53 protein-coding genes and 2 pseudogenes (2 of these 55 cut by a window edge) are annotated in these 56,047 nt (G+C 69.1%); 24 read left to right on the top strand and 31 right to left on the bottom strand.

The window, feature by feature from the left end; genetic code table 11:
* Both pspAA and ACFSDF_RS12630 read right to left on the bottom strand, forming a co-directional pair.
* Window positions 1-69, bottom strand: the 5' portion of a protein-coding gene (gene pspAA / locus ACFSDF_RS12635; protein WP_139088294.1) for a PspA-associated protein PspAA. The gene continues 210 nt to the left of window position 1, outside the view; 69 of the gene's 279 nt are visible here — the first part of the coding sequence; its start codon is at window positions 67-69; its stop codon lies off the left edge, out of view.
* Window positions 66-830 (bottom strand): PspA/IM30 family protein, encoded by a 765-nt coding sequence (locus ACFSDF_RS12630; RefSeq protein ID WP_208322510.1) that lies wholly within the window; start codon window positions 828-830, stop codon window positions 66-68. Before ACFSDF_RS12630 ends, pspAA begins: the two co-directional genes overlap by 4 nt.
* 163 nt (window positions 831-993) lie before the next feature.
* On the opposite strand from ACFSDF_RS12630, the gene ACFSDF_RS12625 reads away from it, so the two are divergent.
* Window positions 994-1,569: a DUF3043 domain-containing protein gene (locus ACFSDF_RS12625; protein ID WP_167008224.1), complete on the top strand. Its 576-nt coding sequence runs from the start codon at window positions 994-996 to the stop codon at window positions 1,567-1,569.
* A gap of 8 nt (window positions 1,570-1,577) precedes the next feature.
* Here ACFSDF_RS12625 and ACFSDF_RS12620 read toward each other — a convergent pair whose 3' ends face one another.
* Window positions 1,578-1,778: a hypothetical protein gene (locus ACFSDF_RS12620; protein ID WP_167008222.1), complete on the bottom strand. Its 201-nt coding sequence runs from the start codon at window positions 1,776-1,778 to the stop codon at window positions 1,578-1,580.
* Window positions 1,779-1,834: 56 nt separating this feature from the next.
* A complete protein-coding gene (gcvT, locus tag ACFSDF_RS12615; RefSeq protein ID WP_167008220.1) occupies window positions 1,835-2,926 on the bottom strand; it encodes a glycine cleavage system aminomethyltransferase GcvT in 1,092 nt (363 codons plus the stop codon).
* A 38-nt stretch (window positions 2,927-2,964) separates the two neighbouring features.
* Between gcvT and ACFSDF_RS12610 the strand changes: the two genes are divergently transcribed.
* Window positions 2,965-4,479, top strand: coding sequence for a leucyl aminopeptidase (locus ACFSDF_RS12610; protein WP_167008217.1), 1,515 nt, complete (start codon window positions 2,965-2,967; stop codon window positions 4,477-4,479).
* Window positions 4,480-4,494: 15 nt separating this feature from the next.
* Here ACFSDF_RS12610 and ACFSDF_RS12605 read toward each other — a convergent pair whose 3' ends face one another.
* Complete coding sequence (locus ACFSDF_RS12605; RefSeq protein WP_167008215.1) at window positions 4,495-4,857, bottom strand: hypothetical protein; 363 nt, start codon at window positions 4,855-4,857, stop codon at window positions 4,495-4,497.
* A 170-nt stretch (window positions 4,858-5,027) separates the two neighbouring features.
* On the opposite strand from ACFSDF_RS12605, the gene lpdA reads away from it, so the two are divergent.
* The 3 genes from lpdA to ACFSDF_RS12590 are packed head-to-tail and all read left to right on the top strand — an operon-like array spanning window position 5,028 to window position 9,261.
* Complete coding sequence (lpdA, locus tag ACFSDF_RS12600) at window positions 5,028-6,413, top strand: dihydrolipoyl dehydrogenase (protein WP_377157731.1); 1,386 nt, start codon at window positions 5,028-5,030, stop codon at window positions 6,411-6,413.
* A gap of 20 nt (window positions 6,414-6,433) precedes the next feature.
* Window positions 6,434-8,293, top strand: coding sequence for a 2-oxoglutarate dehydrogenase, E2 component, dihydrolipoamide succinyltransferase (gene sucB, locus ACFSDF_RS12595; RefSeq protein ID WP_377157729.1), 1,860 nt, complete (start codon window positions 6,434-6,436; stop codon window positions 8,291-8,293).
* 56 nt (window positions 8,294-8,349) lie between these two features.
* On the top strand, window positions 8,350-9,261 hold the full coding sequence (locus ACFSDF_RS12590) for a TIGR01777 family oxidoreductase (protein WP_377157727.1): 912 nt from the start codon (window positions 8,350-8,352) through the stop codon (window positions 9,259-9,261).
* 12 nt (window positions 9,262-9,273) lie between these two features.
* On the opposite strand, the gene ACFSDF_RS12585 is transcribed toward ACFSDF_RS12590, so the two are convergent.
* From ACFSDF_RS12585 to ACFSDF_RS12575, 3 genes are all read right to left on the bottom strand, one after another.
* On the bottom strand, window positions 9,274-10,209 hold the full coding sequence (locus ACFSDF_RS12585; RefSeq protein WP_167251914.1) for a hypothetical protein: 936 nt from the start codon (window positions 10,207-10,209) through the stop codon (window positions 9,274-9,276).
* Window positions 10,203-10,751 carry a hypothetical protein gene (locus ACFSDF_RS12580; protein WP_167251765.1) on the bottom strand — a complete coding sequence of 183 codons (549 nt, stop codon included), beginning with the start codon at window positions 10,749-10,751 and terminating at the stop codon, window positions 10,203-10,205. Before ACFSDF_RS12580 ends, ACFSDF_RS12585 begins: the two co-directional genes overlap by 7 nt.
* Before the next feature lie 105 nt (window positions 10,752-10,856).
* Window positions 10,857-11,297: a hypothetical protein gene (locus tag ACFSDF_RS12575; RefSeq protein WP_167008200.1), complete on the bottom strand. Its 441-nt coding sequence runs from the start codon at window positions 11,295-11,297 to the stop codon at window positions 10,857-10,859.
* A gap of 84 nt (window positions 11,298-11,381) precedes the next feature.
* Here ACFSDF_RS12575 and lipB point away from each other — a divergent pair, with 84 nt between their 5' ends.
* From lipB to ACFSDF_RS12560, 3 genes are read left to right on the top strand one after another with little or no spacing between them, the layout of a single operon-like run.
* Window positions 11,382-12,104 carry a lipoyl(octanoyl) transferase LipB gene (lipB, locus tag ACFSDF_RS12570; protein WP_167251915.1) on the top strand — a complete coding sequence of 241 codons (723 nt, stop codon included), beginning with the start codon at window positions 11,382-11,384 and terminating at the stop codon, window positions 12,102-12,104.
* Window positions 12,105-12,146: 42 nt separating this feature from the next.
* Window positions 12,147-13,082 (top strand): lipoyl synthase, encoded by a 936-nt coding sequence (gene lipA / locus ACFSDF_RS12565; protein ID WP_167008194.1) that lies wholly within the window; start codon window positions 12,147-12,149, stop codon window positions 13,080-13,082.
* A gap of 23 nt (window positions 13,083-13,105) precedes the next feature.
* On the top strand, window positions 13,106-13,822 hold the full coding sequence (locus tag ACFSDF_RS12560) for a DUF4191 domain-containing protein (protein ID WP_167008191.1): 717 nt from the start codon (window positions 13,106-13,108) through the stop codon (window positions 13,820-13,822).
* A gap of 34 nt (window positions 13,823-13,856) precedes the next feature.
* Here the strand turns inward: ACFSDF_RS12560 and ACFSDF_RS12555 are convergent, their stop codons facing one another.
* A complete protein-coding gene (locus ACFSDF_RS12555) occupies window positions 13,857-14,270 on the bottom strand; it encodes an RDD family protein (protein WP_167008188.1) in 414 nt (137 codons plus the stop codon).
* 193 nt (window positions 14,271-14,463) lie between these two features.
* On the opposite strand from ACFSDF_RS12555, the gene glnA reads away from it, so the two are divergent.
* On the top strand, window positions 14,464-15,882 hold the full coding sequence (gene glnA, locus ACFSDF_RS12550; protein ID WP_167008186.1) for a type I glutamate--ammonia ligase: 1,419 nt from the start codon (window positions 14,464-14,466) through the stop codon (window positions 15,880-15,882).
* Window positions 15,883-16,320: 438 nt separating this feature from the next.
* Here glnA and ACFSDF_RS12545 read toward each other — a convergent pair whose 3' ends face one another.
* The 5 genes from ACFSDF_RS12545 to ACFSDF_RS12525 all read right to left on the bottom strand — a co-directional run bounded on the left by ACFSDF_RS12545 (window position 16,321) and on the right by ACFSDF_RS12525 (window position 20,881).
* The gene (locus tag ACFSDF_RS12545) at window positions 16,321-16,479 is read right to left on the bottom strand and encodes a hypothetical protein (protein WP_377157723.1); all 159 of its coding nucleotides are present in this window, start codon (window positions 16,477-16,479) and stop codon (window positions 16,321-16,323) included.
* A gap of 129 nt (window positions 16,480-16,608) precedes the next feature.
* Window positions 16,609-17,775, bottom strand: coding sequence for a mandelate racemase/muconate lactonizing enzyme family protein (locus ACFSDF_RS12540; protein WP_377157721.1), 1,167 nt, complete (start codon window positions 17,773-17,775; stop codon window positions 16,609-16,611).
* A gap of 91 nt (window positions 17,776-17,866) precedes the next feature.
* Entirely contained in the window at window positions 17,867-19,366 is a 1,500-nt protein-coding gene (locus tag ACFSDF_RS12535) for a tripartite tricarboxylate transporter permease (RefSeq protein ID WP_377157720.1), read from the bottom strand.
* A 1-nt stretch (window position 19,367) separates the two neighbouring features.
* Entirely contained in the window at window positions 19,368-19,892 is a 525-nt protein-coding gene (locus tag ACFSDF_RS12530; RefSeq protein WP_377157718.1) for a tripartite tricarboxylate transporter TctB family protein, read from the bottom strand.
* The gene (locus tag ACFSDF_RS12525; protein WP_377157716.1) at window positions 19,889-20,881 is read right to left on the bottom strand and encodes a tripartite tricarboxylate transporter substrate-binding protein; all 993 of its coding nucleotides are present in this window, start codon (window positions 20,879-20,881) and stop codon (window positions 19,889-19,891) included. Before ACFSDF_RS12525 ends, ACFSDF_RS12530 begins: the two co-directional genes overlap by 4 nt.
* 41 nt (window positions 20,882-20,922) lie before the next feature.
* Here ACFSDF_RS12525 and ACFSDF_RS12520 point away from each other — a divergent pair, with 41 nt between their 5' ends.
* Window positions 20,923-21,684 (top strand): GntR family transcriptional regulator, encoded by a 762-nt coding sequence (locus ACFSDF_RS12520; RefSeq protein ID WP_377157714.1) that lies wholly within the window; start codon window positions 20,923-20,925, stop codon window positions 21,682-21,684.
* Between the two features lie 429 nt (window positions 21,685-22,113).
* Here the strand turns inward: ACFSDF_RS12520 and ACFSDF_RS12515 are convergent, their stop codons facing one another.
* The 9 genes and pseudogenes from ACFSDF_RS12515 to ACFSDF_RS12475 all read right to left on the bottom strand — a co-directional run.
* Window positions 22,114-23,175: a cytochrome P450 gene (locus ACFSDF_RS12515; RefSeq protein ID WP_243843108.1), complete on the bottom strand. Its 1,062-nt coding sequence runs from the start codon at window positions 23,173-23,175 to the stop codon at window positions 22,114-22,116.
* Window positions 23,176-23,279: 104 nt separating this feature from the next.
* The gene (locus ACFSDF_RS12510) at window positions 23,280-24,020 is read right to left on the bottom strand and encodes a CBS domain-containing protein (protein ID WP_243843107.1); all 741 of its coding nucleotides are present in this window, start codon (window positions 24,018-24,020) and stop codon (window positions 23,280-23,282) included.
* Window positions 24,021-24,112: 92 nt separating this feature from the next.
* Window positions 24,113-24,844 (bottom strand): respiratory nitrate reductase subunit gamma, encoded by a 732-nt coding sequence (gene narI, locus ACFSDF_RS12505; protein WP_167008180.1) that lies wholly within the window; start codon window positions 24,842-24,844, stop codon window positions 24,113-24,115.
* Window positions 24,844-25,557, bottom strand: coding sequence for a nitrate reductase molybdenum cofactor assembly chaperone (gene narJ / locus ACFSDF_RS12500; RefSeq protein ID WP_167008177.1), 714 nt, complete (start codon window positions 25,555-25,557; stop codon window positions 24,844-24,846). The genes narI and narJ overlap by 1 nt, the downstream gene beginning before the upstream one ends.
* Window positions 25,554-27,299: a nitrate reductase subunit beta gene (gene narH / locus ACFSDF_RS12495; RefSeq protein WP_377157710.1), complete on the bottom strand. Its 1,746-nt coding sequence runs from the start codon at window positions 27,297-27,299 to the stop codon at window positions 25,554-25,556. The genes narJ and narH overlap by 4 nt, the downstream gene beginning before the upstream one ends.
* Window positions 27,299-30,976 (bottom strand): nitrate reductase subunit alpha, encoded by a 3,678-nt coding sequence (locus ACFSDF_RS12490; protein WP_167252076.1) that lies wholly within the window; start codon window positions 30,974-30,976, stop codon window positions 27,299-27,301. Before ACFSDF_RS12490 ends, narH begins: the two co-directional genes overlap by 1 nt.
* A gap of 99 nt (window positions 30,977-31,075) precedes the next feature.
* Window positions 31,076-32,341: an MFS transporter gene (locus ACFSDF_RS12485; RefSeq protein ID WP_208322509.1), complete on the bottom strand. Its 1,266-nt coding sequence runs from the start codon at window positions 32,339-32,341 to the stop codon at window positions 31,076-31,078.
* Between the two features lie 73 nt (window positions 32,342-32,414).
* A pseudogene (locus tag ACFSDF_RS12480) lies at window positions 32,415-32,678 on the bottom strand (DUF2249 domain-containing protein); the annotation flags it as partial.
* A gap of 132 nt (window positions 32,679-32,810) precedes the next feature.
* A pseudogene (locus tag ACFSDF_RS12475) lies at window positions 32,811-33,218 on the bottom strand (hemerythrin domain-containing protein); the annotation flags it as partial.
* A 168-nt stretch (window positions 33,219-33,386) separates the two neighbouring features.
* Between ACFSDF_RS12475 and ACFSDF_RS12470 the strand changes: the two are divergent.
* The 8 genes from ACFSDF_RS12470 (at window position 33,387) to ACFSDF_RS12435 (ending at window position 43,145) form a co-directional block, all read left to right on the top strand.
* Complete coding sequence (locus ACFSDF_RS12470) at window positions 33,387-33,995, top strand: helix-turn-helix transcriptional regulator (RefSeq protein WP_243843106.1); 609 nt, start codon at window positions 33,387-33,389, stop codon at window positions 33,993-33,995.
* An 86-nt stretch (window positions 33,996-34,081) separates the two neighbouring features.
* Complete coding sequence (locus tag ACFSDF_RS12465; protein WP_208322508.1) at window positions 34,082-35,173, top strand: hypothetical protein; 1,092 nt, start codon at window positions 34,082-34,084, stop codon at window positions 35,171-35,173.
* Window positions 35,170-37,842 (top strand): multicopper oxidase domain-containing protein, encoded by a 2,673-nt coding sequence (locus ACFSDF_RS12460; RefSeq protein WP_243843105.1) that lies wholly within the window; start codon window positions 35,170-35,172, stop codon window positions 37,840-37,842. Before ACFSDF_RS12465 ends, ACFSDF_RS12460 begins: the two co-directional genes overlap by 4 nt.
* Before the next feature lie 119 nt (window positions 37,843-37,961).
* Complete coding sequence (locus ACFSDF_RS12455; protein WP_377157707.1) at window positions 37,962-38,726, top strand: DsbA family protein; 765 nt, start codon at window positions 37,962-37,964, stop codon at window positions 38,724-38,726.
* Window positions 38,726-39,343: a vitamin K epoxide reductase family protein gene (locus tag ACFSDF_RS12450; protein WP_167008160.1), complete on the top strand. Its 618-nt coding sequence runs from the start codon at window positions 38,726-38,728 to the stop codon at window positions 39,341-39,343. The genes ACFSDF_RS12455 and ACFSDF_RS12450 overlap by 1 nt, the downstream gene beginning before the upstream one ends.
* Entirely contained in the window at window positions 39,344-39,610 is a 267-nt protein-coding gene (locus ACFSDF_RS12445; protein ID WP_377157705.1) for a hypothetical protein, read from the top strand.
* Between the two features lie 29 nt (window positions 39,611-39,639).
* Window positions 39,640-41,430 carry a DUF429 domain-containing protein gene (locus ACFSDF_RS12440; protein ID WP_167008157.1) on the top strand — a complete coding sequence of 597 codons (1,791 nt, stop codon included), beginning with the start codon at window positions 39,640-39,642 and terminating at the stop codon, window positions 41,428-41,430.
* A 506-nt stretch (window positions 41,431-41,936) separates the two neighbouring features.
* A complete protein-coding gene (locus ACFSDF_RS12435; protein WP_167008154.1) occupies window positions 41,937-43,145 on the top strand; it encodes an oxygenase MpaB family protein in 1,209 nt (402 codons plus the stop codon).
* Window positions 43,146-43,199: 54 nt separating this feature from the next.
* Here the strand turns inward: ACFSDF_RS12435 and ACFSDF_RS12430 are convergent, their stop codons facing one another.
* Entirely contained in the window at window positions 43,200-44,423 is a 1,224-nt protein-coding gene (locus ACFSDF_RS12430; protein WP_167008151.1) for a TetR/AcrR family transcriptional regulator, read from the bottom strand.
* Between the two features lie 172 nt (window positions 44,424-44,595).
* On the opposite strand from ACFSDF_RS12430, the gene ACFSDF_RS12425 reads away from it, so the two are divergent.
* A complete protein-coding gene (locus tag ACFSDF_RS12425) occupies window positions 44,596-44,739 on the top strand; it encodes a hypothetical protein (RefSeq protein WP_167008149.1) in 144 nt (47 codons plus the stop codon).
* Window positions 44,736-45,005, top strand: a complete 270-nt coding sequence (locus ACFSDF_RS12420) for a hypothetical protein (protein ID WP_167008146.1) — start codon at window positions 44,736-44,738, stop codon at window positions 45,003-45,005. Before ACFSDF_RS12425 ends, ACFSDF_RS12420 begins: the two co-directional genes overlap by 4 nt.
* A 17-nt stretch (window positions 45,006-45,022) precedes the next feature.
* Here ACFSDF_RS12420 and ACFSDF_RS12415 read toward each other — a convergent pair whose 3' ends face one another.
* The 3 genes from ACFSDF_RS12415 to ACFSDF_RS12405 form a co-directional block, all read right to left on the bottom strand.
* Entirely contained in the window at window positions 45,023-45,418 is a 396-nt protein-coding gene (locus ACFSDF_RS12415; protein WP_167008143.1) for a hypothetical protein, read from the bottom strand.
* A gap of 20 nt (window positions 45,419-45,438) precedes the next feature.
* On the bottom strand, window positions 45,439-45,858 hold the full coding sequence (locus tag ACFSDF_RS12410; protein ID WP_167008140.1) for a nuclear transport factor 2 family protein: 420 nt from the start codon (window positions 45,856-45,858) through the stop codon (window positions 45,439-45,441).
* A 202-nt stretch (window positions 45,859-46,060) separates the two neighbouring features.
* The gene (locus ACFSDF_RS12405) at window positions 46,061-46,660 is read right to left on the bottom strand and encodes a TetR/AcrR family transcriptional regulator (protein WP_167008137.1); all 600 of its coding nucleotides are present in this window, start codon (window positions 46,658-46,660) and stop codon (window positions 46,061-46,063) included.
* Window positions 46,661-46,783: 123 nt separating this feature from the next.
* On the opposite strand from ACFSDF_RS12405, the gene ACFSDF_RS12400 reads away from it, so the two are divergent.
* Window positions 46,784-48,994 (top strand): ABC transporter permease, encoded by a 2,211-nt coding sequence (locus tag ACFSDF_RS12400; protein ID WP_377157701.1) that lies wholly within the window; start codon window positions 46,784-46,786, stop codon window positions 48,992-48,994.
* Window positions 48,995-49,093: 99 nt separating this feature from the next.
* Here ACFSDF_RS12400 and ACFSDF_RS12395 read toward each other — a convergent pair whose 3' ends face one another.
* Window positions 49,094-51,631: a hypothetical protein gene (locus tag ACFSDF_RS12395; protein WP_167008131.1), complete on the bottom strand. Its 2,538-nt coding sequence runs from the start codon at window positions 51,629-51,631 to the stop codon at window positions 49,094-49,096.
* A gap of 89 nt (window positions 51,632-51,720) precedes the next feature.
* Here ACFSDF_RS12395 and ligD point away from each other — a divergent pair, with 89 nt between their 5' ends.
* On the top strand, window positions 51,721-52,608 hold the full coding sequence (gene ligD, locus ACFSDF_RS12390) for a non-homologous end-joining DNA ligase (protein ID WP_167008128.1): 888 nt from the start codon (window positions 51,721-51,723) through the stop codon (window positions 52,606-52,608).
* 22 nt (window positions 52,609-52,630) lie between these two features.
* Here the strand turns inward: ligD and ACFSDF_RS12385 are convergent, their stop codons facing one another.
* Window positions 52,631-53,542, bottom strand: coding sequence for an NAD-dependent epimerase/dehydratase family protein (locus ACFSDF_RS12385; protein WP_377157699.1), 912 nt, complete (start codon window positions 53,540-53,542; stop codon window positions 52,631-52,633).
* A gap of 104 nt (window positions 53,543-53,646) precedes the next feature.
* On the opposite strand from ACFSDF_RS12385, the gene ACFSDF_RS12380 reads away from it, so the two are divergent.
* Window positions 53,647-54,354, top strand: coding sequence for a TetR/AcrR family transcriptional regulator (locus ACFSDF_RS12380; RefSeq protein WP_377157697.1), 708 nt, complete (start codon window positions 53,647-53,649; stop codon window positions 54,352-54,354).
* Between the two features lie 12 nt (window positions 54,355-54,366).
* Here ACFSDF_RS12380 and ACFSDF_RS12375 read toward each other — a convergent pair whose 3' ends face one another.
* Window positions 54,367-55,410 (bottom strand): MerR family transcriptional regulator, encoded by a 1,044-nt coding sequence (locus tag ACFSDF_RS12375; protein WP_167251922.1) that lies wholly within the window; start codon window positions 55,408-55,410, stop codon window positions 54,367-54,369.
* A gap of 111 nt (window positions 55,411-55,521) precedes the next feature.
* On the opposite strand from ACFSDF_RS12375, the gene ACFSDF_RS12370 reads away from it, so the two are divergent.
* Window positions 55,522-55,809, top strand: coding sequence for a WhiB family transcriptional regulator (locus tag ACFSDF_RS12370; protein ID WP_167008119.1), 288 nt, complete (start codon window positions 55,522-55,524; stop codon window positions 55,807-55,809).
* A gap of 68 nt (window positions 55,810-55,877) precedes the next feature.
* Here ACFSDF_RS12370 and ACFSDF_RS12365 read toward each other — a convergent pair whose 3' ends face one another.
* Window positions 55,878-56,047 carry the 3' portion of a bifunctional [glutamine synthetase] adenylyltransferase/[glutamine synthetase]-adenylyl-L-tyrosine phosphorylase gene (locus ACFSDF_RS12365; protein WP_377157694.1) on the bottom strand. The gene runs 2,773 nt beyond the window's last position, so only the last 170 of its 2,943 coding nucleotides appear in the window; the start codon falls outside the window, past its right edge; it ends in the stop codon at window positions 55,878-55,880.

Genomic DNA, 56,047 nt, shown 5'->3' with positions numbered 1-56,047 from the left:
TCCGTTGAGGCGGTCGAGCGCGTCGTCAGCGACCTCGAACTGGCCCTCGGACATGATCCGGACGATCACGCCTGGCCCTCCTGCTTCTTCTCGGTGGCCTCGGAGGCGCCGAGTGCGGGCTTCTCAGCGCCGGTGCCGAGCTGGTGCTTCATCGCCTCGAGCTCGGCGTCCACGCTCGACGTCGAGGCGAGCGCGTCCAGCTCGCGGCTGATGTCGTCGTTCGGGCCGGCGGTGACGTCGTCGAGGGCACCGGAGGCGAGCAGCTCGTCGACGGCTCCGGCACGGGCCTGCATCTGCGCCGTCTTGTCCTCGGCACGCTGCACCGCGAGACCGACGTCGCCCATCTCCTCGGAGATGCCGGAGAAGGCCTCGGTGATGCGCGTCTGCGCCTCCGCGGCGGTGTAGGTCGCCTTGATCGTCTCCTTGCGGGTACGGAAGGACTCGACCTTTGCCTGGAGCCTCTTGGACGCGAGGGTGAGCTTCTCCTCCTCCGCCTGCAGCGACGCGTGCTGGGTGTTGAGGTCGGCGATCTGCTGCTCCAGACCCGAGCGGCGGGTCAGCGCCTCCCGTGCGAGATCCTCGCGATTGGCGGCGAGCGCCTTCTTGGCCTGGTCCTGGAGCTTGGTCGACTGCTGCTGCAGCTGGTTGATCTGCAGCTCGACCCGCTTGCGGCTGGTCGCGACGTCGGCCACCCCACGACGGACCTTCTGAAGCAGCTCGAGCTGCTTCTGGTAGCTGTAGTCGAGCGTCTCGCGCGGATCCTCCGCCTTGTCGAGCGCTGCGTTGGCCTTGCTGCGGAAGACCATGCCCATCCGCTTCATGATGCCCATCGTGGAGTCTGTCCCCTTCACAAGATCGCTGTTCCCCCCACCTTACGGGCAGCGGTGACCTTCTGGCACCGGAGGACGACAGGTAGTCTCGGGGCATCCCCCGCTGCCGCGACGGCCTGGCCGTCAGACGTCCGCGGCCCGATCCCGACGACCCGAGGCACCAGTGTTCCGACGCAAGAACGAGTACGACGCCAGCCACGAGCAGCCCGCCCCCGAGCCGAAGCCGGACGGCAAGGGACGCCCGACCCCCACCCGCAAGGAGGCGGAGGCGGCCCGCAAGGCGGCGCTGAAGACGCCCGCGTCACGCAAGGACACCGCTCGCGCCGAGCGGGAGCGCCGTTCCAAGGACCGCGTCAAGATCCGCGAGGCGATGACGACCGGCGACGACCGCTACCTGCCGCCGCGCGACAAGGGGCCGGTCCGCAGGCTCGTCCGCAACGTCGTCGACTCGCGCCGCAACGTCGGTGAGTACCTCATGCCGATCCTCGTCATCATCTTGCTCGTGAGCCTCGTCCGCGCCCCGTGGGCGATCCTCGCGATCTACGTCTTGTGGGTCACGGTCATCCTCGGCACGATCGTCGACTCGTTCCTCCTGGTGCGCCGCGTCAAGCGCGAGGTCGCCGCGAAGTTCCCCGACGCGAGCACGCGCGGGCTCACCACGTACGCGATCATGCGCAGCACCCAGATCCGTCGCCTGCGGCTGCCGAAGCCGCAGGTCTCACACGGCGAGTCGTACTGAGGCTCGCCCTACGGGTGGAGTGACATCGGTCCGAACACCCGGCGGCCGTCCTCGAAGAGCGTGACCTGGTCGATCCCGTGGTCGGCCAGGTCCGCGTAGACCTCACCCACCCACGACTCGGCGTCGCCACGGCTGGCGAACGTGCCGCCGTCGTCCTCCGGGGTCACGGGAGTTCCGTCAGCGGTCTCGAAGCGCCAGGTCCACACCATGCCCGCAGCCTAGGGCGTACGGCGTCCGCGCCGCGGCACGGGCGGTGGTACGTCGCTCAGCGGGTCGAGGACTCCACGAACGGGGGCGCGGTCACGACGAAGGTCTCCGTACGGCCGCGCACGTCGACCGTGACCTCGTCGCCCACCGCGACACGTCGGTCGAGCAGCGCGAGCGCGACACCCTTGCGAAGGGTCGGCGAGAACGTCCCCGAGGTCACGCGGCCGATCTCGGCACCGCCCGCCGCGACGGCCATCCCGGGTCGGGCGATGCCACGCCCGGCGGCGACCAGCCCCCGCAGCAGCGGCACCTCGCCGGCCGCCCGCTGCGCGAGCAGCGCGTCGCGGCCCCAGTACTGCGGCTTGTCCCAGCCCACGGCCCACCCGACTCGGCCCATCACGGGCGAGATGTCGCGCGAGAGGTCCTGCCCGTGCAGCGGATATCCCATCTCCGTACGGAGGGTGTCGCGGGCGCCGAGCCCGCACGCACGGATGTCGTACGCCTCGCCGGCAGCCATGATCGCGTCCCAGGCGGCAAGCGCGGCTGCGGCGGGGACCACGAGCTCGTACCCGCGCTCGCCGGTGTAGCCCGTACGGCAGACCGTGACCGCCTCGCCGCCGAGCTCGGCCTCCGCGTACGACATGTAGTCGTGCGAGACGGGGAGTCCGATCGCGGCCAGCGTCTCGTCGCTGCGCGGTCCCTGGACGGCGAGGACGGCGAAGTCGTGGTGCCGATCGGTGATCGTCAGGCCCTCGGGCGCACCCTCGCGGAGGCGGCGCACGACCTCGGCCGTGTTCGCGGCGTTCGGGATCAGCAGCACGTCGTCGTCTGCGCGCCGGTAGACGATGAGGTCGTCGACGACACCCCCGTCGTCGTCGCAGCACAGCGTGTACTGCGCCTGCCCCGCACCGATCCGCCCTAGCGCGTTCGTGAAGCACCCGTCGAGGTAGTCGACGGCACCGGAACCCTGCACGGTGACCTTGCCGAGGTGGCTGACGTCGAACACGCCCACGGCCTCCCGTACGGCCTTGTGCTCAGCGAGGACTCCCCCGCCCACGTACTCCAGCGGCATCTCCCACCCTCCGAACTCCGCGAGCTTCGCTCCGAGATCGAGGTGGCGGCGGTGCAGGGGCGACTGGGCAAGCGTCATGCCCAGAACCTATCCCGACCCTCGGTAGGGTGGCGGGCATGGCCTCGAAGCATGCAGAGCCCTCGTTCACCCTCAGCTCCGCCTCCCCCGCCTCGACCCGCGCGGACGTGATCGTCATCGGAGTCGGCCCAGACCTCAAGGCGGTCGCACCCGCAGACTCGGTGGGGCTCGCCTTCGGCCGGTCCTTCAAGCCGACGCTGACCGCGCTCGGATTCCGCGGCAAGACCGGCGACCTGGCAGTGATCCCGACCGCCGGCGTGATCAAGGCCGCGACGGTGATCGCCGTCGGGCTCGGGGACGACCCCACATCGACCGTCCTGCGCAAGGCCGCCGCGAAGGCGGTCAAGGCAGTCCACAACGCCTCGACCGTGACCTTCGCGCTGCCGACCGCGGACGCCGATGCCGTACGGGCGATCGCCGAGGGGGCGCTGCTGGGCGGATACCGGTTCGACCGCTACCGGACACGGGACGAAGACCGCGAGGAGGCGGCCGACCGCCCCAACGCGATCGTGATCCTGACCCGCCTGTCACGCGACGCCGACGCGATCGCCGCGCTCGACGCCGGCGTCACCACGGCCGCGTCCGTCAACCTGACGCGCGACTGGGTCAACACCGGGCCGGGCGACCTCACGCCCGCCGCGTTCGCCGACGCGGTCACCGAGGCGGCCAAGGACGTTCCCGGGGTCAAGGTCACCGTCTGGGACGAGGCACGTCTGGCCAAGGAGAGCTGCGGAGGCGTCCTCGGCGTCGGTCAGGGCTCGACCCACCCGCCACGGGTCGTCCAGCTCACGTACAAGCCCAAGAATCCCGCCGCCCACCTGGCGCTGGTCGGCAAGGGCATCACGTTCGACTCCGGCGGCCTCAGCCTCAAGCCCGGCGCGAGCATGATGACGATGAAGTGCGACATGGCCGGAGCCGCTTCGGTGATCGCGGCGACGCTCGCCATCGCCGCGCTCGAGCTGCCGGTCCGTGTCACGTGCGTCGCGCCGATGGCCGAGAACATGCCCAGCGGCTCCGCGCTGCGCCCCGGTGACGTGCTGGAGATCCGAGGCGGGACGACGGTCGAGGTGCACAACACCGACGCCGAGGGCCGGCTCGTCCTCGCCGACGCGCTCGTCCTCGCGAACGAGGCCGAGCCGGACGTCCTCGTCGATGTCGCGACCCTCACCGGGGCGTGCATCGTCGCGCTCGGCGAGCGCACCGCCGGTGTCCTCGGCAACGACGACGCGCTGCGTGGTCAGGTCGTCGAGATCGGCGAGTCGGTCGGCGAGGCCTTCTGGCCGCTCCCGATCACTGACGAGGTGAAGAGCCGCGTCAAGAGCTCCGACATCGCCGACCTCCGCCAGCACAACCCGAAGCCGGCCGGCGGCGCGCTGTTCGCCGCGGCGTTCCTTCAGCAGTTCGTCGGCGAGACAACGTGGGCACACCTCGACATCGCGGGCCCGGCGTTCAACGACGCGGGCGCGTACGACGAGGTGCCGAAGGGCGGCACAGGCGCCAGCGTCCGTACCCTCGTCGGCCTGGCAGAGAGCCTCGCCAAGAAGATCGACTGAGTGCGACCCGCCGGGTCAGCCGTCGGAGGCCTCGCGGTCGCGGCGCTTGCGCTGGGCGGCGACCCGGCGGTTGTACTCACGCATGCGCTGCGGATAGCCGACGACGGCAGCGTCGTACGTCGGCACCTGGTGCTTGTTGCCGAAGTCGTGGGCCCATGCGGCCGAGGGGACGCGACGCCGCGTCCACTCACCGTCCTTGGAGACCAGCAGCAGCGTGACCTGCGAGACCGCGGTCGGCGGCTCGACGAACCCCTCGACTCCCGCCCTTGACGCGATGAACTTCTCGAGGTGCGCGCGATCGGTCGCGTCGGCAGCCCTGTCGGACACCACGGCGCCACCGCCGGTACGGCTCTGCTTCTTGCGGCGGAAGAGGCCCATCGGGTGTGCTCCTGCGGGTCGGGACGGCGCTGCTGCGGCGTGCTCTTACCTCCAGTCTGCCGTACCGGCGGGTAGCGCCCCCACGTGTGCACCCCCTTGTGCGCAGTGACAAGATGAGGGGCGTCAGAAGCGGCGATGACCTCGCCGGCGACACCATCCGGAGGCCTTTCGTGACCCAGCCCGCCCCTCATGAGCACGACGTTGTCGTGCTCGGTGGCGGTAGCGGCGGTTATGCGACGGCGCTCCGTGCCCGCCAGCTCGGGCTGAGCGTCGCACTCGTCGAGCAGGACAAGCTCGGCGGCACGTGCCTCCACCAGGGCTGCATCCCGACCAAGGCGCTGCTGCACGCCGCCGAGGTCGCCGATGCGGCCCGCGACTCGGCCGCCTTCGGTGTCCGGGCCACGTTCGAGGGCGTCGACATGCCCGCAGTCAACGCGTACCGCACCGGTGTGGTCGACCGCCTCTACCGCGGCCTGCAAGGTCTGATCCGTGGTGCCGAGATCGACGTCGTCACGGGCACGGGACGACTGGTCGGCCCGCGATCGGTCGCCTTCGGCGACACCGTCGTGACCGGCAAGAACCTCGTGATCGCCACCGGCTCGTACGCCCGCACACTTCCTGACGTCGAGATCGGCGGCCGTGTCGTCACGTCTGACGGGGCGCTCGCGCTGACCGACGTGCCGCGCAGCGTGGTCGTGGTCGGCGGGAGCGTCATCGGTGTCGAGCTCGCGTCGGTCTGGCGCTCGTTCGGCGCCGACGTCACCATCGTCGAGGCACTCTCCCGGCTCGTGCCGGCGGAGGACGCGACCCTGTCGACGCAGCTCGAGCGCGCGTTCCGCAAGCGCGGCATCGCCTTCCGGACGGGCACGTCGATCACCGGCGTCAAGCAGGACGAGTCCTCCGCGTTCGTGACTCTCGAGGGCGGGGACGTCCTCGAGGCCGACCTCGTCCTGGTCGCCGTCGGCCGCGGTCCCCGTACGGAGGGGCTCGGGCTCGCCGACCACGGCATCACGCTCGAGCGCGGCTTCGTCGTCACCGACGAGCGGCTCCGGACCTCGGTCGAGGGCGTGTACGCCGTCGGCGACGTCGTCCCGGGGCTCCAGCTCGCCCACCGGGGGTTCGCCCACGGCCTCTTCGTCGCCGAGGAGATCGCGGGGCGCGCACCGCGGCCGGTGGTCGACGCGGGCATCCCCCGCGTGACCTACTGCGAGCCTGAGCTGGCCTCGGTCGGACTCACCGAGGAGCAGGCTCGCGCGGCGTACGGTGACGACGCGGTCACCACGTACGAGTACAACCTCGCCGGCAACGGCAAGACGCAGATCCTCCGCTCGGCCGGCCTCGTCAAGGTCGTCCGTGAGGCCGACGGCCCCATCCTCGGGGTCCACATGATCGGGTCCCGGATCGGCGAGCAGGTCGGCGAGGCATCCTTGTGGGTGAACTGGGACGCGTTCCCCGAGGACGTCGCCGCCTACATGCACGCCCACCCCACCCAGAACGAAGCTCTCGGCGAAGCCGCACTGGCGCTCGCCGGGTCACCACTCCACGCACACGCCTGAGATCAAGACAGGGGTCACCCATGGCAACGCCCGTCACGCTTCCAGAGCTCGGAGAGAGCGTCACCGAAGGGACCGTCACGCGCTGGCTGAAGCAGGTCGGCGAGACGGTCGCTGTCGACGAGCCGCTGCTGGAGGTGTCCACTGACAAGGTCGACACCGAGATCCCGTCGCCGGTCGCCGGCGTCCTCCTCGAGATCGCCGCCGCCGAGGACGAGACCGTCGAGGTCGGCGCCGTGCTCGCGACGATCGGTGAGGAGGGCGAGTCCACGGGCGACGCCGCTCCGGCCAGCGAGGCCCCCGCAGAGGAGACGCCCGAGGAGCCTGCCGCGGAAGAGCAGGCCCCCGAGGAGCCCGCCGGCGAGGCCAGCACTCCCCCGCAGACCGAGGCGACCCCCGCGGTGGCCGCTGAGCAGGAGCAGGAGGCGCCCGCCGCCGAGGCCGCGCCGGCCGACTCGGGCGACGCCACGCCGGTCACCCTCCCCGAGCTCGGCGAGAGCGTCACCGAGGGTACGGTCACGCGCTGGCTGAAGCAGGTCGGCGACGAGGTCGCCGTCGACGAGCCGCTGCTCGAGGTCTCTACCGACAAGGTCGACACCGAGATCCCGTCGCCCGTCGCAGGGACGCTCCTGGAGATCTCCGCTGCCGAGGACGAGACCATCGAGGTCGGCGCCCAGCTCGCGCTCATCGGCGCGGCAGGTGCTGCCCCGCAGGCCGCGAGCGCGCCGTCGGCCCCGGCATCGCAGCCCGAGCCCGCCGCTGAGCCCGAGCCCGCCGCTGAGCCCGAGCCCGCCGCTGAGCCCGAGCCCGCCGCTGAGCCCGAGCCCGAGCCCGCGGCCTCCGTACAGGCTCAGCCCGCCGCTCCGGCCGCTCCGGCACAGTCCGAGCCCGCCGCACCGACGAGCGCACCGAGCGCCGTCAAGCCTGACGGCCGTCAGTACGTGACGCCGATCGTCCGCAAGCTCGCTGAGCGCGAAGGTGTCGCACTCGACGACGTCGAGGGCACCGGCGTCGGCGGTCGTATCCGCAAGCAGGACGTGCTCGACGCCTCGGCCAAGGCCAAGGAGGCTGCCGCCGCTGCCGCGAAGGCCAAGGAGGAGGAGGCAGCTCCCGCTCCCGCCGCCGCTGCTGCACCCGCCGCCGCCGACCGCGACCTGTCCGGTCTCGCCGGTACGGTCCAGAAGGCGAACCGCATCCGTCAGCTCACCGCGATCAAGACCAAGGAGTCCCTCCAGGTCGCGGCGCAGCTCACGCAGGTCCACGAGGTCGACCTCACCCGGATCGCGGCGCTGCGCGCGAGGCACAAGGCGTCGTTCCTCGAGCGCGAGGGTGTCAAGCTGACCTACCTCCCGTTCATCGCCAAGGCGACGGTCGAGGCGCTCAAGGCGCACCCGAACATCAACGCCTCGTACGACGAGGACGCCAAGGAGATCACCTACCACGCGGCGATCAACCTCGGCATCGCCGTCGACACCGAGCGCGGTCTGCTGTCGGTCGTCGTCCACGACGCCGGTGACCTGAGCCTCGCGGGCCTCGCACAGCGGATCAACGACCTCGCCACCCGGGCACGCAGCGGCAACATCAAGCCGCACGAGCTCTCGGGTGGCACGTTCACCGTCACCAACATCGGCTCGTTCGGCGGTCTGTTCGACACGCCGATCATCGTGCAGCCGCAGGCAGCGATGCTGGCGACCGGCGCGGTCGTCAAGCGGCCGGTCGTGGTGAGCGACGTCGACGGCAACGACACGCTCTCGATCCGTGCGATGGCCTACCTCCCGCTGACGTACGACCACCGTCTCGTCGACGGTGCCGACGCCGGCCGCTTCGTGACGACGGTCAAGAAGCGCCTCGAGGCCGGTGCCTTCGAGGACGAGCTGGGCTGACGCCCGGCGTCCGCCACCAAACGGACAGAACCGCATGCCCCGGCCAAGATGGGGGCATGCGGTTCTGTGTGTGTGGGGCATCCGGCTTTCTCGGCAACGCGCTGGCAGCGCGGCTTCGAGCGCAGGGCCACACGGTCGTCAGTCACGTCCGCCGCGAGCCCGACGGTCCCGACGAGTCACACTGGGACCCTGATGTCGGAGAGGTCGACCAGGCGGTGATCGATGCCTCCGACGTCGTCGTGAACCTGTCCGGCGCCGCGATCGCGCACTGGCCGTGGACGCCCTCGTACCGACGTGAGCTCCTCGACTCGCGGGTGAGCACCACGACCACGATCGCCGAGGCGGTCGCCCGCGCGCCTCAGCCGCCGGCCCTGCTGTCCGGGAGCGGCATCAACGCGTACGGGGAGGACCGTGGCGACACGCTTCTCGTCGAGGGGACGCCCCGCGGTCCAGGTTTTCTCGCCGACGTCGTCGAGGCCTGGGAGGTGTCAGCAGCTCCGGCGATCGCGGCAGGCGCGCGGGTGTGCTTCCTCCGTACGGCGCCGGTCCTCGACCGCTCGGGCGGCCTCCTGCGGGTGGTCGCGCTGCCGTTCCGGCTCGGCGTGGGCGGACGGCTCGGTTCTGGGCAGCAGTATTTCCCCATGATCAGCCTGCGCGACTGGCTCGGGGCCGTCACGTTCCTCGCTGAGGACGCCGACGCCTCGGGCCCGTACAACCTCGTCGCCCCAGAGCCCGCGACCAACGCCGAGTTCACCCGTGCGCTGGCCGGAGCTCTCCACCGGCCTTCGATGGTCCCTGTCCCGTCCCTCGCGATGCGCCTCGCGCTCGGAGGGCTCTCGGCTCTCGCCCTCGGGTCGCTGCGAGCCGCGCCGCGCAAGCTCGAGGAGGAGGGCTTTACCTTCGCCGACCGGGACGTACGCGACGTCGTCGCGACCGCCCTCGATGCGAAGGGGCAATCGGCCGCTTGAGAGCCTCGCTCGTCAGTCGCCCGGGGTGACGACCGACTGCACCTCGTCGACCCGCAGCGCGGCGGTCGCGGTCGGGCTCGTGAGCGTGGCAGGCGCGCCCTCGATGTTCGCGACGGGTGTGCCGTTGACCTCGAAGCTCAGGCTGTAGACGGACTCAGCCGTCACGGCGTAGGCGGGGCGGCCATCGACACTCTCGCTCCCACCGACGGACGCGCGGTTGTAGGCGTGGCGGCAGTTCGTCTGCGCCTCCTCACGCGTCGAGGCGGCCTCACACGTGAGGGTGGTCCCGTCCCCCGTGGTCACCACCAGGTGCTCGAACGTCGCGATGGCGACGAGCCCGAACGCCGACGACCCCGTCTGGTTCTGCTGCTGACCGGTGGCCCAGAACCACGTGTCGAGGTTGACGATCGTGCGGTTCTGGGGGCTGATCTGGATGACCGGTGTCGCGAGGTCGATGTTGCCGACCGCCTCCAGGGCCTGCTCGAGCAACGACGGCACCTCGGGCTCATCGTCAGACCAGTAGGCCGCACCCCACTGGTGCATCCCGTTGATCAGGCAGACCTGCACGCGCGCCTCGGACTCCTCGTTCGGCTTCTCGCCGTCGGGAAGGGCGACGGGTGGAAGGGCGACGACGTCGATGCACGGATTCGCGCCCACGCAGTAGACCGCACTCGGCTTCCGGCCGGCCCAGTCGTCCGGACTCATGCCGCTGACGTCGCACGTCGGCTCGGCCGGCGTGCCGCCGTCACCTGGGTCACCTGGCTGCCCTGGCCCCCCGCCCCCGGGGATCACGCACTTGTAGCCGAGCCCGGTCCACTCTGCAACAGCCGGAGGGGTGCAGACAGGCTCGGCACTCCATGCCGGCGCGGATGAGAGGACCGAGACGCCGATCGTGGCGGCCGCCGACACGACCAACGCGATGATCGTTCGTGACACGAGATTCAGCACGACCCCTCCTTGACCTTCGGTGTGGCGACCAACCATGCATCGTCGACTCGCTCGAGCTGGATGGTGAGGGGGCTGCGCGCTCCGCCGATCGCGCCTGCACCTGCCTCCGACTGGCCCTTGTCGACGATGAAGGCGTTGGTCGCGTCCAGGCACCCTTGCGCTTCGGCCGTTCCTGCGGTGATCGTCACGGCGGAGGGGGTGAACACGGCCTCGCCGATGCGGTGCTTGCCCACCTTCTCCGTCAGACCCTGCTCGTCCCGCACGACCTGTGCGTAGAGCTGGTCGGTGACCTTGCCCTTGAGGGACTCGGCGACCGGCTCCGCGCCGCGCGCGAAGATGGCGGACGCATAGGCGTGCACCGCGTCGACGACCTCGCGCTCCTCAGCGGTGAAGCCGTCCGCGTCCTCGCTCGCCTCGGCGGACGGACTGGCCGACGCCGCCGCCTCGAGGCCCGAGCCCTCGTCGTCGGAGCCGCACGCGCTGAGAGTCAGGGCTGCGGCCAGGGCGACAGCGGCGAACCACCGGGGTCGTCGGCTCGTCACAGGGGTCCTCCGTCGGTGTGGGGCGCGATCAGGGGCGTCTCACCCCGCCACACCCTAACGTCGTCGGGTGTCACGTCTCAACGCATTCCGTCGCATCGCCGCTGGTCACCCGGCCAGTCGCTCCGTCGCCGAGATGCGCCAGCCTGCGGGCGTACGGACGAGCACGATGCGGCGGTCCGTCGCGCCGTCGCTCGGCAGCGTCCGCCAGGCACCGCCCGGGTGCCGGACGCGGACGGGCTGGAGGCGGTCGACCACCCGCAGGACCGTACGGGTCGGCGACTCGCTCTCGACGCCGAACCGCAGCACCTCGAACCGCACGTCGGCGATCTCGAGGCCGCGGGCGGCGTAGCCCCGTACGAGACGCTCGTCGTCGTCCCGGAGCCGGCTGCCCGGCGCGTACACGTCGTCGAGGAGGCTCGGGTCGGCGCGGACGAACGCGGCCGACCGCCCGTCGTCGAGCACCGCCAACCGCTCCATCCAGCCGGCGCTCTGCGTGACCGCGCCGGCGGCGATCACCACCGCGCACACCAGGCTCACGGGATCCATCGCGCCAGCATCGCGCGATCGTGCACCTGTCCGCGCCCGTCGTCCACAGGCCAGGCGACGAGCGCGCCGCGTTAGGGTGACTGCGTGAGTGCGCTGGAGGTCCGCAGGATCGGGCTCGGGTCCGAGGAGACCGACTACGAGGAGATGTGGGCGCTGCAGCGCGCACTGCACGCCGACCGCGTCGCCGACACGGGCGGCGACATCGCGCTCTTCCTCGAGCACGCCCCGGTCTTCACCGCCGGCAAGCGCACCGAAGACTGGGAACGTCCCCGCGACGGCAGCCTCGTCGTCGACATCGACCGCGGCGGCAACATCACCTTCCACGGCCCCGGGCAGCTCGTCGGCTACCCGATCGTGAAGCTCCCCCCGCACGTCCTCGTCGTCGACTACGTCCGCCGCGTGGAGGAGGCGATGATCCGTACCGTCGCCGACCTCGGCGTCACTTGCGGGCGCGTCGAGGGGCGGTCCGGAGTGTGGGTCGCCGCCGACGAGCGTGGACCCGAGCGCAAGCTCGGCCAGATCGGCATCCGCGTCGCCGGTGGCGTGACCATGCACGGGCTCGCTCTCAACGCGTGCGTCGACATGAGGTGGTTCGACAAGATCGTGCCGTGCGGCATCGCCGACGCCGGAGTCACGTCGCTGAGCCTCGAGCTCGCCCGTACGGTCACCACGACCGAGGTCGCCGACGCTCTCGAACCGCACCTGCGCGAGCTGCTGTCGTGGCAGCCGTACACGCCAAGCCCCGATCTCGCGCACGTCGCCATCTCAGGAGCTGTCTCGTACGGGCTCGCGTCGCACCTCGCCTGACCGCCCCCTTGCGATCACCGGACGGCGCGTAGGGTGAGTCACGTGACGCTCGCACCCGAAGGACGCAAGCTGCTCCGGCTGGAGGCTCGCAACGCCGAGACCCCGATCGAGAAGAAGCCGGCTTGGATCAAGACCCGGGCCAAGATGGGCCCCGAGTACACCGAGCTCAAACAGCTCGTGAAGTCCGAGGGACTGCACACGGTCTGCCAGGAGGCGGGCTGTCCCAACATCTACGAGTGCTGGGAAGACCGCGAGGCCACCTTCCTCATCGGCGGCGAGGAGTGCACGCGACGCTGCGACTTCTGCCAGATCGCCACCGGCAAGCCGGCGCCGCTCGACCGCGACGAGCCCCGCCGGGTCGCCGAGAGCGTCCGCACCATGGGCCTGCGCTACGCCACGATCACCGGAGTCGCGCGCGATGACCTGCCCGACGGCGGCGCGTGGCTCTACGCCGAGACCGTCCGCAAGATCCACGAGCTCAACCCGGACACGGGCGTCGAGAACCTCATCCCCGACTTCAACGGCACGCCGGAGCTGCTCGAGGAGGTCTTCGCGTCCCGCCCCGAGGTGCTGGCGCACAACGTCGAGACCGTCCCACGGATCTTCAAGCGGATCCGTCCGGCGTTCCGCTACGAGCGCTCGCTCGACGTGCTGACGCAGGCGCGGGCGTACGGGCTCGTCACGAAGTCCAACCTCATCCTCGGGATGGGCGAGACCCGCGACGAGGTGTCGCAGGCCATGCGCGACCTGCACGACGCCGGCTGCGAGCTGCTGACGATCACCCAGTACCTCCGCCCCTCTCCCCTGCACCACCCCGTCGAGCGCTGGGTGAAGCCGGAGGAGTTCGTCGAAATGGGAGCCGAGGCCGAGGAGATCGGCTTCGCGGGTGTGCTCTCCGGCCCGCTGGTCCGTTCCTCGTACCGCGCCGGGCGTCTGTACCACCAGGCGATCGAGGCCCGCTCCGCCGTATCGCGCTGACGCCCGACCGGTATCCTGGGCGCATGTCCACTCCTGAGTCGCAGCCGGAGGGCCGCATCGCCCAGATCCGGGCCGCCTACAAGATCACCAAGCGCGCCGACCGTACGATCGGACTGCGCCTGCTGGCGTGGTTCCTCGTCGTCGGCGGCGCCGTGTTCGCGCTCGGCTGGTTCCTCGGCGGCGGCGGTGGACTGCTCGGGATCGTCCTCACCTCGCTGCTGTCGGTCCTCACCGGTGTGCTCGCCGCCCTGATCGTCTTCGGGCGCCGCGCCGAAAAGGCCGCGTACGCTCAGGTCGAGGGCCAGGTCGGCGCTGCTGCCGGCGCGCTCGGCATGCTCAAGCGTGGATGGAAGGTCGACCAGGCGGTCGCCTTCACCAAGAGCCAGGACGTCGTCCACCGCGTCGTCGGCCCGCCCGGCATCGTCCTTGTGGGCGAGGGCAACCCCGGTCGCGTCCGCAACCTCCTGACGACTGAGCGCAAGAAGACCGCGCGCATCGTCGGCGAGGAGGTGCCGATCACGCTGATCGTCGTGGGCAAGGACACCGACAAAGGCGAGGTTCCCCTCCCCAAACTGGTCAACAAGCTGCGCAAGTCCAAGCGTGTGCTCAAGCCGGCGCAGATCACGCCGATCCTCAACAAGCTCAAAGCGCTCGACGCGATGCGTCCGCAGGCGCCGCTGCCTCGCGGTCCCGTGCCGACCAGCGGCAAGGGCGCACGCCGGATGATGCAGGGCCGCTGATCTCGGCGGTCGGGCAAGGGCGCGCCAGCGGGCCCTACTCGGCGGTGGTGCGCGGACGAATGTAGGTGATCACCGAGCCCGCGACCACGTCGTGCAGGCCCCGACCCTCCTTGTTCTGGAGGAGCGGCGGCACGACCAGGCACAGGAGCGCAGTACGGACGAAGGCGCGCAGGCCGATCGGACGCCCGTTCGGGCCGACGACGCAGATCCCGGTCACCCGCTTGCCGATCGAGAACCCGAGGGTTCCGTCGAGGAGCGACACCTCGATCCAGAACGCGAACAGCACCCACGCTGAGGCGGTCGCGTCCGGCCCGTAGACGGGGGTCGAGGTCACGATGGAGACGGTCAGCATCGCGACGACCCAGTCGAGCACCAAGGCGGCGAGCCGGCGCCCGAACCCTGCGATCTCGGGCATCGACGTGGCTGCTTGCGGGGAGTTCTGGGACACGCGACCAGGGTACGTGGCGCCGCATCCCGGGTTTCGGAGCACCCCGAGGACTTCGTAACATGGGTGAAACATTCGGGTCATGGCTGGGAAACTGACCCTGCCTACGTTCGGGGAGACACATCGATGTGCCCCAGTTCGACCCCCCGTATACGACGGCCGGTCTGCGTGCAGTGCGCTCGGCCGAGGAGGCTTCATGTTCTCTAACCGCGACGAGCTCTTGGCCTATATCAGGAACGAGGGCGTCAAGTTCGTCGACGTCCGCTTCACCGATCTTCCCGGCATCCAGCAGCACTTCACGGTGCCGGTGTCGTCGTTCGACGAGTCGGTGTTCGAAGACGGCCTGATGTTCGACGGCTCCTCGGTGCGCGGCTTCCAGGCGATCCACGAGTCCGACATGGCGCTGTTCCCGGACCCGTCGACCGCCTACATCGATCCGTTCCGCCCGGAGAAGACCCTCGCGCTCGAGTTCTTCATCCACGACCCGCTGACCGGCGAGGCGTACTCGCGCGACCCGCGCAACATCGCCCGCAAGGCCGAGGCCTACCTCGCGAGCACCGGCATCGGTGACACGGCGTTCTTCGCGCCGGAGGCGGAGTTCTACGTCTTCGACAAGGCGCGCTTCGAGACCAGCGCCAACCGCGGCTTCTACGAGATCGACTCGATCGCCGGCGCGTGGAACACGGGTGCTGAGGAGGAGGCCCGCGGCTACAAGGTCCGCTACAAGGGCGGCTACTTCCCCGTCTCCCCCACCGACCACTTCGCGGACCTGCGCAACGACATGGTCATCCACCTCGAGGACGCGGGGCTGCAGGTCGAGCGCGCGCACCACGAGGTCGGTACGGCCGGTCAGGCGGAGATCAACTACCGCTTCGACACGCTGCTCAAGGCGGCGGACGATGTCATGAAGTTCAAATACATCATCCGCAACACCGCGTGGGCCGCCGGCAAGACGGCGACCTTCATGCCGAAGCCGATCTTCGGCGACAACGGCTCGGGCATGCACTGCCACCAGTCGATCTGGAAGGACGGCGAGCCGCTCTTCTACGACGAGGCCGGCTACGGCGGCCTGTCCGACATGGCGCGCCACTACATCGGCGGCATCCTCAAGCACGCGCCGTCGCTGCTCGCGTTCACCAACCCCACGGTGAACTCGTACCACCGTCTGGTTCCGGGCTTCGAGGCGCCGATCGCCCTCGTCTACAGCTCGCGCAACCGCTCGGCGTGTGTCCGCATCCCGATCACCGGCTCGAACCCGAAGGCCAAGCGCATCGAGTTCCGCTGCCCCGACCCGTCGGCGAACCCGTACCTCGCGTTCTCCGCGCTTCTGCTCGCCGGCATCGACGGCATCAAGAACAAGATCGAGCCGCCGGAGCCGGTCGACAAGAACATCTACGAGCTGCCGCCGGACGAGTACAACCAGATCGAGTCGGTCCCGACGTCGCTCGACGCCGTCCTCAACTCGCTCGAGGCCGACCACGAGTTCCTGACCCAGGGCGACGTCTTCACGCCGGACCTGATCGAGACGTGGATCGAGTTCAAGCGCGAGCACGAGATCGCCCCAATCCAGCAGCGTCCGCACCCGCACGAGTTCGAGCTGTACTACGACATCTAGTCACGCGTGGGTGATGCCTACCGACTGAGTGCCTGAAATGGCCCCTGACCTGCGAGGACACCTTTCAACGTCTTCCAGCGTCAGGGGTCGTTTTCCGTTCGTCTGCGGCCCCAGTGCGGCCCAAGCGGCGATCTCGCGGAATACCCGTACCGGGTATATGTGCCCAATCACTCATAGTTAGCTGGGCCAAGGATGGCTGGTTCACCGGGAGGGGCCCAGAACCGTCTCGAGCAGGCAGCCCGGCGCAGAGCGACGCCCGCAACGGCCGAGCGTGTCTGAGTTGACTGGGTATGCCCCGTCGCAGTCACCGTCTGGACGTCGTATCAGCCTCGCAGTGTTTCGCAGGCATGTTGCACACTCGGTGGCTGCTTGCCTTCGGCGTGTTGGTCCATCAGGCAATAGGCCGGGCGGACACCGTAGGGTCAACGGTGTGACGCGCTAGGGCGCCGACTCATGGGGAGTTTCAGCGACCACCGGTGCTCGGCGGTCGTGGCGCGACTCGGTGACGTCGATCGAGGTGAATACGCCGCCGTTCTGGGCGATCGCCGTCGCGACCACGCCGACGACACCGTGGTCGGGCTCGGTGTAGAGCCTCATGGTGACGGAGTACGACGATGCGGTTGGCTTTGAGGTACGAGTGGTCGCTCCTACTGTGTGATTAGCGTCGACTCTGTCGAGAGCGCAGCGACTCGAATGGGCTCCCGGGTCGCGACGTGCTCGTACGGACTAGCTGTGCAGGCCGCGCAGGACCTCGTAGAAGTTCGCCTTGCCTTCAAAGCCGATGCCGGGCCGGTCGTCGAGCGGAACCCTGCTGCCTTCGACGACGGCGTCGTCGGCGAAGCCGCCGGTGGGCTGGAACTCACCGGGGTAGGACTCGTTGCCGCCGAGCTTCAGAGCGGCGGCGATGTGCAGCGAGAACTGGTGGCCGCCGTGAGGGATGCAGCGGCGTGAAGACCAGCCATGCTGGGCGAGCATGTCCTGGATGCGCCTGTACTCGACGAGCCCGTAGCTGAGCGCAGGGTCCACCTGAATGTAGTCGCGGTCCGGCCGCATACCGCCGTACCTCACGAGGTTGCGGGCATCCTGCAGCGAGAACAGGTTCTCGCCTGTCGCGATCGGGTTCTTGTAGTGCTCGGAGAGGGTCGCGTTGAGCCGGTAGTCGAGCGGGTCGCCGACCTCCTCGTACCAGAACAAGCCATAAGGATCGAGCGCGCGCGCGTACTCGAGCGCCTCGTCGAGGTTGAAGCGTCCGTTGACGTCGACGGCGAGCCGGGACCCGTCCCCGTCGAGGACTTCCAGGACGGCCTCGATGCGCCGCAGGTCCTCTGTCAGGGGTGCCCCACCGATCTTCATCTTGACGACGTCGTATCCGGCGTCGATGAAGCGACGCATCTCGTCCTGGAGGTCGCTGTCGCTCTTGCCCGGGGCGTAGTAGCCACCCGCGGCGTAGACGAAGACGGAGTCGTCGGGATCGCCGTCGCCGTAGTGGTCAGAGATCCATCGATAGAGCGGAACACCCGCGATCTTGGCGGCGAGGTCATGCAGCGCCATGTCGACCACCCCCACGGCCACGGAACGCTCCCCGTGGCCACCGGGCTTCTCGTTGCGCATCATGGTGTCCCAGGCCAGCGAAGGCGACAGGTCCCCTGCTTCGTCGAGGATCGCGCCCTCTGGGGCGTCCATCAGGCGGGGCAAGATGCGGCGGCGAAGAATCTCCCCCGCCGAGTAGCGACCGTTGGAGTTGAACCCGTAACCGACCAACGGCTTGCCGTCGACAACCACGTCGCTCACCAGCGCGAGGATCGAGCAGTCCATGGTAGAGAAGTCGATGAAGGCGTTGCTCATCGATGAGCTGATGGGGATCACCCCCTCGTGGGCGGAGACGATACGCATGGAGCAACCTTTCTCGTAACTTATAAGAAGTAGACGGTAGACAAGGATTGTGACGTCCCGCGGAGCACGTCACAGTGCGGACGTGGTCGAGCTAGTCGTCCTCACCTTGGAATACGACCTCGCGCTTCTTGCGCAGCGACGGCAGCAGTGCAGCCACGACGATGACCAGCGCAATTGCCAGCAGCGTGGCCGAGATGGGGCGGGTGACGAACACTGACGCATCTCCTCGGGAGATGATCATGGCCCGTCGAAGGTTCTCCTCCAGAAGGGGTCCTAGGACAAAGCCCAGCAGAAGCGGCGCCGCCTCGCAGCCCCAGCGGATCAGGAAGTAGCCCAACAGCCCGGCCGCCGCGACGGCGAAGACATCCCATGAATTGAGGCCCAAGGAATAGCAACCGATCGACGCGAAGGCGACGATCGCCGGGAAGAGGACGCTGTAGGGCACGCTCAGCATCCGCACCCACAGCCCGATCAGCGGCAGATTCAACATCACCAGCAGGAGGTTGCCGATCCAGAAGGATGCGATCAGGCCCCAGAACAGCTCGGGCTCGTCGTTGATGACGTTGGGACCGGGGGTGATGCCTTGGATGATGAAGGCGCCGACCAGCAACGCCATCACCGGGTGTGCCGGCAGCCCCAGGGTCAGCAACGGGATGAACGACGTCTGCGCAGCCGCGTTATTGGCCGACTCCGGTGCCGCCACCCCCTCGATGGCTCCCCTGCCGAACTCCTGCGGCGTCTTCGAAATCCGCTTCTCGAGCGAGTAAGACGTGAAGCTGGCCAAAACGTGGCCGCCGCCGGGCAGCACACCGAGCAGGGAGCCCATCGTAGTCCCGCGCAGGACGGGCATCCGGATGCGCCGGAAGTCCTCCTTGGTGAGCCACAGGCCCTGGACCTTCTTGGTCACCAGGGTCGCGCTGTGCCGCTGCTCGAGGTTGCGGATGATCTCCGCGATGCCGAACAGGCCTACGGCGAGTGAGACGAAGTCCAGCCCGCCGTACAGCTCGCGAACGCCGAACGCGAAGCGCGGGACTCCAGTGAACTGATCCTGTCCGATGGTGCCGAGCAGCAGACCCAGCACGATCATGGCGAGCGCTTTGACGGCCGACCCGCTCGCCAGGGCGATCGAGGCAAGCAGGCCCAAGACGACGATGGAGAAGTAGTCCGCCGGTCCGAACTTGAGTGCTGCCGAGGCCAACGGTGGGGCGAAGAGCGCCACCAGCACGGTGGCAACGGTGCCGGCGAAGAACGACCCCAGCGCCGCGGTCGCCAGAGCCGGCCCGGCCCGGCCCTGCTTAGCCATCTGGTGACCGTCGAGGGCCGTCACCACCGAGGACGACTCCCCTGGCAGGTTGAGCAGGATTGCCGTGGTCGAGCCACCGTACTGGGCGCCGTAGTAGATGCCGGCCAGCATGATGAGCGAGGCCACCGGATCAAACGAGAACGTGATCGGCAGCAGCAGCGCCACCGTCGCGGTCGGCCCGATGCCCGGGAGCACGCCCACAGCAGTGCCCAGAGTGACGCCAAGCAGGCAGATCAGGATGTTGGAGGGCTGAAGAGCGACCTCCAACCCCAAGAGGATCCCGTCCATGTCAGCCCCCCAGCCAATCGCCCAGGATCGGCAGCCGCAGCTGGAGCAGCACGACGAACACAACCAGGCACAACGCCGTCAGACCGATGGCAATGACCGCGGCCCGGACGGGCCGGGTGTCGTGACCGGCCAAGGCGGCCAAAAAGGTCGTTACCAACAGGCTGGGACCGAGCCCCAGTCCACCCACGGTGAAACCGAAGAACATGACCGCTCCGAGGAGCAGCCCCATGCGCTGCCACGGGATGGGCCCGCGATCGGCGTTGGCGACGGTCGGGTCGACACCGCGGAACGACGCCAGCACGATAACGGCTCCGAGCAGGGCCAGGATGCTCCCGAGGACGAGTGGGACGTAGCCCGAGCCCATCCGCAGGGCGCTGCCGATGTCGTACCGCGACCCGCCGATGGCGAACGCGAGGCCGAGGACGACGAACGTGCCCCCCGCCATCAGGTCCGGAAGAGACGGTCCGGAGCGCTCCTCACCCAGACGCCCGGCGGAGTCGCCGGGCGCCGCAGGCTCGGTGCTCATCCGACCGTGACCCCGGAGGCCTCGATGATCGGGGTCCACAGATCGAGCTGCTCCTCGAGCTTGGCGGTGTGTGCCTCAGGCGTCACCTGGTCCTCGGCCACCGGGGCGGTGCCCAGGTCGGCGAAGCTGTCGATGACGTTCTGGTCGGCCAGCGCAACCTTTAGCGCAGCGGTGAGCTCCTCGACGACCTCGTCCGGGGTCTCCGAGGGGACGTAGAGCCCGTGGAAGGAAGCGACCTCGACGCCATCAAGACCGGCCTCGGCGGTGGTGGGCAGGTCGGGAAGAGCATCGATCCGCTCGGGTGTGGTCACCGCGTAGCCCTTGATCTCACCGGACTGGAGCTGCGCGACCGTGTTGACGCTCTGGTCACACATGAAGTCGACCTGGCCGCCGATGAGGTCGGTCAGGGCCGGACCGGTTCCGTCGTAGGGCACCTCGGTGAGGTCGACCCCGACGGCCTGCTCGATGAGCAGTCCGCACAGCTGCGAGGCAGCACCCACGCCTGCGTTGGCGATGGTCACCGTGTCCACGTTCTCCTCGACGTAGGCCAGGAGCTCCTCGAGCGTCTCGGGCTCGAAGTCAGAGCGGGCCACGATTGTCATAGGCAGCTCGGTGATCAGGCCCACGGTCTTGAAGTCTTCCAGGGGGTTGAAGTCGAGGTCAGGGTAGAGGGCCGGCGCGGTGGACATGCCGATGTGGTGGATGAGCACCTGGTAGCCGTCGCCGTCCTCGCCGGCGACCTGCCCCGCGGCGACGGTGCCGCCAGCACCCTCGACGTTCTGTACGACGATCTGCTGGCCCAGCTCCTCCGCCATTGGCTCGGCGATCAGCCGGGTCACGGTGTCGGTCGGTCCGCCCGCGGAGAACGGCACCACGAAGGTGATATCGGACTCCGGGTAAGCTGCGGGGTCGGCATCTCCGCCACCGCAGGCAGCCAAGGACAAGACGGCAACGCAGGCCATCGAAATGGGGTGGATTCGTCTACGCATGCTGCTGCTCCTTGGGCCGGCTTGCACCTTATAAGATGCATGTGACGCTCACCATAGAAGTGACGGCGACCACAACGCAAGCGCCAGGTTATAAGAAGCATTGTGTCATGCTCGTTCCTGTGGCCACGTACACCTTTACGAGCAAGGCGGACGTCGCCTATGCCCAGATCCGCCAGCAGATCCTGGACGGTTCGCTCGAGGCGGGGTCCCCCCTGGCTCAGTACGAGCTTGCTGCCTCGATGGGAATCAGCATCACCCCCCTACGCGAGGCCATCCGTCGCCTGAGCGGTGAGGGACTCGTCCTCCTCGAGGGACATCGCAACGCACGCGTGGCGATGATGGACTTCGCCGAGGCCCGCCAGCTGTTCGAGACGCGGCAAGCACTGGAGCCCGCCGCCGTGGCGCTTGCTGCCTTGCGTCGCACCGATGCCGACATCACGCGCATGAACGCTGCACTCGAGAACCTGCTCCCCGTCACGCGACAGTGGGGCGAAGTGGCGCTCGCAGCGCACCGCGAGGTCCACGAAGCCCTCTACACCGCCTCACACAACACCGTCATGGTGCGCATGCTCAACGACCTGTGGGACAAGTCGGATCGCTACCGCCGAGCCGGCCTCGAACTACCGCCCGGCGGCGAGCCGCGCACCCGTGACTTCAAAGAGCACCACCGAATGGTGGCAATGGTCGCCGATCGGGATCCCGAAGCAGCACAAGGGCTCATGTGCTCCCACATCGCCAACAGCCTCACCGCTGCTGCCCTCGAGGCGAACGAGCCCCGACCGGACGTCCCAGCCAGGCCCTAACCCGGCCCGAATGACCGCAATGGCCCGAGAGGTGGCCGCCGAGTCGCGGCACCGGATCGGTCCTCAACGCGGGACAGCAGTACGCGCCTCCTCCAGGAGCTCTCCGTGCTCATCGGCGAGCGAGACGAGCGCTCCGACACCGTCACGATCAGCGACTACGGCTGCGTCATTGCAGCGGTCGACTCGTCGAGTCCCTGTGATGCCACCTGAGCGGATCCGCACGCTCGGGTCCGGGACGGGACTTGTGCTGCTCAGGAGTGCGCCCCCGATCGTGACCTCACTCCGACCCTGGACAGTCAGAAGGCAGCCCTCAGGACCCTTCTGAGACCCGTTCTTCGCAGCCACACCCACGACGATTGTCGCGGCCGCACCGCCGCTGACGCCGCTCCCCTACTCGCCTCCTGCCGCGACGGTCAGTGGTCGCCCAGCTCAGCGGAGGACGATGGGCACCCGCGCCCAGCCACCGACGGGCGGGGTCTCGCGCACTGCGGGACGATCCGTCGCCAGTTCGATCGTGGCGGTGCGGCCGAGAAGTTCTTCTAGGAGCACCCGAAGCTCCATGAGTGTCAACGCTCGGCCGGGACACACGTGCGGCCCGGTCCCGAACACAAGGTTCGCGGCAGCGTTAGAGGTGGGGTCGAATCGATCGGGGTCGCCGAACACTCGGGGATCCCGGTTCGCCGCAGTCCAGTTCAACAGGACCGGCTCACCCCGCGCGATCGTTGTGTCGCCCAGTTCGGTGGTCCGGGTCGTGACACGGCGGTTGGACACGAATGGGTCGTCGATGCGAAGGATTTCTTCGATCGCGGCGGTGAGCTCTGCTACGGCGCCGGCTTCCACGAGGGTGCGCATCTCATGCTGGACCTGCTGCCTGGCGGCCAGGAAGTGAACGATCACACCGACCGAGGTGGCCAATGATCCGAGGTCGCCTGCTGTCCAGTTCCGCAAGATCGAGACGATCTCTTCGTCCGTCAGCGGCCGACCGTCCACCGAGTCCTCCAGCAGCTCACCGGTGACATCTGCGGCCGGCCTGCCCCGGCGCTCGTCGAGAAGTTGCCGGATGATGTGGTCGAACCGTTCAGCAACATCCCGCATGCGCTCGCGGCTGCCTGATCGAGTCGCGGCGTGGTTGTCACCGATCCAGGCGACCAGCTGGTCCTCCAGGTCGCGGGGCCAGCCGAGCCAGGTCGACTGTGAGCGCACCGCGTAGGGGATGCCGATGCTGGCGATGGTCTTGACTGTGATTCCGCGAGGCAGGGCGTCGATGATCGCGGCCGCGTGACGCCGGCACTGGGTTTCTTCGACCGCAACTCGCTCGTCGGTGAGGTAGCGGTCGACGACGCTGCGGTAGGCGGCGTGCTCGAGACCGTCGAGACTGTTGGGGATGGCACGCCTGGTGGTGACTCTGCTGGAGAAGGTCCCAGGGTCGGTGGCAGCGGCGACGACCTCGGCGTGGCGCAGCACCACCCAGCGGTTGTCCTCGCGAGCCACCGGGCAATCCTCGCGGAGAGCGTCGTAGCTGGACCTTTGGTCCTCCCAGCTCTCGCCGGTGTCGATCTCTGTCGGGTCTCCCATTGGTCTGCCTCCGGACCGAGTCAGTTTCCCGGCACGCCGTGCAGGGCGACGGTCAGCAGTACCACTGCATCTTCAAGGGCCTCCAAGTCGTGGCGCGCGGGCGGGATCACGAGGTGGTCGCCCGCGCTGCCGTCCCATGTGTCCTCACCGGCGTGCAGCCTGACCGAGCCGCGAAGTACCTGCAGCGTGGCCTCACCCGGGCTCTCGTGCTCGCCGAGACGGCGACCCGCGACGAGCGCGATCAGGGTTTGGCGCAGCGCGCGGCCCTGCCCGCCGTACACGGTGTGCGCGCTGCGACCGGCGCTGTGCTCGTGCGCGGTAGCGAGGTGTTCCTCAGCGAGGGCGGTCAGAGAGGTGTCGTTCATGTGGATCTCCATCATCGTGTGCGCGGCAGTTGCACTTGCTCGTGCGGCGACGCCGGCGTCGGAGCAGAAGCCCGACCGGGAGCGCTTGAGGCAAACCAGGCCAAGGAGGGTGTGGTCGGCATCGATCACAGCCAGTCGGCGCATCTTGTGGCGGATCAGCCTCGCCTGAACGAGAGCGGCTGGGGCTTCCGGGGGCACGGTTCGGCCAGGCAGAACCGCCCAGCGGAGCGCGGGCTCGTGGCCGGATCCTGCAGGGGGCAGGTCCGTGCGAACCAACGTTCCACAGAGCTTGTCGCCGTGGGTCAAGAGCACCATGTGCACATGGTCGTCGGCCATGACGGCTCGGGCGTCGTCGACCGAGGCTCGGGCAGGCAACGTCTTGGGGGTGCTGATCATGACGTCAACAGCCTGGTGGACGCGGCGCGAAGGCCAATCAGCCTCCTCGGGCTCAAGCTCGCCAGGGCGGTGGCCGATGGCACTCAGCCGACTCATTTCGAGATCCGGTCCCAGCCTCGTCGGGGCGCATGGCTACCGAGCGTGGCGTCGTCTCGGGTGCGGTAAACGATGTAGGGGCGGGTGAGGTACCCGACCGGGGCGCTGAACACGTGCACCAGCCGGGTGAAGGGCCACAGCGCGAACAGTCCGAAGGCCGTCAGGGCGTGCAGCTGGAAGCCGATGGGCGCTTCGGCCATGAGTTCGGCGTCGGGCTGGAACGCGAGGAACGAGCGGTACCAGACGGAGACTCCCTCGCGGTAGTTGTACTCCCCGCCGATGGTGAAGATGGATCCGGCGATCGTGTTCCACATGCCCAGCGCGATCACGACGGCCAGGAAGAGGTACATCACCTTGTCCATCACCGTTGTCGCGGAGAAGACGGGTCCCACCGTGCGTCGGCGGTAGATCAGGATGACCATCCCGACCAAAGCAAGGACGCCGGCGATCAGGCCGCCGACGACGGCGACGTAGTGGTAGAGGTGGTCGTCGATGCCGACTGCGGCGGTCCACGACCGTGGCACCAGCAGGCCGATGACGTGGCCGCCGACGACGCCGAGCATCCCGAAGTGGAACAGCGGGCTTCCGATGCGCAGCAGCCGGTCCTCGTAGAGCTGCGAGGACCGTGTGGTCCAGCCGAACTTGTCGTAGCGGTAGCGCCAGAAGTGGCCGACCACGAACGTCGCAAGGCACAGGTAGGGCACGATCACCCACAGAAAGACATCCATCAGCGTGCTCCTCGGGTGGTCGGTGCGCGGAAGGCCGGCATCGGCAGCGAGACCGGTCCGTCGGGTCGGGCCGGGCCCGGATCGAAGGCGGGAGTCTCGTACGGCGTGAGGCCGACCTCCTCGTCGGGCGGCCCCTCGGCCGCGAGCCGTCGTACGGCGTCCCACTCGTCGCCCTGCAGCGGCGGCAGCGTGGCGGTGACCGCCTCAACGGCGCCGGCCCAGCGAGAGCCGGAATCGCCGAGCGCGATGCGCAGCAGCTCGAGACCGGCCCGGTGGTCGAGCAGCAGCTGGCGACCCTGCTCGTGGTCGATGGTGGCGGCGTACTCCAGCACGACGCACAGGTGGTCGGGCAGCTCGGTGTCGGTCAGTTCGAAGCCGGATGCGAGATAGGTCTGCTTGAACCGGAGCAACGCCATCCCGCGCTTGCGAGTGTCGCCGTGGGCGAAGTAGGTGAGGAACAGGTTGTGCCGACGCCGGGTGTCGAAGGTCTCGACGTAGTCGCTCTCCAGCTCGGTCAGCGGCACCCCTTCGAGGCTGGTGACGCAGGCCCGCAGCGGCTCCCCCACCCGGTCGGGAAGCTCGTGCGAGGCCCCTCGGACCAGGTCGAGCCGGCCAAGGAGCTCTTCGTCGGGGTAGCCGAGCAGCAGGGACGTCGCCTGCCAGGCGACGGTTTGCTCTCGGGGGCCTAGCCCGGTTCGACTGCGGGTTCTCATCGGTGGTCAGCCCCTCCGGTGAGACCAGCACTGCCGCCGGGACCCGTTGCCCCGTCACTTCCCGTGTCCGGCGGCGAGGTGTCCGGGTCAGGCTCCGGTCCGTCGGGTCCGGGCGGGAACAGGCCGCTGGGTGCGCCCTTGCCGTCCCAGTTGAGCAGGTTCACCCGGGCGGTCTTGTCGGCCGGCGAGGCGACCGTGTCGGCGGTCTGCCGGTCCTGGAGCATCTGGAAGTTCTCCACGGCGATCGGCACCGGGGAGCCTGAGCCCTCACCGAAGAGGCCCTGCTGTCCGCCGCCGTACTGGGAGACCGAGCACTCGGTGCCCAACTCCTCCAGGGAGTGCGCCTGCTCGGCGTGCGCCGGGGGGATCACGTAGCGCTCGTCGTACTTGGCGATGGCGAGTAGGCGGTACATGTCGTACATCTCCTCCTCGGTCATCCCGACGGCCGCCGGGATCGAGGCGTCGGACTCGCGACCCATGTTGATGTCACGCATGTAGGAGCGCATGGCGGCCAGCTTCTTCAGCACCCCGTCGACGGGAGCGACGTCGCCGGCGGTGAAGAGCTCGGCGAGGTACTCGATCGGGATCCGGAGCGCGTCGATGGCGGCGAACAGGTTGCCTTTGTCCTCGGCGTCGTAGCCGGTGTCCTTGACCACGTCGACGACCGGCGAGAGCGGTGGGATGTACCAGACCATCGGCATCGTGCGGTACTCCGGGTGCAGCGGCAGTGCCACCTTGAACCGGCTGATCAGCGCGTAGATCGGCGACCGCTGGGCGGCCTGCACCCAGTCCCGCGGGATCCCGGCCCTCTCGGCCTCCCGCTGGACCTCGGGGTCGTTGGGATCGAGGAAGACCTCGCGCTGAGCCTCGTAGAGCCCGTGCTCGTCGGTCGTGGTCGCTGCCTCGAGCACCTTGTCGGCGTCGTAGAGCATCAGGCCGATGTAGCGCAGCCGACCGACGCAGGTCTCGGCGCAGACGGTGGGCAGGCCGACCTCGATCCGCGGGAAGCAGAACGTGCACTTCTCGGCCTTGCCGGTCTTGTGGTTGAAGTAGATCTTCTTGTACGGGCAGCCGGAGATGCACATGCGCCAGCCGCGGCAGCGGTCCTGGTCGACGAGGACGATGCCGTCCTCCTCTCGTTTGTAGATCGCTCCGCTGGGGCAGGACGCGGCGCACGAGGGGTTGAGGCAGTGCTCGCAGATCCGTGGCAGGTAGAACATGAAGGTCTGCTCGAACTCGAACTTCACCTTGTCGGCGATCTTCTTGAGCATCGGGTCGTGCTCGAGCGTCGCCGCGGAGCCGCCGAGGTTGTCGTCCCAGTTCGACGACCAGGTGATCTTCATGTCCTTGCCGGTGAGCAGGGACTTGGGCCGGGCGACCGGTGTGTGCTCCTGGGCCGGGGCGTCGGTCAGCGTGGCGTAGTCGTAGGTCCAGGGCTCGTAGTAGTCCTGGATCGAGGGCATCTTCGGGTTGGAGAAGATCGTGGCGAGCTTCTTGAACCGCCCGCCGGCCTTCAGCTTGAGCCGGCCGCGCTTGTTGAGCTCCCAGCCGCCCTTCCACCGCTCCTGGTCCTCGTAGGTGCGGGGATAGCCCTGCCCGGGCCGGGTCTCGACGTTGTTGAACCAGACGTACTCGGTGCCGGTGCGGTTGGTCCACGCCTGCTTGCACGTGACCGAGCAGGTGTGGCAGCCGATGCACTTGTCGAGGTTCATCACCATCGCCATCTGCGCCATGACCTTCATCAGTAGGTCACCTCCTGGTTGCGCTTGCGGATGACAGTGACCTCGTCGCGCTGGTTGCCTGTGGGGCCGAGGTAGTTGAACGCGAATGCCAGCTGGGCGTAACCACCAATGACGTGGCTGGGCTTGACCAGGATCCGGGTCAGCGAGTTGTGGACGCCGCCCCGCTTCCCCGACGTTTCCGCGATGGGTACGTCGATCAACCGGTCCTGGGCGTGGTGCATGTAGACGGTCCCTTCGGGCATGCGGTGGGAGACGATCGCGCGGGCGACGACGACGCCGTTACGGTTGACCGCCTCGATCCAGTCGTTGTCGACGACGCCGACCTTGGCGGCGTCCTGATCGCTCATCCAGATCGTCTGGCCACCGCGGGAGAGCGAAAGCATGAACAGGTTGTCCTGGTACTCCGAGTGGATCGACCACTTGTTGTGCGGTGTCAGGTAACGGACCGTGACCCCCAGCTCGCCGACGTCGCCAATCTCCGGCTCGCTGAACAGCGCACCCATGTTGAGCGGTGGCCGGTAGACCGGCAGGCCCTCGCCAAGCTCGGTCATCCAGTCGTGGTCGAGGTAGAAGTGCTGGCGCCCGGTCAGCGTGTGCCATGGCTTGAGGCGCTCGACGTTGATCGTGAACGGCGAGTAGCGCCGCCCGCCGGTCTCCGACCCGGACCACTCCGGTGAGGTGATCACCGGCACCGGCGCGGCGACCGTGTCGGCGAAGGTGATCTGCTTGCCCTCGTGCTCGGCGGCCAGGTCGTGCAGCAGGTGGCCGGTGCGCTTCTCAAGGGTCTTGAAGCCCTGGGTGGCCAGGTGGCCGTTGGTGGTTCCCGACAGGGCCAGGATCGCCTCGCAGGCGTGCACATCCTTGACCAGGGAGGGACGACCGTCGGCCGCGCCACCGCGGACGGCTCCGTTCTTGTGGAGCAGGTAGTCGACCGATTTCGTGACGTCGTAGGTGACGCCCTTGGTGGTGGTGCCGAGCTTCTCGAGCAGCGGCCCGAGGGCCTGCATCTTGTCGCCGACCGCGGTGTAGTCGCGCTCGACCTCGACGATCTTGGGCATCGTGACGCCAGGAATCGGCTCGCACTCGCCGTGCTTCCAGTCGCGTACCACGCCGTGCGGGTTGGCCATCGCGTCAGGGGTGTCGTGCAGCAGCGGGACCGCGACGACGTCCGTGCGAGTGTCGAGGCGCCCGGCCGCGAGCTCGCTGAACTTGGTCGCGATCGTCTGCCAGGCGTCCCAGTCGGTGCGGGTCTGCCAAGGCGGCGCGATCGCGGGGTTGAACGAGTGGATGAACGGGTGCATGTCGGTGGTGTTGAGGTCGTGCTTCTCGTACCACGTGGCCGCCGGCAGCACGACGTCGCTGAAGATCGTCGTGCTGGTCTGGCGGAAGTCGAGGGTAAGCAGCAGGTCGAGCTTGCCCTCAGGAGCGCCGTCGTGCCACTCCACCTCCTGCGGCCGCTGGCCCTCCGAGGCCTCGCCGGCTCGCAGTGAGCTGTCGGTGCCGAGGAGGTGCTTGAGGAAGTACTCGTTGCCCTTGCCCGACGAACCGAGCAGGTTGGCTCGCCAGATCGCGAGCACCCTCGGGAAGTTCTCGGGCGAGTCCGGGTCTTCGGCGGCGAACCGCAGGTCGCCGGACTTGAGCTGGTCGACGACATGCTCGGCGACCGGCCGCTCGGCTGCGGCCGCCTCGTCGGCGACGTCGAGCGGGTTGCGGTTGAACGTCGGGTAGGACGGCATCCAGCCCATGCGCGCGCTCTTGGCGATCACGTCGGCGGTGCTCATCCCGGCCAGCAGTCCGCTGCCGGTCTTGGCGGCGACGGTGTCGGCGCCGAAGGTGTCGTAGCGGAACTGGTCGGTGTGGAGGTACCAGTAGGCGGTGTGGATCATCTGCCGCGGCGGACGGTTCCAGTCGAGGCCGAAGGCGAGTTGGGCCCAGCCGGTCACCGGGCGGCACTTCTCCTGGCCGACGTAGTGCGCCCAGCCGCCGCCGTTGACGCCCTGGCAGCCGGTGAGCGTGGTCAGCCCGAGGAAGCCGCGGTAGATCGTGTCGGAGTGGAACCAGTGGTTGGTGCCGGCGCCCATCAGGATCATCGAGCGACCCTTGGAGTCCTCGGCGTTCTGTGCGAACTCGCGGGCGATCCGAGCGGCGGCCGAGGCGGGGACGTTGGTGATCGACTCCTGCCACGCGGGCGTGTAGGGCGCCGTCGCGTCGTCGTAGGACGTGGCGTAGCCGGCGAGGCCGTCGCGGCCCACGCCGTACTGGGCGAGCATCAGGTCGAAGACGGTGGTGACCAGGCGGTCGCCGATGCGGCGCACCGGGACGTCACGTGGCAGCGAGCCAGGTGTCCCGTCGACGTCGTCGAAGCGCGGCAACTCGAGCGAGACGGTCTCGCAGCCGGGCTCCAGCACGCTCAGCCGCGGGTCGACGTCTCCGAGGTCGAGGTTCCACTTGCCGACGCCGGCATCTCCGTAGCGGTCGCCGAGAGAGCCGTTGGGCACCACCGGCTGGTTGGTCCGGGCGTCGAGGAGGACGGTCTTGAAATGCGCGTTCTCCTCGGCGGCGTGCGCGGGCAGGTCGGCGGCGGTAAGGAACTTGCCAGCCCGGTAGGTGCCCGCCGCGTCGGCCACTTCGTCGAGGGAGACGAGGTAGGGCAGGTCGGTGAACTTCTTCGTGTAGTCGGTGAAGTAGGGCGTCTGCCGGTCGACAAAGAACTCCTTGAGGATGACGTGGCCCATCGACATCGCCAGGGCGCCGTCGGTGCCGGGGGCGATGGCCAGCCACTCGTCGGCGAACTTCACGTTGTCGGCGTAGTCAGGCGCGACCACGACGACCTTCTGGCCGCGGTAGCGGGCCTCGGCCATCCAGTGCGCGTCGGGCGTGCGGGTGACCGGGACGTTGGAGCCCCACATGATCAGATAACCCGCGTCCCACCAGTCTCCAGACTCCGGGACGTCCGTCTGGTCACCGAAGACCTGAGGAGAGGCCACCGGCAGGTCGGCATACCAGTCGTAGAAGCTCAGCATCGACCCGCCGACCAATGACGTGAACCGCGCGCCGGAGGCGTGCGAGACCATCGACATCGCCGGGATCGGCGAGAAGCCGGCGACCCGGTCGGGGCCCCACTTCTGGATCGTGTGCACGTAGGCGGCGGCGACCATCTCGGTGGCCTCGTCCCAGGTGGCCCGGACCAGGCCGCCCTTGCCGCGGGCGGACTTGTAGGCCTTGGCGCGCTGGGGGTTATCGACGATGTGCGCCCAGGCCTTGACGGGGTCGCCGCCGTGCTGGGACTTGGCCTCGCGGTACATCTGGAGCAGCACGCCGCGGACGTAGGGGTAGCGCACCCGCGTGGGCGAATAGGTGTACCAGGAGAACGCCGCACCACGGGGACAACCACGGGGCTCGTACTCCGGGGAGTCCGGCCCGACCGAGGGGTAGTCGGTCTGCTGGGTCTCCCAGGTGATGATCCCGTCCTTGACGTAGACCTTCCACGAGCACGACCCCGTGCAGTTCACGCCGTGGGTCGAACGCACGACCTTGTCGTGGCTCCAGCGGTCCCGGTAGAACGAGTCCGCGTCCCGGCCGCCGGTCTTGACCAGCGCTCGTAGGTCGTCGGAGACCGTCCCCCTGGTGAAGTAGCGTCGGCTGCGTACCAGCGCATCACTGAGCCCTCCGTCCATACCGATCTCGCGACCGTTCCGAGCGTCGGGGTGGGTCTCATTGCTCACGTCTCGTCCTTACGGTGGGGGCTGCTGATTCTGTCGTGGTTCTGTGCGTCGTCACTGAGGTGCAGGCGTCGCTGGGACTGTGTGCTCGTTGGTGGCTCCGTGGGTGCGTGCTGTGCGTCGGACGAGCGTCAGGGTCAGGACCAAAGTCAGTGCCGCGGTGATCGAGAGCAGCCAGAGGCCGATCGCGTAGGAGTCGGTGCGGCCATAGACGTAGCCCATGAGCAGCGGCGGCACGAAGCCGCCGAGACCGCCTGCGGCGCCCACCAGTCCGGTCACGCCGCCGACCCGCGACGGGTCGGTCACCTGGGCGATCAGAGCGAACGTCGCCCCGCTTCCGCTGCCCAGCGCCGCGGCCATGGCGAGGAAGACCACCGTGCCGACACCGTCGAGCGGCGGCGTGCCGGCCGAGACCGCGGCACAGACGACCACCACGCCGTAGCCGGTCGCGAGCACCGGGATGGAGCCGAACCGGTCGGAGAGCCAGCCGCCGACCGGGCGCATGATCACGGCGACCACGACGAAGCCGGCCATCCGGTTCGCGGCGTCTGCCGGTGTCAGCCCATGGGCGGTCTTGAGGTAGGCGGGCAGGTACACCGAGAACGCGACGTACCCGCCGAAGGCGACGGCGTACAGCACGCAGGCCTGCCAGGAGATGGGCAGCTTGGCGTTGGCCGCGAGTCGGCTGGCCAGCGAGGTGGTGGGGGTGGTTCGGCCGGGTGCGTCGCGCAGGACCAGCCATGCGGCGACCGCGTAGAGGGCCAAGACGCCCGCGGTGATCAAGAACGGCGCCTTGGAACTCACGTTGTTGAACAGCTTGACCGTGGTCAAGGCGCTGATCGCGGTGCCGCCCATGCCGGCGCCGAAGATTCCGATCGCCAGGCCCCGGCGCTCAGGGGGAAACCAGGAGTTCACGAACGGCACTCCGACTGCGAACGCGGTGCCGGCTATGCCCAGGAAGAATCCGCCCACCAACAGCAGCGCGTAGGAGTCGAGCGCGAAAAAGGCGATGAACAGGATGGGAACGATCGTCACGCCCGAGATGATCGGGAACATCACCCGGCCGCCGAGCCGGTCGGTCAGCGCGCCAACCACGATCCGGCCCAGCGAGCCCACGATCACAGGCACCGCGACCAACAGGGCCACGTCGGACTCGCTGAGCGAGCCGAGGGCGCCGGTGTCGCGGAACAATGGTCCGAGCGGGCTGATCAGCGCCCAGGCCCAGAAGTTGACCGCAAAGCCCAGAGTGGCCATCGCGAGCATCAGCCACGGCGAACCAACGCCCTCGCGGACACGGTCGGCATGGGCGGGTGTTGTCATCGTCGTCGTCCTCCCGAGATCGTCTCGATCTCCACCATGGTCGATGTTGTTCTCAATGCCGCCAGGGACACTCTCATGCATTGGCACGAACCAGGTTGAGCCGCCATGCCTCAGGGCCCCGTTCGGTATAGGCCACTGAGAAGATCCCTGGCCAGCGCTGGTTCACCTGGTCCAACAGCGGGAGTGGGTCGTGGGGAGCGATCAGCGTCAGGCCGTTGCCCGGCTGGACCGACTCCAATGCCCCGAAGATCGTTGCGTGCCGGATCGCATGCGGGACGGGCCGCACATCGAGTTCGGGGTACCCGGGGCCGTCGACCTCACCGCACGAGCAGGTGTGGCCACCGCAGCCGCTGTCGAGGTCGAGCGCATCAGTGCTCGAGGTCTCTGCCGCATCGCCGAGGAGTTGATGCATGCCACCGAGCAGGTCATGCAGCGAGACCTCGGGGGTCGCGGCCAGCAGCGTTACCACCAGGTCGTTCTCCTTGGTCAGGTGGGAGTCGAAGACCGCACGCAGCGCCGTGGCCGTCGCGGCGGCACGCAACAGGTCGTCCGAGTCGGCTACCTCGCGCAACAGCCCAGAGAGGACCTGGTGCTCACCGAGCATCGCCTCGACCAGCAGGTGCCCCTCGACCGTCGCGTGCGCGGCCGGGTACATCGCCTGCTCCTCGGCCAGGGCATGGGGCATCAGTTCGTGCCGGCCCCAGTCCACCAGGTCCCGGCGAGCCTCTTCGGCCGCGGAGGCATCGCATCGGGTGGCGGCCGTCAACAGCGCCTCGGTGCGCAGGCTCAGGGCGCCGGCCAGGGCGGCGTGGTGTTGCTTGATCGCCTCGGCGGCGTGGGCGTCGGCCTCGCTCGAGGCGATGACGAGTTCGGACATGTTCGTGTCTCCTTCAGTGGCCTGGTTTGGCAACCTCGACATAATTTTATTACACTGCACTCCGTGGAAAATAATGGGCCTCTCCCGTCGAGACCGGCACCGGGCTACGGACCCCGACCTGGCGCTGGACGAGAGCGTGCGCCGCTGTCCAGGTCGCGGGCCGCGCTCTTGGAGACGCTGCGGTCCCAAACCGAGCCCACGACGCTCGCGGCGCTCGTCGCCATCTCCAGGCTGCATGCCAACACGGTCCGCGAACACCTCGACGCACTGGTGCGCCAGGGTCTCGCCCACCGCTATCCGGCGGAGCCGGACGGCCGCGGCCGTCCGGCCTGGCTGTACGAGGCCACGGGCAGCGACGCCGCCGCCGACCATGAGTACGCGGGGCTCGCTGCGGCGCTGGCGGCGTCGATCCATTCGACTAGCACCTCACCGTCCGACGACGCGCTCGCCGCCGGACGGGAGTGGGGGCACGAGCTCGCACGCGAGCGGGGCGGCGGACCGTCCCCGAGTGCGGTTGCGGCTAGGCGTGAGGTGGTCTCCCTGCTCGACGAGATCGGCTTCGGGCCGCAGGCCGACGCCCGCAGCTCGGTGGTTCGGCTCACCCGCTGCCCGCTGCTGGAGGCGGCCCACAAGTATCCCGATGTCGTCTGCGGCGTGCACCTCGGGCTCGCCCAGGGCGCGCTGGAGGAGTACGGCGCGGACCCCGAGGGCACCGACCTGCTGCCGTTCGCTGAGCCCGGCGCGTGCCGCTTGCACCTGATGCGACGGAACAGATGAGCACCGCCACCAGCCGCCCTCGCAGCAGAAGTAGTTCCCCCGGGTTCCCAAGCGCCGCCAGCGCTCCCCGGGTTCGGGCCTCGCTGGTGACCCGGGCGGCATTGCTGGCTTCCGCCGGGATCGCCCTGCTAGCCGGGCTGGACGCCGCCCTGATGCTCCTCGATCTTCCCGCGCCGGTGCAGATCGACCGGCTGCCCGTGGTACACGGCATGCTGATGGTCCTCGGTTTCGTGGGCACCCTGATCGCCCTGGAGCGTGCAGTCGCGCTGCGGCGCTCCCTTGGCGTCGTCGCCCCCGCCCTGCTCGGCCTCGGCGCCCTGGTGCTGCTTTCACCAGCGCCGCTCGTGGTCGGGCAAGGTCTGCTCGCAGCTGGCTCCGCCGCGCTGGTCGGTCTGTACCTGCCGCTGTGGCGTCGTCAGCGCGACGACGCGGTCCTGGTCCAGGCCCTCGGGGCGGTGCTCGCCCTCGGGTCTGCGGTGCTGTGGCTGGGCGGCGCCGCTCTACCGGTCCTGGCACCGTGGCTGGTCGGGTTCGTCGTGCTGACCATCGCCGGTGAGCGGCTCGAGCTGGCCCGGATCGCGATGGGCCCCTGGGCGGGCAGCATGCTGGTGCTCCTCGCTTCCGGGCTGGTGACCGCGGTGATGGCGGCGTTGCTGTGGCCGCGTCCGGGCACGGCCCTGCTCGGGGCCGGACTGATCGCCCTGACCGGCTGGCTCGCCGCTCACGACGTCGCTCGACGCACCATCCACACTGCGGGCCTGACCCGTTACATGGCCGGCTGCATGCTGGCCGGGTACTGCTGGCTGGGCGTCGCCGGCGCCATTTGGCTGCTCGGCGGTCCGGCCCTGGAGGGCGTGCGCTACGACGCCGTCCTGCACGCGGTGTTCCTTGGGTTCACGCTGTCGATGGTCATGGCCCACGCCCCGGTGATCCTCCCCGCGGTGCTGCGCCGGCCGCTGCCCTACCACCCGGCACTGATCGTGCCAGCCACGCTTCTGCACGCCTCGCTGGTGTTGCGGCTCTGGGTGGGCGACGCCCTTGGCAGCCACGGCGCCTGGGTCACCGGGGGGGTCCTCAACATCGTGGCCGTGCTGTCGTTCCTCGCCGTCGCTATCGGATGCACGGTCCGCGGCGGACGGAGCCCGGCGGGAGCAGCGGTCATGAGCAGGCCGTGGTGACCAAGCGGGGCAGCCGTGGCTTCTGGCCACTGCGCGACCTGCCGGTGCTGGCCTGGTTGGCGGCCACCGTGGTGGTCGCAGTCGTGCACCCGTTCGTGCCCGCGCCGCGCTGGCTGATGATCCACCTGCTCATGCTCGGCGCGGTCAGCCACGCCATCCTCGTCTGGAGCAGATACTTCACCGACGCCCTGCTGCACTCCGCGGACGACGACCGCCGCGGCCAGAACCGTCGGCTGATGCTGCTCAACGGCGGCGTGATCCTCGTGGTGGCTGGCGTCCCCTCGGGTGTGTGGCCGCTCACCTTGCTTGGTGCGTCCGCCGTCGGCTCCGCGGCCCTCTGGCACGGCTGGACGATCCTGCGCCAGCTGCGTGCCGCGCTGCCTGCCAGGTTCGGGCCCTCGGTGCGGTACTACGTGGCGGCCGCGTGCTCCCTGCCGGTCGGCGCCGGCCTCGGCACCGCACTCGCTCGCGGCTTCGACGACCCCTGGCACACTCGGCTGGTCGTCGCGCACGCGGCGGTGAACCTGCTTGGCTGGGTCGGCCTCACCGTGGTGGGCACGCTGATCACCTTGTGGCCGACCATGCTGCGCACCCGGATCGCCGAGGGCGCCGAGCGGGCATCGTCGCGAGCGCTCCCCGTGCTGGTGGGCTCGGTGCTCCTCACCGCTGGTGGTGCCGCCCTCGGCCAGCGTGCGGTCATCGCGCTCGGGATCGCCGGATACCTCACCGGGTTGCTCCTGACCGCACCCGCGTTCGTCGACGCGCTGCGCCGCAAGCCGCCGACCGCGTTCCCGGCCTGGTCGGTCCTGGCCGGGCTGACCTGGCTGCTAGGGACCATGGTCACCCTCGCGGTGGGCATCGGTGCCGCCTCCTCCTGGCAGCGCGTCGATGAGGTGTTCGACTGGGCGACGCCATTCCTGGCCGCGGGCTTCGCAGCCCAGGTACTGCTCGGCGCCCTCTCCTACCTTGTCCCGGTCGCCCTCGGCGGAGGCCCGACGCCCGTCCGGGCCGCCAACGCCGTCCTCGACCGGGGCGCACCCCTACGGCTGGTGATGACCAACGCCGGCCTGCTTCTCTGCGCCCTTCCGGTGCCCAGCACCGTCCGGGTGCTCGCCTCGATCCTCGTCCTGGGTGCGCTGGCCTCCACGCTGCCGCTGCTGCTCCTGGCCGTGAAGGCATCTCGCCGCGCGAAGGTCGACCCGGCTTCTGCCGGGGCTGGCTCTCGAGTGCCTCAGGGTCGGCCGAGCGGCCAGAGGTCAGGCCTCGCTGCGACCGGACTCGCCGCCGTGGCGATAGCCGTCGCCGTGGGCGTGGCGGTCGACCCGGCCGCCATTGGCGCCGGGGACGCCGTCTCCGCCGCGGCCGGTGCCGCCGCCACCGGCGAGACCACAACCGTGAAGGTCGAGGCCCGCGACATGCGCTTCACCCCCGACACCATCTCGGTCCCGGCCGGCAACCGACTGGTGGTCGTGCTGACCAACACCGACGACGAGGACGTCCACGACCTGGTCCTCGACAGCGGCGCAAACAGCGGTCGGCTCTCCCCCGGCCAGACCAAACGCGTTGACGTCGGCGTGGTCGGTCGCGACCTCGACGGATGGTGCTCCGTCATCGGTCACCAGCAGATGGGCATGGTCCTCACCGTCCATGTCTCCGGCACCGCACCCTCCGCGCCGGCGGCGACGTCCGAGGGTCACGCCTCCGGCCAGCACGGTCCCGGCGGTATGCACAGCGACGACGATTCCCCTGCGCCAGACGACGACCCGGAAGCGCAGCCCACGCCGGCCACGGAGAAACTGGACTTGATGGCCGATCCGTCACCGGGCTGGGCGGCACGCGACGCCGCGTTGCCGGCATTGTCGAAGAGCCGGGTACACCGGCGCACGTTCGTGGTCCGCGACGTCGAGGTCGAGGTGGCGCCGGGGGTCACCCAACGTCTGTGGACCTACGACGGGACCTCCCCCGGCCCGGTGCTGCACGGGCGGGTTGGCGACTGGTTCGAGATCACCCTGACCAATGACGGGTCGGTCGGTCACTCGATCGACTTCCACGCCGGCGCACTCGCCCCGCAGCGTCCGATGCGCACCATCGCACCCGGTGGGTCCCTGACCTACCGGTTCCGGGCCACCCGCGCGGGGGTGTGGATGTACCACTGCTCGACGATGCCAATGTCGGCACACATCGCCAACGGTCTCTTCGGCGCGGTCGTGATCGAGCCACGGGACCTGCCGCGTGTCGATCGCAGCTACTTGCTGGTGCAGTCCGAGCTCTACCTCGGCGACCAAGGCGGGGAGGTCGATGTTGCCAAGCTCGCGGCCGAGGAACCTGACCTGGTCGTGTTCAACGGCTTCGCCAACCAGTACGACCACGCACCCCTGAGCGCCCAGGTCGGGGAGCGGGTCAGGGTGTGGGTCTTGGACGCTGGCCCCAACCGGCCGATCTCGTTCCATGTGGTCGGCGGCCAGTTCGACACCACGTACGCCGAAGGCGACTACCTGCTGGACCGGCGCGATGACGGCGACGGAGGTGCGCAGGCACTCAGCCTGGGGCCTGCCCAGGGTGGCTTCGTCGAGCTCACCTTCCCCGAGCCCGGAACCTACCCGTTCGTGTCGCACGTCATGGTCGACGCCGAACGCGGCGCCCACGGCACCTTCGAAGTGACCCGATGACATCGCCGCCGCCCCTCGATTCCGGCCAAGCCGGCCGGAGGCACCTACGGGCCGGCCCGGGACTTGTGTTTGAGCATGGCCGACCAGAGCCACGACCCGCAGATGAGGAGCAGTGAACGATGAGCACCTTGGCCCGAGATAAGTCCCGCCAGATGCGCGCGGCACGTGCCGCCGAACTGGCTCGCAAGACGCGCCAGCGCAAGGTCGCCAAGATCGTGGGCATCCTGGTCATCCTTGGCCTGATGGCCGCGATCGCCATCGCCGTAGGCCGATCCCTAGCCAGCGACGACAGCGGAGACGTCACTGGGAAGGTCGTAGTCCCCGCCAACGTCGAGACAGGCGCCTTCTCGGTTGGTGACACCGACGCCCCGGTGACTCTCGACCTGTATTACGACTACATGTGCCCGGCCTGCGGTGCATTCGAGTCCACAAACGCCGGGGACCTCTCCCGCCTCATTGACCAGGGCACGATTCGTGTCAACCTGCATGTGATGGCTTTCCTCGACGAGCAGTCGCAGGGAACCGAGTACTCCACCCGCGCCGGTAATGCGTACGCGGCGGTTGTCGACGCCGCTCCGGACAGGGTATGGGCTTTCCACAATGGCCTGTACGCCAACCAACCGCACGAGGGGACCGAAGGCCTCAACGACGACCAGATCGCGAGCATCGCCCTCCGTGCAGGCGTCCCCGCGGACGTGGTGGAGAACTTCACCGAAGGCGTTCACCGTGGCTGGGTCGCGCAGAGCACCCAGGAGGCCTTCGACGCCGGCGTCACTAGCACGCCGACCGTGAAGCTCAATGGGGACATGTTCACAGGCGACTGGTCCGCCCCCGATGAGCTGACCAAGGCCATCGAGACCGCCGCGGCTTCTGGCCTTAGGTGATGACCGCTACCGTCCTGGTCGATCGGACGCGCCGCAGCGGCGCCGCCATCTGGGTGGTGATGCTGCTGTCGTCGATCGTCAGCCTCGTCGCCTCGTTCGTGCTCGCCGTCGAAGCGATCACTCTCGCCGAGAACCCGAGCGCCGAACTTGGCTGCGACATCAACGCAGTCCTCAGCTGCGGCACCGTCGCGTCGTCGTGGCAAGCCTCAGTGTTCGGCTTCCCCAACGCCTTTCTCGGGCTGATCGCGGAACCAGTCGTCATCACGATCGCGGTCGCCGCCCTGTCCGGCGTGAGGTTCAAACGCTGGTTCATGCTCGCCGCCCAGCTCTTCTACACCCTCGGTCTCGCGCTGGCGTACTGGCTGTTCTACCAGGCGATGTTCAACATCGGTGCCCTGTGCCCGTGGTGCCTGCTGATCACGGTCGCCACCACGCTCGTCTTCTTCGAGATGACGCGTGTCAACATCCGCGACAACAACCTGTACCTGCCCCCTCGGATACAGCAAACCTTGTCTTCTGCGGTGCAGTGGAACCTCGACGTGATGGTCGTCATCGCTTGGCTGTTGGCTCTCGTTCTCCTGATCGTCGTGAAGTACGGCAACGCATTGTTCTCCTGAGTGCCCGTCTCCCTCGCCGTGGCACGCCGACGTCCTCACCGGCGCCGGGATGTGCAGGTCGACCTCGGCCACCCCGACGCCGCCACCCTCGTCGAAGGCGCCGCAGCGCTCGTCGAGCGCAGCGGCCACACCCTGGCCGGCTGGCAGGTCGCGCGACGCAGCGACGCACTGAAGTCGGTGCGCGGCGCGTCGTCCCAGTCGTGGGCGATGAGCCCGAACGGCTCAGGTGCCATGCTCGCGACGGTCGTCAGGACAGCAGCCACCTGACCGCGGAGCCGCCATGACAGGCTGTGCCCATGTACTTCGTCGGCGTCGATCTCGCGTGGGGTGAGCGCAAGCCCACGGGCCTGGCAGTTCTCGACCCCGAAGGCCGGCTCGTGCACGTGTCGGCCGCTAAGACCGACGACGAGATCGCCACGGCGCTGGAGCCGTACATCGAGGGCGACTGCCTGGTCGCGATCGATGCGCCGCTCATCGTCACCAACCTCACGGGGAACCGACCCGCCGAGGCCGCGCTCAACCGCGACTTCGCCCGGTTCGACGCCGGCGCACATCCCTCCAACACGAGCAAGCCGGAGTTCGCCGAGAAGCCCCGCGGCGCACGCTTGGCGGCCCGCCTCGGACTGGACATGAACCCCCGCTCAGGCCGTCCGCGTCGCGCGATCGAGGTCTACCCGCATCCCGCGACGGTGGCGCTGTTCCGGCTCGGACGGACGTTGAAGTACAAGAACAAGCCCGGCCGCGACCTCGAACAGCTCCGCGCCGAGCTGGTGGTGCTGCTCGGACTCGTCGAGGGCCTGAGCGCCGCCGACCCGCGCATGGTCGTCGACACCCCCGAGGCGGGCGGCGCGTGGCGTGCACTACGCACGGCTGCGGAGTCGGCTGAGCGCAAGAGCGAGCTGCGCGTCGTGGAGGACCAGGTCGATGCGGTGCTGTGCGCGTACGTCGGACTCTTCGCGACCCGCCACCCGGACGAGGCCACGACGTACGGCGACTTCGAGACCGGCTACATCGTCACCCCGAGCCTCCCTGAGGGGCTGGTCCCAGCCCCTAGGGCGAAGCGGATCGTGGCGCCGACGCACGACCCACAGTCCGCGGTGCGCGAGTACGCCGAGCGGCAGCCTCGGCTGCAGGCCAGTGCTGACGAGTTCGTCCGCCTGGTGACGTCGATCCTCGACGACGCCGGCATCAACTACCTGACCGTGACCGGGCGGGCGAAGTCGGTCGCGTCGTTCGCCGACAAGGCGGGGCGCACGGTGGACGGGGTGCCCTTCTATGCCGACCCGTTGCGGGAGATCACCGACCAGATCGGACTCCGGGTCATCACTTACGTGCAGAGCGACGTCCAGGCCGTCGTTGACCTGCTGGACGACCAGGTCGTCGTCCACGACGACCGTGACATGGGTCGGGAGACGGCGAGCGAGGGCCGCTTCGGGTACGCCAGCCGGCACCTGCTGATCGGCCTCGACGAGGAGGGGACGGCACAGCATCCCGCCTTGGCCGGGCTGCGCGCGCAGGTCCAGGTCCGTACGGTGCTGCAGCACGCCTGGGCAGAGTTCGAGCACGACATCCGCTACAAGGGCACCGTCCCGGACGAGCACGTCCCCGACCTCGACCGGAGGTTCACCCTCGCGGCGGGGCTGCTGGAGCTCGCCGACCGGGAGTTCTCGACGATCCGGGAGAGACTCCACGGGTCGCTCAGCGACAGCGGGTCTGAGGAGACCCACGAGGACCCGCGCATCACCCCGCGCGAGCTCGCAGCGTTCCTGGCTGGCCAGTATCCCGATGCCGGATGGTCACGGACCGACCACTACGACTGGATCTCCGAGCTGCTCCTCGAGCTGGGGATCACATCGCTGCGCGAGCTCGGCGAGGTCCTTCGCTCGGTCGACTCCGACGCCCTCGCCGAGCGGATGGGCTACCGCTATCCGCCCGGTGCGGTCCGACGGCTCGATGACGCCCTGTTGTGGGTCCACGGTGATCAGTACGTCGCCCTGCAGTCGAACGCGCACCGCGTGCCCTCGCTGCGGGCCAGGCTCGCCAAGATGCGCGCCACGGGGCCGCACTTGGAAAGCACGGCGACCTGAGGCCCTAGCCCAGCAGGCCGAGGACCAGCGCAGCGTCGCGGCGTCGGACGCGTCAAAGACCTGCAGCTCCGCGACGGTGTAGGAGCCCACGACCTGCAGGGCCGTCGCGACGAGCCCGGTCCACACCGCCGTACGCATCCTCGCCTGAAGGGCTCCCGCGAGAAGGCGGTCGTCAGCCAGGGACTCACGGCGTTGACGAGCGCAGCCACGGGAAGTCGAGGCTCGCGGTCACAGCCCGGAACTAGCGCGCGGACACCGGTTTTCCCGCACCCGGCTCGCGAAGCGGCGGACAAGTGAACCCTCTCTCGATTCTCCCATTCTGGAGCGGCACACCAAAGGCGCAGGCTCACCCTGCAAATCAAGGGCTGACACAGGGTTGCGTGATGTGCCTCACATCCCTATGTTAATGAGAAATCACATCACTGATGGATGGCTGCGGGTGCCGAAGTGGCCTGTACGAACACGGGCGCGGCGATGCCCATCCTCGTCGGAAGCAGGTGGAGCACGTGGTCGACATCAACAGACGCGGCGTCTTGACTCTCGGAGCCGCGCTCGGACTAGCAACGGTCGTCAACCCCTCTGCGGCATGGTCGTGGTCACCAGCCGCGTCCATCGCCGGCACCGGGGCAGGCGTCGATCCTCAGTGGGTCTGGGACGACGACATCGACCGGATCATGGCGTCGGTCATCGACAACGGTCAGGTCCCGGCGGTCAACAACGCGATCGGCCCCTGGGTCAACAACAACCATCCGATCCCCAGCGGCCTCCCGCCGGAGCTCGCGGCCTTCCTGACGGACTCCGCAAAGCTCCCGACCTGGGCCAACATGACGAAGCTGCGGCGCGCAGCCGACTTCAACCGCCGCAAGGACTCCTACCTGTTCTTCATCTACGGGATCGGCGGCGGCATCATGAGCACCGTCATCCCGCGAGAGGCCAGGTCGGTCTACTGGTCCAAGGGCGGCGCCGACATGCAGGACCGCGCGGCGAAGACGTTCACCTTTGGGTACGACCTGAGCGACCTCAACGCCTTCGAACCGAGCGGCCAGTTCCTGGTCACCTCGAACAAGACCCGGATGGTGCACGCGGCCGTCCGCCACATGCTCCCGCAGTCGCCGTACTGGAAGGCCGTTGCGGACGAGCAGATCCCGATCAGCAACGCCGACATCCTCGTCACCTTCCACAGCACCGGCACGTTCGCCCACAAGAAGATGAAGGAGTGGGGCGTCCGGATGTCGGCCGCCGACGAGGAGGCCTTCCTCCACTCCTGGCAGGTCGCCCTGCACATGCTCGGCGTGCGAGACGAATACATCCCGGCCACGTGGGCCGCCGCGCACGCCCAGGCGGCGCAGGTGCTCACGCCGATCCTGGCACCCACCCCTGAGGGCAAGGTGCTTGCCGAGGTCCTCCTAGGCCTCACGGCACAGATCGATCTCGGGGTCACGCGCGGATTCCTCAACGAGTTCGCGCGCTATCAGCTCGGCAACGACATCGGCGACTGGCTCGGGCTCAAGCGGGACTACGTCTCGGCGGGAGTGATCAAGGCCGGCTGGCCGGCGTACGTCGCCTTCCGCGAGGGCCTGATCCCGATCATGCCGACGACGTTCCGCGTGTTCGACCAGTTCATCAAGGCGATCGCCATGGCGTTCCTCAACAACGGAGGGTCCGGGACCACCACGCCCATCACCATTCCCGACATGAACCGACCTGGCGTCTGAGGCGCCCCGACAGGTGGGTCCGAGCACTCGCTCGGGCCCACCTGTCTGTCTCGGCTACGCCTCGGGCCGCCACCCCAGGGCACTGACCATCAGCGCGGTGACGGCGCTGCGGTGGTCTGGCGTGTCCTCCCAGCGCAGCCTGCGTCCGGCCTCCACCACGACCCCGAACCCGGCGTGGACCAGCACTCGGGCCTGCCTGTCGTTGAGATCTGGCCGTACGGCCCTCAGCTGCTGCTCCCAGATCGCGATGTGGTCGCGCTGTGCGAGGACGAGCGGCCGCTGAAGCCCGGCGGGCAGGCCGGCGAGCTCGGCCTCGGCGACGCTGGTGAGCGCCCGGTGCTCGAAGCTGTACGCCACGTACGTCGCTGCCAGGGCGACCACAGCATCGTGCGGGTCGGGGCAACCCATCAGCGCCTGGTCGACGGCCTGGGACAGCAGCCCGGCGGCCTGGAGGCACGCCGCAGCCAGGATGTCGACCTTGCCGGGATAGTGGCGGTAGATCGCCGAGGGTGCGATCCCGACGACCTCGGCGATCCGGCCCAGCGTCACGTGAGCAAAGCCGTCGCGCTCGAACAACGGGATGGCAGCAGCCAAGATCTCGGCCCGCCGGGTCCGGGGCACCGGCTGCGCAGGAACACCGACCGACGACTCGGTGACAGCGCGAGACGGCTCGGTCGCCACCACCCTCAAGGCAGCGTCGACGAGCAGCTCCTCTGCACGCGAGGGTGAGATGCGCGTGCGGTGCATGGTGATCGAGCCGATGGCGCCGAGCGCGGCGGCGGCGCGCACGTCCGCGTCGGAGGCACCCGACTCGACTCGCACCTCCTCGGCGACCCGGCCGACGACGTACGCGAACTTTCGCCTGAGCACCCGTCGATCGTCCGGATTCAGGTAGCGCGCCTCCCAGCGATACACGCCACCCGTGGCCCGGTGCGCAATCGTCACGCGGGTCGCGGCGGTGAACAGCTCCTCGAGGCTCGCCTCGGACGACAGCTCCTCGAGCGCCTCGAGCAGTCCGTCCGCCATGAAGGTCACGCACTCGGCGAACAGCGTGTACTTGTTAGGGAAGTGGCGATAGAGCGCGGGTGCTGTGATGCCGACCCTGTCGGCGATCTCCTCCATGGACGCGGCGTAGTAGCCCCGCTCGTTGAAGACCCGGCCCGCGGCGTCGATGATGAGCTGCCGCCGGTTCCGCGGGCGCGTCGGCGCGGCCGCCGCCTGCGAAGGTGCGTGGGCACCGGCGGCGTACCGCCCCGTACGCCCCGGCAGCAGTTCCATGTCGCCCAGTCAATCACCTGGCCGACCACACCGACCACATAACGGACGGGTTGTCCGCAGCTGCGCCGATGACGGTGTCGTCGTCGGGTGACAGCGTCAAGAATGCGTCAGTACGCGTCAGCAAGTCGTGTGGACGGCAGAAACCGACCGCGGACGCAGGCACGGTACGGAGGTGAACAGATACGCCGATGTCGATGCTCTCCTGCGCAGCACCAGCCACGCCTTCCACGACGCGGTTCGCGCCGCCCTGACCGCCGATCGGGACCACGCGGACGCCGTCCTCGCCGGTCCGCAGGCGCCCACCTCGCAGACTTGATCGACGAGCTCGCCCGAGAGGTCACCCTCGGCAGTGCCGAGCCAGCCGGCCCCTGGCTCACCCTCGAGCTGTCGGTGCTGCTCCAGACCGGCGACCGGCGGTTCCGGCAGCTGCTGGACGCAGGGCCCACGGGCGATCTCGGCTGTGCAGCCGCGCTCTTCGAGGTGGTCGACCACTCCACCAGAGACCAGTCCCCTCTCGCCGCGCTGTCCGGAGCGTTGGCGACGGCACTGCTCCAGGTGTCGCGACAGGCTGCCGCTGCGTGACAGCCCGCGCCGGAGTGTCAGAGGTGATCCGGCACCGTCAGCGCATCGGGGTCCGAGCGCGGCGGGACGCACGAGAGCGCGACCTGCACCAGCGCGGTGCGCGTCCTCAGCAACGCCTTGCGTCGAATCCCACGCTCGTCGCCGAGCCGCTCCTCGACGGCCGCCACGATCTGCTCCTCGGTGAACGTCGGCCGGGTGCCCGCCTCGACCTCGACGTCCGGCAGGCTGATCAGCACCGGCAGCACCTGGTCTCCGAGACCGCTCATCAGCTGATAGCGCTCGTACCGCGAGAGCGCATTCCACGCCTCGTCGACATCGCGCCGCCCCTTGCGCACGTCCTTGTCCTGTGCGGCCATCACGGTCTTCGCCACCCCGGTGACAGCCGCGGTCAGCTCGTGCTCGGTGAACCTCATGGACAGATCATGCCCGGACGTCAGCGCGCCCCGAACAGCCGCTCCGTTGCTCGGGAGTCGGCGTACTCCTCGAACCTCGCGATCTTGCCCTCGCGCAGCGTGACGACGAGGCAGGACGGGATGCGCACCGGGGCACCGTCGGCGTTCGTCCCGACCGCCACCGACTGCAGGACCCACCCGCCGTCGAAGACCTTCACCCGTACGTCCTCGACGCGGAGGTCCGCTCCTGCCTGCTCCTGTCGCGTCCGGGAGGGGGTCTGCTCGATCTCCGCCTCCCGCTCCCCGATGTTGTGCCACGTGCTCACCCCCGCGGCGTAGACGTCGTCGTCCGCCCGGCGGCCGGCGAGGAAGGCGGGGAGCCAGCGGCGGGCGAGGGCGGCCGCGCGGTCGACGCCTTCGGACGTCGGTATCTCGATCACAGGAAGGCTGTCCTCACGCATACGAAACACGTCTGTAACGCGGCGATGTCACCATGTTGGCGATTCTCCCCCCGGCGGGACGTCGACGTCCCGCCAATGCAGGACAACTGCACACAGACGCTGAGGAGCGGACCGCCCCCGTTTGCTCCTCAGCTACGAACGGCCCCGGAATCCCCCGATCCGGGGCCGTTCTCCGTGCTGGGCGTGCAGCGGGGCAGCACGACTACGGCGTGGTGATCGGAGCCTGGAGCATGCCAGCGATCGCGTCGCACAAGAACGTACCGGCCTCCGCCCAGAGCGCCGGCACGTCAGACGTCGCCGCACGGGCCTCGATATCGGCACAGGCCGTGCTGACGACGTGGGTCATCAGCTTCGCTCGTGCGTCGACGATCGACCGGTCGAGATGTGCCAGCCGGTCGGCGGCCGACGCGGTGATCTGCGAGGAGCTGCCTGCACTGGTACGCACCAAGGGCCCAACGGTGGGGTCGTGGATGGCCTGGTCCAGGAACCGCGCCCGCCACGAGGGGGCGGGAAGCGTGGCGAGCACGTCGGTGAGCGGGATGACCAGGGCTCGGATGTCGCCGAGCAGCGAGTCCGACTTCGCGAACATGGACTGCTGGGCGGGCTCGACGGCGGCACGGTGCCGATCCAGCAACGCCTGGAGGAGCCCCGTACGACCACCGAAGTAGTAGTGGACCGCGGAGTGGTTGCTGTTCCCCGCAGCTTCGGCGACATGGCGGTCGGAGACGGTGTGGACCCCGTGCTCGGCGAAGAGGCGTTCGGCGGCGTCCAGGAGGTGGTTCCGGGCGTCAGGACGTGGCATCGCACTCTTTCGCTTCAGCTTTGTGACGGGCGACTCACGGTATCGCCTCACCATAATAAGCCATGTGACTTAAAGTAGGTCCACGGCCTACTTCCGGGCCGACCGCCTCTCGAGGAGATGACCTTGGCGTCCAGCGTCGACCCAGCACCCCCGGCTCCCACTGATCCGGCGGCGAAGTACCCACCCCCGCCGCCGGAGACACCGGCGGAGCGCAAGGGCCGGCTCGTCGCGCTCTTCGTGATGCCGTTCCTGATCGTGACCATGATGTACGCGACGTACATGGGCACCATGCACAGCCCGCACGCCCGAGACCTTCCGGTCGCCGTCGTGGGCGTGGGCGCGGGCGTCCAGCAGTTCGCGGACGACCTCCAGGAGAGCTCCGGCGACGCACTCGAGGTGCGCACGGTGGACACGCTGCCCGAGGCTCAGGAGCTCATCCGCGACCAGGAGATCACGGGGGCGATCGAGGTCCCCGTCGCCGGCGCGAGTGCGACCATCCATCGCGCCATGGCCGCCGGCGCGTCCCAGGCGAGCCTCGTCGACAAGGCGCTGACGCCCGCCGCGGTCGCGGAGGGCTGGCAGGTCGAGACGGTCGACGTGGTGCCACTGGCCGACGGCGACGGATCTGGCACCCTCGTGCTCTTCGCGGCGATGGGGATGATGCTGGCGGGATACGTTCCGCTGAGCACGCTCCTGTCCGGCCTGCCGAACCTGCTGCGGCTGCGCCGGTTCCTCCCCCTCGCGCTCGGCTGGGGCGCATTCACCAGCTCCCTGATCTGGCTGATCCTCGGCCCGATCGTCGGTGCCGTCGACGGCCACTACCCGCTGTTCCTCGGGATCGGCACGCTGGCGGTCACCGCAGTCGGCGTCACGCAGCTGATGTTCACCAAGGTGCTCGGTCCGTTCGCGGTCCTGCTCGGCATGCTGCTCTGGGTCGTGTTCGGGATGCCGGCGTCCAACCTGGCCATGTCGATCCACTCGATGCCCGAGATGTTCCAGTGGCTGCACGGCGTACTCCCACTGCCTGCTGCAGGGGAGGCACTGCGCTCGGTCCTCTACTTCGGCGGCGCCGGAGTCTGGAAGCACGTCGTCACCCTCGCCGTGTGGCTGGTCGCCGCGCTCCTCCTTGCCGCGCTCAAGGAGCGTCGATCCGGCGAGCTCATCATCGCCGGCCCGCTCTACACGGCTCCAGACGCGCCACTGCCTGCCCTGCCAGGAGGGCCCGTCGCGCGCTACCGCACCCGTCTCGTCGCGGCCCTCATGTTTCCCCTCACGATCGTCGTGACGGTCGTGACGATGATGAGCTTCTCGATGCACGAGCCGGACGTGAACGACCTCCCAGTGGCGGTGGTCGCAGCGCATGCCCAGGCCGAGCAGCTCGTGGCAGGACTGGAGCCGGAGCTCGGCGAGTACGTCGACCTCAGCATCGTCGAAGATCGCGACGAGGCGGCCGACCTCCTCCGCGGCCAGGAGATCGTGGCCGCGTACGTGCTGCCCCAGGCGGCCGGAGAGAGCCCCACGCTCGTCACCGCCGGCGGCGCCGGCGCCAGCCAGCAGACCGTCGTCACCCAGATGTTCACCCCGATCGCCGCAGCCAGCGGCAGCGAGCTCGCGCTCGAGGACGTCGCACCGCTCTCGGAGAACGACGTCAACGGCAGCAACAGCCTCTACGTCGGCATGGGCTGGATCATGGCCGGGTTCCTCTTCTTCGCCGTCATGCGCGGCGGGGCACCCGACCTCACTCGGACCCGGCAGCTCCTCCCGCTCGTCGCGGGCTGGTCGGTCGGCATCTCGGTCTGGCTGTGGTTCCTCTTCGACGTCCTGATCGGAGCAGTCAACGGACACGCCCTCGAGATGATCGGCTACGGCTCACTGACCGTGTTCGCCGTCGCATGGGCCAGTGCCGTGCTCACGCGGACGCTCGGGCTGTTCGGACTGATCCCGGTGATGATCGTGGTGATGCTCGCCGGAGTGCCCGCGTCGGGTGGCGGTCTGTCCCTCTACATGGTTCCTGAGTTCTTCAGGCCCCTCGCAGACATCCTGCCGCTGCCGGCCGCGGTCGACCTCGCCCGATCGGTGGTCTATCTCGACGGCACCGGGGTCGGAGGCAACCTGTTGGTCCTCGGGATCTGGGGCGTCGTCGGTCTGCTGCTCAACCTGCTCGTCGTCGACCCGTGGCTGAGCCGGAAGAATGCCCAGCCGCCAGCCCCCCTCGGCCCGAAGTACACGCCTGAGCGCGGGAGCAAGCAGAAGCCGGTCAGCCGTGACGAGGACGGCGACAAGGAGCGCGACGCCTTGGCACCGGTAGGTGCTTCGCCCGTGGGGACAGCCTGACCACAGGAGCACCCCCGCCGAGGCGATGACGTGCCCGCCCGGTAGGCTTCCTCAGAGCCAGAACGACGACATGTCGCTGAGTGAAGGGTCCGCCCCACCTCAGCCTTGAACGGCCTCGGATTTCCCCCGATCCGGGGTCGTTCGCCGTTCCACGGGCACCGCACGGACGGTCCGCAGGGCCTCGATCCAGTCCGGGTTCCTCGCGTACCAGGAGTGTCCGAGAATCTCCGAGACCGCACCATCCTGCATCGCAGAGTCGTACGCGACCGGGTCGGCGAGCCGCCAGTCCGCACCGCACCGCCTGGTCTGATGCTCGCCTGCGTACGTATCGGGCCTAGCACCGTCGTACGGGGCCGGGAAGTGCCACGACATGGCTGGCGGGCGGCCCTCGTGTCCGCTCGTGTCGATCTCGCGCCGCCACGACAGCACCGGCCCCGCGAGCTGGTCGGTGACGCGGTAGAGGTTGATCCACGCGCCGTTCATCCGGTCGTACAGCCACGCGATCGACGCGAAGCTCACGTACTCGGGGAAGGCCCGCGGGAAGATCACCCGCAGCTGCGAGCCGAACGTCAGCAGCGCGATCCGCTCGCGCTCGGCCTGCGAGAGCGTGGTCAGCGTCGCGAAGCTCAGGAGGCTCCCCTGGCTGTGTCCGCACAGCACGATCGCACGCTCGTCGTCGCGGGCCGGGTGCCGCGCGAGGTGCCAACGCAACCGCGCCCGCAGGTCGGCGATGCTGCGCTGCGAGTACGGACGGGGCGCGAACGGGTGGACCGCGTGCGGCCAGAAGCCCAGCACGTCCCACGCAACGTTGAGGCCGCGGCGCTTGCCTTCCTGCGCGACGGCCTTCCGGCTCGCGGCGAGCAGCACGCCCGCAGCGCCCAGCAGCACCCACGCACCGAAGAGCGCGACGACGTTGGACCGGGCGAGACCACCCTCGGCGATCACGAACTTCGGCTGGCTCGCGAGGTCGAACAGACCCCAGGCCTCGCGGCACTGGTCGATCTCACTGGCGTTGCGGCACGGCCACAGCTCCCAGGCCAGCACACCGGCGAGCACCATCCCGAAGAGGACGAACGCGACGCACGAGGGTCCGATGGCGTTCTTGAGGCGCGCGACGTGCACGGCCTTGCGGACACGCTTCTGCCAGCGTTCCGCAAGGAGCGGATGGCCCGCCCCCCCGTACATGGCCTGGACGCGATCGTCTACGGCGTGCCGGATCTTCGGCCACATCCGCCAGACGAACAGCGTCAGCGCGATCAGCACGAAGACGACCACGTTCAGACCCCACGCGTACGCGACTCGGTCCAGCATCGGCGTGGTGCCGACGTTGAGGTCGCCCGCCATAGGCTCATCCGACGGCGACTGCGACAAGTTGAGCAGCGACGAGATGCCCGTGGTCACCGCTGCGGCGAACCCGACGCCGACGAATGTCCCGATGGTCGCGACGACCGATGCGGCCATGCCGCCGGCGTACGGCATGAACGCGCGCGCCGAGCTCCCCTTCGGCGGGCGCTCCCTCCACAGGGTCGCCACCAGGAGTGCATTGGCGAGGAGCAGGGCGACGAGGACGACGACCCCGATGACGAGCAGCCAGTTGGCGATGTAGTCGAACGACTCGGGCCGGTCGAAGACCTGGGTCCACTCGGTCGTGCTGATCCCGCTGGTGGTCGCGACGACGTAGACCAGCAGGGCGCCGCTCCCGACCACGAGCAACGGTGACACGACGCCCACCAGCCAGTGCCACGCCCGCCGTGCGCGCACGAGCGGCGCCGGAAGGCGGACGCTGCGTGCACTCTCGGGCTCGCCGAGCAGCGTCGCGAGCACCACCACGACGACCCACGAGACGATCGCCAGGCGGAGCGGTACGTCGTCGTGCCGCCACGCGGTCGGGTGCGGGGCCCACACGCCCATCGCGCACACCACCAGCCAGCCCGCGGCGAGGTGCAGGTCGCGGAGGATCGGCGCGTCGGAGTCACCGGCGTAGAACGCGTCGTCTGCCAGCGGCGTCGGCGCGGCGGCCGCCGGCGTGGGGCCGACCCGTGGGGTGCGCGTGCTCGGCGAGCGCACCAAGGTCCACCAACGCCCCATGCGTCCGCGTTCGTAGCCGCGCCCGAGGATCGGCAGCACGAACATCACGACACCGGTGAAAGCGGTAGCCGCGCCAACGACGACGTTGGGGTCGAGGTTGCCCAGGAGCCGCACCTGCGGCGCCCACCGCCACGCGAGGAGGTCGATGAGCACGAGCCCCGCGGAGAACGCGAACAGCGACGTCAGCAGGATCGCGAGCAAGCGCAACAGGCATCGGCACAGCCACTGGGCGAACGCGGCAAGACGGTGGTTGCCCACCGGCAGGAGCATGAACTGCGCGGCGTTGACCATCCCGAAGGGCAGCAGCACCAGCCACAGCGCCTTGACCTTGCTCCCCGAGGTGAGACGCCCCCAGTGGTAGGCCTCGAGAACCTGCCCGTCGTCGCCCGGAAGCTCCGCACCTGTCGCATCGGTGGAACGGAAGTAGCGCGACTCGTCGTCGCCGCCGACCTGGACGACGTGCGGGCGGTCGAGCATCGAGCCCGGCGGCGTCCCGCTGACCCCGTGCACCCGCAGCTCGACCCAACGGCCGGCATCGGTGTCGCCCACGCGGACCACCCCCTTCTCACGCGCAATCTAGACCCGCTGCAGGGTCCCGCCAGTCGTGCTTGTCCGTGTCGCCCGTGCCATCGTGAGACATGAGCTCGAGCACCCTGGACGTCGACGGTCGGTCGTTGAAGGTCAGCAACCTCGACAAAGTGCTCTATCCCGACGACAAGACGACCAAGTACGACGTCATCCGGTATGTCCTGTCCGTGGCCGAGCAGCTCCTGGCCCAGCTCGCCGACCGCCCGTGCACGCGCAAGCGCTGGCCCGACGGGGTCGAGGCCGACGCGTTCTTCGAGAAGAACGTCCCACGCGGAACGCCCGACTGGGTCCGTACGGTCGAGGTCGCCACGCCTGGGAGCTCCACGGGACGCGACTCGCTCGTCTTCCCGGTGGTCGAGCACCGGGCCGACCTCGTGTGGCTCGCGAACCTCGCGGCGCTGGAGCTGCACACGCCCCAGTGGACGGTGGGGCCACGTGGCGGGATCCGCGACGCTGACCGCCTGGTCATCGATCTCGACCCGGGCGCACCCGCCGGGCTGGAGGAAGCCGTACTCGTCGGCCATCTCGTACGCGACCGCCTGGAGGCAGACGGGTGGACGACCGTCCCGGTCACGAGCGGGAGCAAGGGGCTGCACCTGTACGCGTCGCACGGTCGCGAGTCGTCGCCCGATGCGCTGCGCGACTACGCCCGCGCGATCGCCGACGAGCTGTCCGGTGAGCACCCTGATCGCGTGCTCTCGGCGATGAGACGCTCTGACCGTACGGGCAAGGTGTTCTTGGACTGGAGCCAGAACGTGCGTGCCAAGACGACCGTCACGCCGTACTCGCTGCGCGGTCGGTCCCGTCCGTGGGTCGCGGCACCCCGGACGTGGGACGAGCTGGAGGACCCGCCGTCGGTGCGCCAGGTGCTGTACTCCGAGGTCGGCGACCGGCTCGAGCGGTACGGCGACCCGATGAAGGCGCTCATGGCGGGCTGAGGCAGTGGCCGCAGACGGCGGCTCAGTTCGTCACGGTGCGACGGCAGACCTCGTCCCACGGTGTCGGAGCCAGCCCGAGGGTGCGCTCGGCGTCGGAGGAGTCGAGCAGGTACGGGCGGGTCCGCTGGTAGTTCGTCTCGGCCAGCTCGCGCATCATCGGCACGAACCGCCCCATGGCGCGTACGCCGATGTCAGGGACCGTCCGGACCGGCACCGATCGTCGCCCGGCTGCCGCCATCACGTCGTCGAGCGCCTCCTGCTGACTCCGGGGTGGATTGCTCGGCACGTGCCAGACCCGACCGGCCAGCTCCGGTCGGTCGGAGAGGGCGATCTGCGTCCGCGCCACGTCACGCTCATCGGTCCACGAGTGCGGGAGGTCGGCGCGCCCGAGGGTCCACACCGGTCGCCCGCGCAAGGCGGTCGGGACCAGACGGGTGAGGACGCCGTTGGCGCCGACGTCCTTGCCGACGTAGTCCGAGCCGCGCACCTCCACCGCGCGCACGCGCCCGGCCTGGTGCGCCGCGAGCGCCTCGGCCCACATCCTGCCGCGCACCTTGCCTTTGGGATCGGTCGCGGCATCGGGCATCCCCTCGGTCATCGGCGCATCGACCGGCCCGTACGGATAGAGGTTGCCCGTGATCACGAGCAGGGCGCCCGACTTCTCGGTCGCCGCGAGCATCGATCCGGCGAGCGGCGGCCAGACCGTCGTCCAGGTCGTGTACGACGGGTTTGCACAGTTGTGGAGGGCGTCGGCACCGTCGACCGCGGTCAGGAGCACAGCCGCGTCCGAGGCGTCCGCCGCGACCGCTGTCGCGCCAGGGACGGCGGTGCCGCGCCGTGTCACGACGGTGACCCGAGAGCCGCGTTCGACGAGCTGGGCCGCCACCTCCCGGCCGACTGCCCCGGCTCCGACGATCACGTGGTGGTCCTGCATGATGATGTCCTTTCGATGGAGGAGAGCACTGCTCTCGTCTCACCGTACGACCTCGGCGGCCGATTGTCGAGAGCACTGCTCTCATCTATGGCATCCTAGAGTCCGTGCCGCCCACCGAACCAACCGGACGCAAGCGCCGCAGCCGTGATGAGACGGTCGCCGCGATCCTCCGCATCGCCCGCGACCACCTCGCCCAGACGCCTCCTGACGCCCTGTCCTTCCGCGCCATCGCCCGCGAGCTCGACCTCGTGTCGTCGGCCGTCTACCGCTACTTCCCCAGCCGTGATGCCCTCCTGACCGCCTTGCTCGTCGAGGTCTACGACGAGCTCGGCGTACACGTCGAGGCCGCCGATGCTGCGGTGCAGGACCGCTCGCGCACCGCGAAGCGCCTCGCGGCCTTCACCCATGCCATACGCGACTGGTCCCTCGCCCATCCCAACGACTACGCGCTGATCTACGGGACCCCAGTGCAGGGGTACGCCGCTCCAGAGGACACCGTGACGCCGGCACAGCGTGTCACGACCACGCTCGTCCGGATCGTCGCCGACTCATGGCGGGGACGCGCGGTGCCCGCTGGCGAGACGACGGGCACCACGCTCCGCGCGATCGTCGAGCCGGTCGACGTGTTCGTCGAGGACGCCACCGGCACGAGCCTTCCTGGCGAGGTGACGATGCGCACCCTGATGGCATGGACGACGATCTTCGGGACGGTGTCGTTCGAGCTCTGGGGTCACTACCCCGCCGAGCTGCCCACGTCGGCCTACATGGATGCCCTCATCGATCGCCTGGCGCGCGATCTCGGACTCAGCTGACCCCGCCGCGGCTCAGCGGGTGGCGGGAGTGCCCTGCAGCAGGCCGACGAGCCGGTCGGCCGTCGCGAGCAGGTCGGGCGCGGGCTCCAGGCGAGCGGCGCCGACGCTCCCGGCCGACTCGGACCACCCAGATCCCCCGACGAGGACCACGGGCCCCTCGCCTGCCGACGTCGCGATGGCGTCGACGACTCCCGAATCCGGAGCGTGGCTTGCCCACAGATAGACCGCGGCAGGTGTCACCCGTCGCAGCAGACCCGCGACGGCGTCGGCGGTGACCTCGAACCCGAGCGAGAGCACCGCGATGCCCTTGCCGGCCAGCGCCGCCTCGAGCGCGAGGAGCGCGAGCGACTCGGCCTCGGCGTCGACGGAGGCCAGGACGAGCGGTCGCGCTCCGACGTAGCGCGGCGCGTACGTCCTCGCGACCGAGCGCAGCTCCACCTCGAGCCGCTCCAGCGCGATGCGCTGCGACTCCACGCCGATGATGCCCGCCTCGACTCCGTCGCTGACCTCGCGCAACGCGGGCGCGAGGACGTTGACCCACGCCCCGAGGACGCCCCAGTCGCGTACGGCGTCGGCGAGGACCGTGGTCAGTCCGACGACGTCGAGGGCGGCGGCGCCGCCGACGATCCGCGTGACCGACTCGTCCGGCGTGGCGATGACGTGACCAGGGGCGTGGTAGAGCGGGTCGTCCGAGGCGAGCGCGGCGACGAGACCGCCCGCGTCGAGCGAGAGCGCGACCCGAGCGGCCGACTGCGCCGAGACACCGCTAGAGACGATCCGGTTCATCAGCTGGACGCGACGGATGTCGGTCTCGGTGTAGCGCCGGTGCCCGCCGCCGGTGCGCTGGCTCGGCCCGATGCCGTACCGGCGCTCCCACGTCCGCAGTGTGGGCGTCGCGATGCCCACACGCTCGGCGACCGCACCCACACCCCAGAGGAGCTCAGATTCGTCGCCCATGCTCGTCTCCAGCGCCGCCTCGAGCGGCTTGGTGGTCGGTAGTTCGTCGGAGTCCAGGGCAGTCGCCCCACTCTCGCCCTCGAAGGAGTATCTCGTCATCGAGTGTCGCGTGTGCACGTGCCTCCCGCCACACGGATCTTGTGCACTGAATCAGATTTGGATAAGTTCTGAACCAGTTGCATGCCGCGTTGATTCATAGGGGGTACCAACATGGCAAGCATTGCCCGCCTTCCAATGCCTCTGATGGAGGCGTACGAATGGCAGTACGAGGGAGCCTGTCGTGAGGCAGACCCCGAGACGTTCTTCTCTCCTGAGTCCGAGCGCGGCCCCCGTCGGCACGCTCGTGAGCACCTGGCCAAGACGTACTGCGCGCGTTGCGTGGTCCGTGACCAGTGCTTGCAGCACGCGCTCAAGGTGAAGGAGCCATATGGCGTCTGGGGAGGTCTCACCACAGGGGAACGTGCCGCTCTCCTCACGGGCGAGCGCACCGCAGGGTAAAGCAACACGAGATGGCCGGCCGGTCCCCGCAACCGGCCGGCCATGACCCGCCCGGGCGCTGGCTACGGCTAGCCCCAGAAGAGGCGCTCGACCACCTGGCGCGCACGTCGCGTCGTCCGTAGGTAGTCGTCGACCATGTGCTCCCCGCCATCGATCCCGTAGCCGAGCAACCACGCGATTCCTGCGCGGTCGTTGGCGTTCGAGGGAAGCGAGGCCGCGGGACGGTTGCGCAGCAGCA

Origin of the sequence: Mumia zhuanghuii (genome assembly GCF_042681565.1) — a bacterium.
GTDB lineage: Bacteria > Actinomycetota > Actinomycetes > Propionibacteriales > Nocardioidaceae > Mumia.
This window is presented reverse-complemented; position numbering and strand designations above follow the sequence as displayed.

What these genes read in the sequence shown, in the direction of transcription:
- ACFSDF_RS12530 (WP_377157718.1), bottom strand. Translation starts at nt 19,892, where the DNA reads ATGAGCACCGAGCCTGCGGCGCCCGGCGACTCCGCCGGGCGTCTGGGT.
- ACFSDF_RS12510 (WP_243843107.1), bottom strand. Translation starts at nt 24,020, where the DNA reads ATGATCAGCACCCCCAAGACGTTGCCTGCCCGAGCCTCGGTCGACGAC.
- ACFSDF_RS12535 (WP_377157720.1), bottom strand. Translation starts at nt 19,366, where the DNA reads ATGGACGGGATCCTCTTGGGGTTGGAGGTCGCTCTTCAGCCCTCCAAC.
- narI (WP_167008180.1), bottom strand. Translation starts at nt 24,844, where the DNA reads ATGGATGTCTTTCTGTGGGTGATCGTGCCCTACCTGTGCCTTGCGACG.
- ACFSDF_RS12440 (WP_167008157.1), top strand. Translation starts at nt 39,640, where the DNA reads ATGTACTTCGTCGGCGTCGATCTCGCGTGGGGTGAGCGCAAGCCCACG.
- ACFSDF_RS12405 (WP_167008137.1), bottom strand. Translation starts at nt 46,660, where the DNA reads ATGCCACGTCCTGACGCCCGGAACCACCTCCTGGACGCCGCCGAACGC.
- ACFSDF_RS12525 (WP_377157716.1), bottom strand. Translation starts at nt 20,881, where the DNA reads ATGCGTAGACGAATCCACCCCATTTCGATGGCCTGCGTTGCCGTCTTG.
- ACFSDF_RS12410 (WP_167008140.1), bottom strand. Translation starts at nt 45,858, where the DNA reads ATGCGTGAGGACAGCCTTCCTGTGATCGAGATACCGACGTCCGAAGGC.
- ACFSDF_RS12575 (WP_167008200.1), bottom strand. Translation starts at nt 11,297, where the DNA reads ATGGATCCCGTGAGCCTGGTGTGCGCGGTGGTGATCGCCGCCGGCGCG.
- ACFSDF_RS12560 (WP_167008191.1), top strand. Translation starts at nt 13,106, where the DNA reads ATGTCCACTCCTGAGTCGCAGCCGGAGGGCCGCATCGCCCAGATCCGG.
- ligD (WP_167008128.1), top strand. Translation starts at nt 51,721, where the DNA reads ATGAGCTCGAGCACCCTGGACGTCGACGGTCGGTCGTTGAAGGTCAGC.
- ACFSDF_RS12385 (WP_377157699.1), bottom strand. Translation starts at nt 53,542, where the DNA reads ATGCAGGACCACCACGTGATCGTCGGAGCCGGGGCAGTCGGCCGGGAG.
- ACFSDF_RS12430 (WP_167008151.1), bottom strand. Translation starts at nt 44,423, where the DNA reads ATGGAACTGCTGCCGGGGCGTACGGGGCGGTACGCCGCCGGTGCCCAC.
- narJ (WP_167008177.1), bottom strand. Translation starts at nt 25,557, where the DNA reads ATGAGAACCCGCAGTCGAACCGGGCTAGGCCCCCGAGAGCAAACCGTC.
- gcvT (WP_167008220.1), bottom strand. Translation starts at nt 2,926, where the DNA reads ATGACGCTTGCCCAGTCGCCCCTGCACCGCCGCCACCTCGATCTCGGA.
- ACFSDF_RS12450 (WP_167008160.1), top strand. Translation starts at nt 38,726, where the DNA reads ATGACCGCTACCGTCCTGGTCGATCGGACGCGCCGCAGCGGCGCCGCC.
- ACFSDF_RS12455 (WP_377157707.1), top strand. Translation starts at nt 37,962, where the DNA reads ATGAGCACCTTGGCCCGAGATAAGTCCCGCCAGATGCGCGCGGCACGT.
- sucB (WP_377157729.1), top strand. Translation starts at nt 6,434, where the DNA reads ATGGCAACGCCCGTCACGCTTCCAGAGCTCGGAGAGAGCGTCACCGAA.
- ACFSDF_RS12485 (WP_208322509.1), bottom strand. Translation starts at nt 32,341, where the DNA reads ATGACAACACCCGCCCATGCCGACCGTGTCCGCGAGGGCGTTGGTTCG.
- ACFSDF_RS12370 (WP_167008119.1), top strand. Translation starts at nt 55,522, where the DNA reads ATGGCAAGCATTGCCCGCCTTCCAATGCCTCTGATGGAGGCGTACGAA.
- ACFSDF_RS12545 (WP_377157723.1), bottom strand. Translation starts at nt 16,479, where the DNA reads ATGAGGCTCTACACCGAGCCCGACCACGGTGTCGTCGGCGTGGTCGCG.
- narH (WP_377157710.1), bottom strand. Translation starts at nt 27,299, where the DNA reads ATGAAGGTCATGGCGCAGATGGCGATGGTGATGAACCTCGACAAGTGC.
- ACFSDF_RS12630 (WP_208322510.1), bottom strand. Translation starts at nt 830, where the DNA reads ATGGGCATCATGAAGCGGATGGGCATGGTCTTCCGCAGCAAGGCCAAC.
- ACFSDF_RS12415 (WP_167008143.1), bottom strand. Translation starts at nt 45,418, where the DNA reads ATGAGGTTCACCGAGCACGAGCTGACCGCGGCTGTCACCGGGGTGGCG.
- ACFSDF_RS12490 (WP_167252076.1), bottom strand. Translation starts at nt 30,976, where the DNA reads ATGGACGGAGGGCTCAGTGATGCGCTGGTACGCAGCCGACGCTACTTC.
- ACFSDF_RS12620 (WP_167008222.1), bottom strand. Translation starts at nt 1,778, where the DNA reads ATGGTGTGGACCTGGCGCTTCGAGACCGCTGACGGAACTCCCGTGACC.
- ACFSDF_RS12540 (WP_377157721.1), bottom strand. Translation starts at nt 17,775, where the DNA reads ATGCGTATCGTCTCCGCCCACGAGGGGGTGATCCCCATCAGCTCATCG.
- ACFSDF_RS12605 (WP_167008215.1), bottom strand. Translation starts at nt 4,857, where the DNA reads ATGGGCCTCTTCCGCCGCAAGAAGCAGAGCCGTACCGGCGGTGGCGCC.
- ACFSDF_RS12610 (WP_167008217.1), top strand. Translation starts at nt 2,965, where the DNA reads ATGGCCTCGAAGCATGCAGAGCCCTCGTTCACCCTCAGCTCCGCCTCC.
- ACFSDF_RS12375 (WP_167251922.1), bottom strand. Translation starts at nt 55,410, where the DNA reads ATGACGAGATACTCCTTCGAGGGCGAGAGTGGGGCGACTGCCCTGGAC.
- glnA (WP_167008186.1), top strand. Translation starts at nt 14,464, where the DNA reads ATGTTCTCTAACCGCGACGAGCTCTTGGCCTATATCAGGAACGAGGGC.
- ACFSDF_RS12590 (WP_377157727.1), top strand. Translation starts at nt 8,350, where the DNA reads ATGCGGTTCTGTGTGTGTGGGGCATCCGGCTTTCTCGGCAACGCGCTG.